Here is a 45,385-nt window from a genome sequence, read left to right as displayed (position 1 = left end):
GAACGGTGATGGTGTCGGTGGCCGCCGCGCCTTTGCCCAAGGCTTGCACGGCTGGGTTGGTGTTATCGAGATCGTAGGTCCACGCTCCATTTTTCGTGATAACTAATGTACCAAAATTGCCAGTCAGTTGTGATGCCTGAAAATGATCCTCGCTAAGATCGGAGTCCGTTACTGAAAGCTGGCCTTGAACGTGCGTCGTTAAATCTTCTGTTACCGCACCCGCATCCACACCCGTAATTACGGCATTGTCGTCGTTGCCGCCAATCGTCATATCAATCGTTTGCGGCGTGCCGTCTTTGGTGTGAATAGTGAAGCTTTCGTGCAATGAAGTGGCTTCGGTTAACGCTTGGATAGTAGAGAGCGAGTTATCAACTTGATATCTCCAGTGTCCATCGGCATCGATCGTCAATGAGCCATACTTCCCAGAGATGACCTCTGGCTTCACCGAACTTTCATTTTGATCAGGGTCTATGACATCAATTTTACCGTTCGCATGTAACAAGCCCTGTGAATCAATATTATGATCTTCCGTAACAACACCTGTTAAGTCACCAGAAATCGCTGGCGTGTCTTGCTTTCCTGTGACTGGAATTTGAACAATGACGCTCGAGCCATTAGAGAGATGCAACAAGAAATGGTCAGTGCCTTGTTGGTGCTGATTCAACAGGATGTAGTGAGGTGAATCTGGATTCAATACAAATGTGTATTGACCATTGGCATCGACATGGAGCTCTCCGTACGTACCTTTTATGACTTCTGGCATGAAGGTAACGGGTAAATCGGGTGTCGTAGCCCCATTCGAATGAGTGGGATGGCTGTTGCTTCCTGATGAGATGGTCGGCATCGATACCGAAGGAATGTAATGGACTTGAGGGTGAGACAGCGCCGATAAATGATGAGAGGGAACAAAGTGAGCGTGGGATCCACGGGGAGTGTGACTGGCACTTAAGGTTGAGTTTACGTCGTTGTCACTCGTTTGAGCCTCTTGATGAGTAACTGCTGATAAGTCCGTTTTTCCATGGTCGTCGATGGCATCTTTTTCTGTCACCCTATCGGCGGTTACTTGATCTGAGTTATCAGCGGAATTGCCTGCACTCTCGGCAGCAACCTGTTTAGCCAATGATGGCAGTATCATCATGAGTGATTGAAAAAGTGGGATATTAACCTTTAGGTGTGAATGCAGTCTGAGCTTCTTTTTTTTTGTTGGTTGCTTTTGTTCTAACCCGTGACTCTTCTTACCTTTGCTGGTTGCTTTTTTCCCGCTTGCCCCGACGCTTTTTTTGTTCGCCATGTTTCTCATCCGTGAATCGTGGTTGCCTGTTTTAAGTAAAATACATAGATAGAGATCTTTCTAGCTAATTCGATAATTTTTAAAGAAAAAAACTGGAGATTGGAACGGCTCACCGTTGTAGGCATCAATGCACCAGGGCGAAAGCGTGAGCGTTTCTTGACCACCTTTCTGTACAGAAGGGCGCGGCGTTGTTGAGCAGTTCATTCTCGAGAAGGCCGCTCCCAAGGGCTTTCTTCCTTGGCTTAGCGGACCATCTTCCCAGTATCCAGCGTTTGAGTGGGGTGAAATGGTCGCTTTTGCCCGCTTGCGTTGGGGAGCTTGTGGCACTCTTTGATGTCATCGGCGTCGTCTGCAGACACTTGGCCAAACTGACCCTATCTAAATGAAACCCTTACAATGGGTTAATGGGTGGCTCCGATGTGGAGAATCGGCGCAAGATAGGGCGTCGGCCAAGAAAAGAAAAACGGTATATTTCTATCGTCACGACAAAATTCGGTTGTTACTATTTCGCCACAAATGTGTGAGGTGAAAAATGGACGTAAAAGGGTTCAGAACCTTTCTGGAAGTGGCCAGAGAGCGCCACTTTGGCCGGGCGGCAGAGCGACTCAATATTACTCAGGCTGCCGTCAGTGCCCGCATCAAACAGCTGGAAGAGTATTTCGATACCACCTTGTTTGTTCGTCAACGCAACAACATCCATCTAACGTCGTCGGGAGAGCGGCTGGTCCGTTATGCCGAGGTGATGGTCAGCACCCTGCAGCAGGCCAAAGACGACCTGAAGCTGACTCATCAGGAGCAGGCTCAGCTTACCATCGCCGGTACCCCCAACATCTGGGATGCCTATCTGCAGCATTGCCTGGGAGTGATCACCGAGACCCTGACCGGTTACGCGTTTTGTGCCGACACCCTGAGTCAGGAGCAGGTGAACCGAGCGTTGTTGCAACGCACCCTGGACATGGGGATCCTGTTTGAGCCGGTGAAATCGGAACTGCTGGAGTGCCGGCAGATGACAACATTGCCACTGGTGCTGGTCAGTACCCGCAGCCAGCAACTGGAGCAGGCCCTGAATCAGGATTACGTGTATCTGGACTGGGGGGTGGCGTTTTCCCAGGAGCACGCACGCCGACACCCCAATCTCGGCGCGCCGTCGATGCGCACCTCCGGGGCCCGCATCGCCCTGGATGTGCTGCTGAGCCGGGGCGGGGCGGCCTACCTGCCGCAGTCCATGGCCCAGCCGTTTGTCGACAGTGGTCAGTTGTACCAGGTGGCTCACGAGAGCCTGATAGAGCGGCCGGTGTATCTGGCGTACCGCAAGGACAGCCCACTGTTGGACGGCATTCTCGACGTGGCCGCCAAGTTGAGTCATACCGCGCCAGCCGGCGACTTCATGCTGCAGGCGGCGGCGGATAATCCCGCTTCAGATCAGGAAAGTTGAGATTGTCGCAATTGGAGCAATACCCGCCATTTTCCTGGCTTTAGCGAGGGATTCGGCCCTCAAAGACCGGGGGCCAGCACTACCTGCTGCCTGATGGCGGTAGTCTGGCACAATGCTCAGCTTTGCCGAGTTGACCCTTCCTTGAGTCTGCCCTTTTGTTGTTGATAGTGTAGGGTCTTAACTGCTCTGTAACAGGGTGTTTCTATTGGCAAATTAAGCGGCACTCGATCGTTTTGCCCCCAAGGACAGTCAGAACCTCTGTCCGAGATAGCCCTGAAACCGATGCAGCTTTTGATGGCCTGGAGTGGCCGAACACAATAATAAGGAATTCGTTTTGCAGGCAATCAACAACTTTCTGCTGTCCCTCGACGGCATACTCGGTTCGGCCCCATGGTTCCCGTGGGTGCTGCTGGGTGTCGGTCTGTTCTTTACGCTGTACCTGGGTTTTCCGCAGATCCGCTACTTCCGCCGCGCCTGGCAGATTGTCGGTGGTAAGCACGATCATAAACGTGCTCCCGGCGATACCAGTCATTTCCAGGCCTTGTCGACGGCGCTGTCCGGCACCGTCGGTACCGGTAACATCGGTGGGGTAGGGCTGGCGATCTTCCTTGGTGGTCCGGCGGCGTTGTTCTGGATGTGGATGACCGCATTTTTGGGCATGACCACCAAGTTCGTCGAGGTGACCCTGTCCCATAAGTACCGGGAACAGACCGATGACGGCACCATGGCCGGTGGCCCGATGTATTTCATGGACAAGGCGCTGAACATGAAATGGCTGGGGGTGATCTTCGCCCTGGCGACCATCGTCAGTTCATTCGGTACCGGTAACATGCCCCAGGTTAATAACATTGCCGTCAGCATGGAAGCCACCTTTGGCATCGCGCCGGTAATGACCGGCGGCGTGTTGTCGGTGCTGTTGGCCCTGGTGATTCTCGGCGGCATTAGCCGCATCGCCAAGGTGACCTCGACCCTGGTGCCGGCGATGTCGGTGCTGTACGTCATCGGCGCACTGTCGGTGATCGTTTTCAATATCGAAAACCTGGTGCCGTCTTTCCTGTCGGTGTTCGCCGACGCCTTTACCGGCTCTGCTGCCACCGGCGGTTTCCTGGGGGCGACCTTTGCCTACGCCTTTAACCGTGGCGTTAACCGCGGCCTGTTCTCCAACGAAGCGGGTCAAGGTAGTGCGCCCATCGCCCACGCCTCTGCTCGAGCCGATGAGCCGGTTTCCGAAGGCATGGTGTCGATTCTTGAACCCTTCATCGACACCATCATCGTCTGCACCCTGACCGGGATGGTGATTCTCTCCTCCGGGGTGTGGACCGAAAAGCATCACAACAGCTTCCAGACTGCCGACCTCGAATTCATCAGTGGCCATTACAGCGACAGCAGCGATGTGGACAAGACGGAACTGTTCCACTATCTCACCGGCGCGGACAGTGAGGTGAACGCCTACAATGGTGTCATCGTGATTCGCGATGGCGAGGCGGTAAACCAGGACTTTACCCTCATCGCCGCCCGCTCTGTGGCCGAGGACGTGCGCTACACGGTCAAGGGGTTCCCGTTCAGTGGCAACCTGGAGATCAGCAAGGGCAAGCCGTTGGATCTGGACGTGACCATCGAAGGGCGATCGCTGATTCATTCCGCCGAGTTGACCACCAAGGCCTTTACTCGAGGCTACTTCGGTGACTACGGCCAGTACGTGGTGTCCATCGGCCTGCTGCTGTTCGCCTTCTCCACCGCCATCGCCTGGTCCTACTACGGTGATCGGGCGGTGACCTACCTGTTTGGCAGTCGCTGGATTCTCACCTATCGGGTGTTTTATGTAGCGGGCTTCATGGTGGCCGCAGTGGCAGATACCACCGTGGTCTGGAATCTGGCGGCGGTGTCCATCGTGTTGATGACGCTGCCGAACCTGGTGGGGTTGCTGTTGTTGTCCAAGGAGATGAAGCAGACCGTGGCCGAATACTGGCGTACGTCGCCGGATGTGAAGCCAAAGGCCAGTAAGATCGAGTCCGCCAACGACTAGGCCGGAATCTGCCGCCATAGGGCTTTACCTTGTGCGCCGCCTCTGTAATAGTAGGCGGCGCACTGCTGTTTACGGCTTACCCCCTGTTATGCCATTGCCGTAAACTTAGACACAAAGGAGTGGAAATGGCATTAATTGATTGTCCCGCCTGTGGTAAACGAATCTCCGATAAGGCTAAGAGTTGCTCCCACTGCAAGGTGGATCTGACCGCGGACACCGAGTCCATTGAATCGGCGCAACGTATTTCTGCCATCAATAAACGCACCCAACTGATGAATCACAGCTTTGTGGCACTGCTGGCGTTTGTCGGTGGGTTTGCACTGTGGTTCTGGGGCGGGGAGGCCGCCGCAAACTGGCGCCAGCCCACCGGCATCGGCCTGATGGCCGCAGGATTTGTGGGTTACCTGGTTACCCGGATACGCCTGGCATTGGACAAGAGGAGTTAAGGCATGGATTGGCAACAACTGGCCGCCGGTATGAACGACGAACTGGCTGCGCGGCTGCAAACGGCGGTTGAGATTGGCAAGTGGCCCGATGGCTCATTGGTCAGTGACGAACAACGGGAGGCGGCGATGCAGGCGTTGATCGTGTGGCAGGCCAATCACAACACCGATAACCAGCATCTGACCGTCGGTAAGGACGGTCAGATTAACCACCTGCCGAAAGACGTGCTGAAGCATCAGTTTGATGAACAGCAGATCGCTCGAATCAAACCGGAGTAATCGATGAAACCAGTTTGGGCGGCCCTGGCCGCAACCCTGCTGTTGAGTGGCTGTGATAATAACGAAGTGGGGGATGTGTCTCTGGGCCTGTTCACCACCAAAGACATTAAAGTCGAAGTGTTGCAGGACCCGGTGGTTACCGGCGTGACCTGCCACATCTCCAACATCGAAGCGGATCTGGACTTTGCCGACCCCAGCGACATGGGCATCGCCTGTCGTCAGACCGGGCCCATTACCTCGGCCATGCTGAGTCAGATTGATACTGGCAAGTCTGGCGAGGTGGTGTTTAAGAAGTCCAAAAGCGTGCTGTTTAAGACTTTGAAGATCCGCCGCATCCTGGATCAGAAAACCCAGACTCTGTTGTACATTGCCTACAGCACTAAGGAAACCAAGGGCAGCTATAAACACAGCTTGTCTACGGTACCTCTGTGGGGCACCGAGGCATACGTTCCCCCGGCAGGGTAAATAGGCAGTCCTCGATGTTTCAATAACGGCGTGTCTTCGGGCGCGCTTTTTTGATCTAGCCTTGGACCGGGGGGGGCCTTAGTGGGAGGAACCCATCATTGGCACTAAAGAGATTTGGGTTCCATTGTTAGTGGTGCCCTCTAACCAGCACAGGAGACAGGTTATGAGAAAGGGATGGCTCGTTGGATTGATGGCATGGGTGGCGGTGGCAGTCCACCCCGCCTGGGCCGAACACTGTCAGCAGAACTACACCCACTGGAGTGATACCCAGCCTTCGGTCAACCTCGGTCATGTGATCACCGGCGAGATCAACAAAAGAGGTCGGGCGGTGGGGTTTCACAGTCGCTCTGGCGGCAAGGATCCTCAGGGGGCCCGGTTGATCAGGATAACAGCGCCCGCCAATCGTTATGGGATCTATCGGGGCCAGGTGGCGTTGTGTCATGGCCAGGGCTGGACCGATAAACGGGCCAACAGCACCTTCTTTCCCGACAGCTGGAGCCAACAGCAGGTGGTGGAGGCCATCCTTCGGGCTTATGGGGCGTCGAGTCAACCGGAATACGGAAAATGGTCCGGGGTAGTGGATGGGATCACCATTGAAGGCTATATGTGTAATCAAGGGCAAAGTCATTGTCCTAAAGGCAACATCAACACTGCGTACCCCATTTACCAGTAGAGGGTGGTCATGAAGCTGTATCGAGATCAACAGGGGACGGCCCGGGCCGAAGTCGACAATGAACCCGTCATGCTGGCGGAGTTTCTTACCAGCGACGTGCAGGCCGATGTGGTGGCCACCAAGGAGTTATTGGCGTTGGCGGATCATTCTGTGGGGGAGGTCAGTGGCAATGCCCACTGCCTGTTACTCGATGGGGATGATGCGGTGCTGGAGAGCCTGTTCAGCGATGAGGTGTGTCGGTTTGAGCGGCGAATGCTGGTTGAGGCGCTGGAACAGTGGTTAACCTTTATTGATGAGTCTGACCGCTGAGCCTTTGCTCGATACATGGCCCGCCGTTGCCGGCTTTGCGTTGATTGGCATCGAGTAATAGCGGCATCCCTCAACCGGAAGATGGGATCACAACGGACAGGGAGGTTATATGGAGACGCATTCGCCGTTGCTGTTGCCAGCGGCAGTGTTGGTTGCCTGGACACTGGTCATGTGGCTGTGGATGTACGCCACTCGAATTCCCGCCATCCAGCGAGCCAAAATGCGGCTGGATCCCGATGCTCCCAGAGGTCAGCAGATGGCCGAATTACCGGCGCCGGTGCGCTGGAAAGCAGACAACTACAACCACCTTCTGGAACAACCGCTGCTGTTTTATGTGTTGCTGTGGGTACTGGAGCGCGTTGGTGCCGATGGCCCTTTGGTGCTGGTCATGGCCTGGAGCTATGTGGCGTTAAGGGTGATCCACAGTTTGGTGCAGGCGCTGGGTAACCGCATTGAAGTGCGGTTTGCGGTGTTTGTGCTCTCCAACCTGCCTCTGTTGGTGCTGACTGTGGTGGCGATAACAAAACTGCGGTAACAGTGACAAAATATACTGATTTTACTAAGAAAATTGAAACTCCGTCTCTTTTAGTCACAGGTGGATGCAGGTAGTCTATAGGCCTGATTTTTCGAAGATTATTCTATCCAGGGACAAGAGAGGCACCATGGAACCCAACTACAGCGCTTATTCGCTGGCCGAACTTTTGGATGCGCAAAAGCATCTCGACTCAGTTCAGTATCCACAACGGGCGCAGCGCCTGCAGCAGGAGATTGATTTGCGGTGCCAGCGCGATCAGCAGTTAGCTGCAGAGCGCGATTCTAGCGCGGCTAAGCGCTTGGTTAGGTTTGAGTTTACCGGTCAAAAAGGCGCGTATTTTAAGCTGTGGATAGTCAACCTGCTGCTGAGCATTGTCACCCTGGGGATCTACAGCGCCTGGGCCAAGGTTCGCAACAGCCAGTATATGCTGGGACACACCAAACTGGATGGCCAGCCGTTTCGCTACCTGGCTAAGCCGATGCAGATCCTCAAAGGTCGCATAGTCGCCGTTGTGGTGCTGGTGCTGTTTACCCTGGTGTCACAGTTGTCGCCCTTTGCCGGCTTGCTGATGACTCTGGGGCTGCTGGTTGCCACCCCTTGGCTGATTCTTCAGGGAATGCGGTTTTCAATGCGCATGACCGCCTATAAGAACGTGCGTTTCTCCTTTGAGGGATCGTACTTCGGCACCCTGGTGACCTTTGTGCTGCTGCCCATGGTCGGCGCATTTACCCTGTACCTGGCCATGCCCTGGGTGTTTAAGAAGATGGACCAGTACCTGTACGGCAACAGCAGTTTTGGCGGCAAACGGTTCGAAGTGACGACTGACTCAGGCCCCTATTACGGCGCGTCCTTGGCCGCTGCGGGCCTGGCCATTGTTGGCTTCATCGCGCTGTTCAGCCTGGTCGGGGTCAACGAGATGGTCACCCAGGTTGGCGGAGACGCAGAGGCGCAGATTCAGCTGTTGCCGATATTGCTGATGTACAGTGGCGCGTTTTTGGTGAGTTTCCTGGTGCGCTCGCTGTATCAGGGCATGATCCTCAATCATGTGTTTGAGCAGACACAGATCGACAACGTGGTGAGTTTCGAGCCGAAGATCAGTGTAGGGAGCTATGTGGCCATGATGACCACCAATGCGGCGATGCTGCTGGGTACTCTGGGGCTGGCTTATCCCGTGACTCAGGTACGGAAGATGGCGTTCATCACCGAGTCGGTGGGGGTAGCGCTGCATCCCGGGGCACAGGCGTTAACCAATACCGTCAGCGGCGACGACTCGGCGTTCGGCGAAGAGGCGGCCGGGGTGTTTGATCTCGATCTGTCCATTACCTGAGCGGGGCAACGATGGTCGATAGCATCACAGGGAGTTATGTGGCGCCAGACAGCAACGTCTGTCAGGCGGCCCGGGTTGAAGTGGCCGACGGCCAGGTGGTGCTGACCCTGGAGGCTCAGACGCAGGTGCATCGTCAGGCGATGCTGGAACAGTGCCAGATTGGCGATCTGTTGCCCGGCCTGGCGGTGGAGTTGCAGTTTAGCGATGGCGGCCGATTCACCCCCGATGACGTCGATTTCCGCTGGCCGGGAATGGCGACGTCGCAGCGGCTGATTCATTGGCTGGAAGGTCATTGGAGCGCTGTGCTGGTGGCGGTGGTGCTGGTACCGCTGTTCCTGTGGCTGATGTTGACCCGGGCGGTGCCGGCGGCGGCGGACGCGTCGGTGTCGTTACTGCCGGAAGTCGTTGCGGATACCGTCAGTGAGCATACGCTGTATCTGATGGACACAACCATGTTGAAGCCCAGTACCCTGTCACTGCAGCAGCGCCAGGCCGTCACCCAGAACTGGCACTCAACGCTGTCGACACTGGCGATGACAGACAACGGTTATCGGCTGCAGTTTCGCAGCGGTCCCATCGGTGCCAATGCGTTTGCGCTGCCCGATGGTACCGTGGTGGTCCTGGATGACATCGTGACCCTGATGGAGGATCACCCCAAGGCGCTGACCGCGGTGCTTTTGCACGAGATGGGCCATGTTCAGCACCAGCATGGGCTTAAGTTACTGGCCAGGGCCAGCGCCAATAGCTTGCTGTTCGCGGTGCTGCTGGGGGATATTGAAGGGGCTGGCGAGATGATCATCGGCGCCGGAGCCAGCTTGGTGGAAAATGCCTTTTCCCGAGAGATGGAAACCGAAGCCGACCAGTACGCCTACGACAAGCTGGTGCAGCTGGGGTTGTCGCCGCGGCATTTTGCCGACGCCATGCGCTTGTTGAGCTCCGGCTCGACTAAGGCGCCTGCCCAGGCCGGCCCCGAGGTGCATTGGGACGATTACTTCAGTACCCACCCCGATACCCTGGATCGGATTCGGGCGGCGGAGCAGGCCAGCGCAGAGTCTACTCAGGACTGATCAGCGGGAGCGATGACATGGACGACTCGCAACACTGGAATGCCAGCGTTACTCAGATTCTGGAACGGGCCTGCCTGGCCCCTTCCAGCCACAACACACAGCCATGGCGGTTTAGGGTGTTTGAGCCTGTGATTGAATTGCTGGCGGATGACTCCCGAGCGCTGCCGGTCAACGACCCCCACAACCGTGAACTGACCATCAGTTGCGGCTGCGTCCTGGAAACCCTGGTGTTGGCGGCCAACGAGGCGGACATGACGGCGCAGATTCAGCCCTTGCCCGATCCCGACCGACCACAACTGTTGGCGACTGTCACCCTTAGCCGCAGCGGTCGCCATCTTCGATCGCTGAACCCCTTGAGCCGCTGCATCGGCCGTCGACATACCCATCGTGGCCGGTTTACTGAGGCGGCGGTGGATCCGTGTCTGTTTCCCCGTTTGCACCAGGCGATTCAGGGGACGGGCGTGAGCCTGACGTCCCTGAACAACCTCGGTCGACGCGCCTTGGTGGCGGCGTTGGTGGCCGAAGGCGATAGGCAACTGTGGGCCAACGTCGATTGGCGCCGGGAGCTGGCGGCCTGGATGCGACCGGCCACAGAAGGCGACGGCCTGGTGGTGCCTTCGCCTTGGGGTAGGGGGATTGGATGGGCGGTACGAAGGTTTAACCTGGGGCGGCTGCTGGCCTTGTCCAGCCGTCAACAGGCGCAGTCGGCGCCGCTGTTGCTGGCTTTGTCTACCGACGCCGATACGCCACGGCTGTGGCTCGATGCCGGGCGAGCGCTGCAGCGACTGCTGCTGGCCGCCAACCATCACGGCTATCAGGCGTCTTTTTTGAATCAAGCGGTTCAGGTGCCTGAATTGCGCGACGAACTGTCCGGTTTGCTGGAGGGAAGCCGACCTCAGATTGTACTGAGTCTCGGCGTACCGGCCAGTGAATTGGCGCCGTCACCGAGGCGACCGCTGTCGGTCGGCTAGGGTTCAGTCGCTTAATTCGCCCCGTAGGCTCATTTCCATCGCGTCCAGTCGCTGTTGAAAGCTCATCGGCTGGCTCAACAGAAAGTGCAACTTGGCCAGGGCGGCTTCGGTGGTCATATCAAAGCCGCTGATCACACCGGCCCGAGACAGGGCATTACCGGTGGCGTACCCGGCCATATTGACCTTACCCTGCAGGCACTGAGTCAGGTTCACCACTATCACCTCCCGATCCCGAGCCTCCCGGAACAGCTGTAGCAGCTCCGGTCGCTGTGGTGCATTACCCACTCCAAAGGAGAGCAGGATCAACGCTTTGACCGGCTGTTTTAGGATATTGCCGATCACCGTCGAGTCGATGCCCGGGTACAGGGTGACCACGCCGATGGGCTGCGGGGTGATCGGGTGAACCTTGAGAGGCCCACTGGCGGCCAGCGCCTGTACGCCAGGGCTGGGTTTAATGTGAATTCCTGCTTCCAGCAACGGCGGCAAATTGGGGCTGTCAAAGGCATCGAAGCCGTCGGCGTGGACCTTGGTGGTACGGTTGCCGCGAAACAGCTTGTTATTGAAAAACAGGCACACCTCGCCCACCGGGTGGCTGGCCGCCAGGTACAGGGCATTGAGCAAGTTGTGCTGACCGTCGGAGCGCAATTCGGCAAAAGGAATTTGTGAGCCGGTGACCACCACCGGCTTGGTCAGCCCCTCTAACATGAAGGAGAGCGCCGACGCGGTGAAGGCCATGGTGTCGGTGCCGTGCAGAATCACAAAACCGTCGAACTGGTCATAGTGGTCGCGAATGTCGTCGGCGATGATCTGCCAGTCTTGTGGGGTCATGTTGGCCGAGTCCATCAGGTCTGAGTACTCGGTAATGGCGAACTCCGGCATCTCCGGGCGCTGAAATTCCGGGTTGGCCTTGACTCGCTGGGTCAGAAAGCCGGCGGTCGGGGCGTAGCCCTGGTCGGTTTTCTGCATGCCGATGGTACCGCCGGTATAGGCGATGTAGATTCGTTTTTTTGTCATTATTGTCAGAGGCCTTAGCGAGAATGGGCGGATTATAGCGCGCCTCTTCAAGATAGCAAAAAGGCCTCCGAACGGAGGCCTTTGTTAAACGCTGAGATTGTGATTACAACTCACCGCACTCCAGGCACAACAGGTAGGTGTTGGCCGGATCGGTGAGCGACAACCGCTGCTCCAATGGCGCCAGCAACTGCTGTTTCAGCTGAGACAACAGGCTGGGGCCGCCACTGGGCAGTTCGATACCGGCACTGCCGAGAAACTCGCGCAGAAACTCCTGCTCTGGGCTGACCGGTTGCTCGATCACCACGGTATCAAAGCTCTCCAGTCCGGCGAGTTCGGCGGCGCCGGCAATTGCGTCATCCAGATCGCCCAGCTCGTCCACCAGCCCCAGCTCTTTGGCGGCGATGCCGCTCCAGACCCGGCCTTGTGCCAGTGATTCGACCTGATCCAGATCCAGACCTCGGGCCGTTGAGACCAGCTCGATGAAGTCGCGATAGCCCTTATCCAGATTCATCTGCATGATGGACTTGAACTGTTCTGGCAGTGGTGAGAACACGTTCAAACCGGACATCTCGGTGGTGCCGACACCATCCATGTTGACGCCAACGGTGGCGGCGGTGTCTTCAAAGGTTTGAATCATGCCGATGATGCCGATGGAGCCAGTGACCGTCGATGGCATGGCATAGATGCGATCGGTGTTGGCCGAGATCCAATAGCCGCCGGAAGCCGCCACCGAACTCATGGAGGAGACCACGGTCTTGCCGGCCTGTTTCAGAGCCAGGATCTCCTGGCGAATCTGCTCCGAAGCAAACACGCTGCCGCCGGGGCTGTCGACGCGAATCACCACGGCTTTGATCTTGGCGTCTTCCCGGGCTTCACGCAGCAGTTTGGCCATAGAGTTGCCGCCGACGGTGCCCGGAGGTTGGTTGCCAGGCAAAATGGTGCCCTGGGCCACCACTACGGCCACCTGAGTGTCGCTGGTCAACAGGTCCAGTTTTGGTGGAATCTGGCTCAGATAGTCTTGCCAGCCGATGCCGTTAAACTTGCTGTCGTCTTCCGCCAGGGTGCCGAAGCGTTCAATCAGGGCGTCGCGCATCTCGACCGAGGTCATCAGCGAGTCCACCAGGCCGTTGTCGAAGGCGTACTGACTGAAGTCGCCGTTGGAGGCCTTCAGGGCCGCTTCCAGCTGGTCGAGGTTGCGATCAAACAGACCGTCTTGCAGGTCGCGGTTGGCGTGAATGGTGGATTTGTAGTGGCCCCAGATATCGCCAAGCAGGGCACGGTTGGCCTCTTTGGCCGGTTCGGACATTTCGTTCAGGGTATAGCTCTCGGCAAACGACTTGTACTTGCCGACCCGAAACAGGTGGGTTTTCACCCCAATTTTGTCCAGCAGCTCTTTGTAGAACAGGCGGTACATGCCCATGCCTTCGATGGACACCATGCCGCTGCGGTTGAGCTGAATTTCATCGGCGTAGCTGGCCAGGAAGTAGGGGTTCTGGCTGTACCAGCCGGACTGAGCGATGACCGGTTTGCCACTGGCACGGAAGGCTTGCAATGCTTCGCCTACCTGTTGCAGTTTGGCAATGCCGCCGGCCACACCGCCGGGACGCAGCACGATGGCGGAGATGCGGTCGTCACTGGCGGCTTCGTCGATGGTCATCAGCAAGTCGTCGAGCAGGATCTCCTGCTCTTGGTCGTCATCCTGGCGGGCCAGCAGTTGCATTGGGTCGAGATCTTTCTTCTGCTCGACCAGGTTGCCGTTCAGGTTCAGCACCAGCGCGGCGCCTTCCGGTACGGTCGGTGCCTTGTCCTGGCTCATGCCAATGACAATGGCGGCCAGCAGGCCGAAGAACACAATGTTGATGATGGTTCGGCGAATGCCGTTAAAGGCGGACCAGATAAAACGGAATATTCTTACCAACAACGGTCGTTTTTGAGACATAGGTGTCGCAATCCTTTTCTAAAATACGGCCAATAAATGGTGCTGGCCGGTTTTGTGCTTCGCCTGTCAGGGCTGGTTTGGCTGCCGACAGGCGGAACAATGTTCTGATAGCATCAGTGCGTATGCTACAAAACCCTTCCGCGAGTTGCATGACTCAATTGTAACCCTTTTTATTCAAACACCTATACAAGTGTTGTGATCTTGATCACCCCAAGGTAATCTGGACACCTGTTTTAAATGGATGTTTAAAGGTAGAGCGATGTCTTACCCGCACATGTTAGAGCCCCTGGATTTGGGCTTCACCACATTGAAAAACCGCGTCTTAATGGGCTCCATGCACACCGGGCTCGAAGAGGAGAAGGGCGGCTTCGATAAATTGGCTGCCTTCTTCGCAGAACGGGCGCGAGGCGGCGTAGGCCTCATCGTTACCGGGGGGATCTCCCCGAACTTTCGCGGTCGTCTGGCGCCGCACTCCAGTCAGTTGTCGTTCCCCTGGCAGGTGTCCCGTCACCGCAAAATCACCGATGCCGTGCACCAGGAGGGGGGCAAAATCTGCATGCAGTTACTGCACGCCGGCCGCTATGGCTACCACCCCTTCAGTGTCTCTGCCAGCAAGATCAAGGCGCCCATCAACCCGTTCAAGCCCAGCAAGCTCAGTGTTCGCCAGATCAAAGGTACGGTAAAAGACTACGCAAGCTCGGCCAAATTGGCTCAGAAAGCCGGTTATGACGGTGTCGAGGTGATGGGATCCGAAGGCTATCTGCTGAACCAGTTTTTGTGTAACCGCACCAACAAGCGTACCGATGAGTATGGCGGCGAAATCGAAGCGCGGGCGAAGTTCCCGCTGGAAGTAGTGCGAGCGATTCGTGAGGCAGTCGGCCCCGAATTTATCATTATCTTCCGTTTGTCGATGCTGGATCTGGTCGAAGGCGGCAATGACTGGCAGGAGGTGGTGCAACTGGCCAAGTGGCTGGAACAAGCCGGCGTCACCATCATCAACACCGGCATCGGTTGGCACGAAGCCCGCATTCCCACCATTGCCACCAGCGTGCCGCGCGCGGCATTCTCTTTCATCACCGAACGCATGCGCAAGGAGGTCAGCGTGCCTCTGGTGGCCACCAACCGCATCAATACCCCGGAAGTGGCCGAAGGGATTCTGGCCAGTGGTCAGGCAGACATGGTGTCCATGGCCCGGCCGTTGTTGGCGGATGCGGAGTTCGTTAACAAGGCGGCCCGAGATGAAGCGGAAGACATCAACATCTGCATCGGCTGCAACCAGGGCTGCCTGGATCATACCTTCTCTCTGAAGCGGGCCACCTGCCTGGTGAACCCCTTTGCCTGTTACGAAACCGAGCTGAAACTGGAGCCGACCGCTTCTGGTAAGCGGGTGGCGGTGGTGGGCGCCGGTCCGGCGGGCATGTCCAGTGCTTGTTATGCCGCCGAGCGTGGCTTCAGTGTAACCCTGTTTGAAAAGAGCGATACCCTGGGCGGCCAGTTCAATCTTGCCAGTAAGATCCCGGGCAAAGAGGAATTTACCGCATCGCTGGATTATTTCCGTCAACGCCTGAATCGCCTCGGTGTAGAGGTGAAGCTGGGCTGTCCTGCCGACGCCGACACCCTGAAGGCGTTTGACCATGTGTTGCTGGCCACCGGGGTGACCCCGCGAGTGCCAAAGCTCGAGGGTGTGGATCATCAGAAGGTGGTGACCTACCAGCAGGTGCTCAATGGCGAGGTAGAAGTGGGCAAAAAAGTGGCCTTGATGGGGGCCGGTGGTATCGGCTTTGATATGGGCGAATACCTGTCTGAGGCCCATGAATCTGCCACCTTGCATCCCCAGGTGTGGTTGAAGCAGTGGGGCGTAGACCCGGATTACACCGAAGGCGGCGGCCTGACCGAACGGGACAGCACCGCCTTTGAATCGGCCCGTGACATTACCCTGCTGCAGCGCAAAACCACCAAGCCCGGCAAAGGGCTGGGCAAGACCACCGGCTGGATCCACCGTACCGTGCTTAAGGATCGTGGCGTGACCATGATGTCTGGGGTGGAGTACCTGAAAGTAGACGATAAGGGCCTGCACATTCGCCACGACGATCAGGACAAGGTGCTGGAGGTGGATCACGTGGTGCTCTGTACCGGCCAGGAGTCCAATCGCGGCCTGGTGCCCGATCTGGAAGCGGCGCAGATCCCTTACATTCTGGTGGGCGGCGCCGAGTTGGCGTCGGAGCTGGATGCCAAGCGTGCCATTCGACAGGCCGCCGAAGTGGTGTCCGGCCTGAACTAGAAGTAGCTGCGGACCTGCAGCCGCCATTCGATGTTGTCGACCCCCTGTTGGTCGGTGATGGGGTGGCTCAGGTCCATGTGAATGACGTTGTTGCTGGAGTGGGAGGAGTAGAGGCGCATGCCGATGCCGACACTCTGCAGCAACTCGGTATTCTCTTCCTGGTAGGGGGTGTCACCAAAGGTGCGGCCCAGATCCCAGAACACCACTCCGCCCACTTCCAGCAGCTGGTACCAGGTGATGCCCGGGTAGTAGCGCAGCTCATTGCTCATCAGGGCGGTATGGTCGCCGTGTTGAAACTGCACCGGGTAGCCGCGCAGATCCGTATCTCCTCCCAGCGCCACCGGCTCGTCCAGGTACTGGTTGTGGCTGGCGATTAACTCCAGTTTGTTAAACCACGCCCATTGGTCGGCGAGGGCATGAAACCATTCGGTGCGCGCACTGGCCAGGGTTCGATAGCGATCGCCGTCGATGGGGTCGGTTTGCAGGTACAGGGAGTAGAACCAGCGCTGGTGGCCATTTATCTGATGGCCCCGCTGAAAGCCGGTGGTCAGTGCCGGCGCGCCGTGCTCAAAGTCCCAGCCCAGACGCAGCCAGCTGTTGATGCCAAAGTTGACGTCTTCCACCTTGTTGATGAGGTAGAGGTTATACACCTCGGCGTAGTGGTCTTCCAGCAACCCGAGTTGCAACCACAACTGCTGTTGTTTGCGGTCATCGGGCACCAGCGTGGTGTCGTCGATGGCCGCGAAACGTTGATCCCAATAGTGAAACCCCAGTTGCCATCTAAGGGTATGATCGCCGACCCGGCCGTCAGACCAGCCGAGAGACACGTCGTGGTTGTCCAGCTCCACCGCAAACTCGTTGATGGTGTCGCCCCCCTGTTTGACCTGATCCTCGCGCTGCTCCTGGTCCAGAGACAGGTTACCGGCCCAGCGGCTGTCCATGGAGTAAAACGGCCGTTTCAGCTGCAGGAACTGGCGTTCGCCGTCGTCGGAGTCGATCAGGGTGACGCGGGCGGAGAGGTGGTTGCCCTGAAACAAACCGGTCTGCAGATCGAAGACGTAGCCGGTGCGACCGGTCTCGGAGAAGTAGGCCAGTTCGGTCTGGGCGCCGAACCCCAGCAGGTTGGACTCGATGATGCCGATGCCGAACTTGGACTCGCCCCCCTGACGGGAGAAGTCAAATTTGGGCAGCAGAGACCAGGTGTCCCAGGTTTCCACCACCAGCCGCTCTTCGCCGGCGTCGACTTTGCGGGTGACCGTGGCGCTGCGCAGGTAGCTCAGCTCTCTCAGGTGGCGCTCCACCTCATAGAGGTCTTCGTCGGCACTGCACAGGTCGAAGCCTTGAATCTGGTCCTCGACGGTGACGGTGCGGGTAACCGGGTGCAGCCAGTTGGCCCACTCGTGAATCCAGGTAAAGCCACTCTCCTGCTGCTCAAACACATTGTTGGTGGTGATCACCACCTGTTCCGGTTGGCATTGATTGGGGTTAACGGAGGAGGCCAGGGCAGTGGGGCACAGCAGCAGCAAGCCGGGTAGCCACGGCTTGAATGTCGCTGGCGCTTTGCTGTCGTCCCCAACTGGAATCAAAGCCGCTCCTTATTGGTTTTATTCACTATTGTTGTCAGTGATGCTGTCTATCAGTTTAGGGCAAATTGCCGCTGTTGCCCGTTCCCTCCATGGCGCGCTGCAATTGACGCTTCTGCCCAAGTTCGCTTAGGCCTCGCTTGTATACAATGTAATAGCGATAGATGTTGGCCACGTAGTTAACGGTTTCGGCACCGATTCGGGCAGCGGCGAGATACTCAACATTGCCAAACCAGCGATTGGGATCCAGCCCCCGCTGGGCCGCCTGTTGCCGAAGTCGATTGATGCGGTTGGGGCCAGCGTTGTAAGCGGCGATGCTAAAGATCATCTGGTTAAACGGGGTCAGGGCCTCGTCATCAAAGTAGCTACTTCGAATCACCGACAGGTACTTGGTGCCGGCGTGGATGTTGTTTTCTGGTTCATGAATGTTTTTGATGGCCACCCGCCTGTCGGCGGCCGTGGAGGGCAGCACCTGCATGATCCCCACCGCACCGGCACTGCTGCGTGCGGTCTGTTTGAATTTTGACTCCTGGTAGGCGAACGAGGCCAGCAGCACCCAGTCGAAATGATACTGTTCGCCGTAGGTCTCGAACCAGGTCTGCAACTGGGCCAGGGTGTCGAGGTTGTTGGAAGAACGGGCATGGGTCAGCCAGCGATCGTTTTGTAGGAAGCGATGGTGAAGCACGTTAACCGTGTGACCGCCGGAGCGATAGGTGGTGGCATAACGATCTATCAGCGATTGCAACTGCGGGCTGTTTTTGCGAAGGCCGTAGGCGACATGACCGCCACTTCGAAGCGGCACAGCGTCGAGGGTGACCAGGTTGGGGTAGCGTTTTAACCACACCGGCAGTTTATGCTTGTCGATGACGGTGGCCCCCAACACACCGCTGCTGACGAACTTGAGCAGGTCTTCGTCCTCCAGCCGGGGATCCGCCAGTTCTATCTGTATCTCCTGACGGCCCTTGCGTTTCAGCCGTTCGTTCATGGCCATCAGGCTGTCGTAATAACTCGATTCACGGCGAACGGTGATCCGTTTCCCGGCCAGCTGGTGCAAGGTGGTGGCTTTGCCGAACTGGTCGGTGGTTACGATCAGCTCCTGAGTGTCGTCACTGACCGGCGCCGAGAACGCGATCTGGCTCTGGCGACGCTCGGTAATGGTGAGGTTGGCAAAGATCAGATCGCCGTAGCCCTGCATCAGGTAGGGGATAAGCTGATCACGGCGCACCGGGATCAGCGTGACTTTCAGCAGTTTGGCCGGCGCGCCCAGAATGCGGCGGGCAAAGGCTTCGAAATTACGGCCATTTTCATAGGTGATGCCCATCGGGTGGCCGCCATCGATGTAATACCAGCCGAGACTGAAGGTGGTCAGGATTCGAATCTCTCCCCGAGCGATCATGGCATCGAGGTCGCCGGTCATCGGTGACGCCATGATGGGCCAGACATCGGCAAAAGTGTCGTCGCTGGGGGTGGCCGGTAGCGGCGCCACCTGAGGGTCGGCGGCGATGGATGGGCTGAGCAGACACAGGATTAAAAGCCAGGCTTTGAACATACAAATCCTCAATGAAGCAATAAGTTGTAAGTGTAGTTGTACAAACCGCACCGGCGCCAATTGCCGAAATTGTTCCTCTGAAAGCGGCCACAGCGGCCTGAAACATTGACTGGTGACATTTTGCACTGACAGTTTTGCCAGATTTCGGTACCCTTGTAGGGGTAGTTTGGACAGTGCTTTGGGAACCTCATTGAAAACTCTTTTTTGCCATCAGGGTCAGGACAACCCGCTTCGGTTTGTTGCCATTCAGGCTGGCGGCTTGCTTGCGTCTCTGGTGATCATCAGTCTGTTTCTGGCATTGCCTCTGGTGGCGCCCTATGTGGCGTTGCTGGTGGCGCTGTTGCTGTACCCTGTGCTCAAGGAGTCTGCCTGGCGCCGGGGCCGTGATGCCAGGCTAACGGGCTGGCCGGTCGTGGCGCCGGTAGCGACCTCAATGGTGTTGTTGGTGGCGTTGCCCTACCTGACCATGACGGTATTTATCATCATGGCGCTGGTGTGGTTGCTGGCCACCGCCCAACTGGCGATTCGCCCCGGTAAGGGCGACGGCGACGGCATGATCGGGGGCTATCATGGGCCGATGATGGCCAATGACCGTGGCGATGCGCTGTATTCCCGCCGGGTTGAGCCGTCGCTGATCGGGGGCGAGGCACTGGAAACGCCGCCGTCGGTTACCGCTGCGGTACAGGATGAACTGCCAGACGCCCATCAGCTGTACCTGACGCTGTGGCGTCGCTCCTTCGGGGCGCTGCTGAAGTTGCCGCTGGCACTGAAAGCCGCAGTGGCGCTGCTGCTGGTGACGGCGATGCTGGTGCCTTGGGCCGGCCAGCTGAACTGGGAGGCGGAGCAGAGCAGCGACAGCGTCAGCCAGCCCGAAGTCGCCCCTGAGTCGGAAGTGGTGAAACCCAGAGCCGAGGCGATTCTGGAGATGCCGGATCAGTACTGGCTGTGGCTGGACAACGGCACCTTAAGCGTGCGCTGGCAGGGGGACGATGCCCCCGTTGGCGAACTGTGGTCGCTGGAGACCGCAAAGGGCGATACCAGTTGCGCCGAACTGGTGTTCAATGACGACAGTGCCTACCGCCCCTATCGAGTGGACGTGGAAGCCGACGGCTTTTACTTAGCGACGTTTTCGCCGATGGATACCGAGATCTTGATTCGGCAGATTGCCCGCCGTGGCAGCTTTAAGCTGTGCGGCTATCCCTTCAGCTTGAAAGGCTCGACCAAGGCGCTCAAGAGTCACAGCCACTTTGAGTGGTTTTTGACCCGTTAAGGGCTCAGTCATGCAAACAGGCGGCCGCGGGCCGCCTTTTTTGTATCCGGCGTAAGGGTGTGATATTGGTTGTGTTTTTTCACTGGCGAATCTAATCCAGATCAAGGTTTAGTAGCCACAATGGAATTAGAGTAATAACTCTAATGTGTCGCAGGGAACGGAATAATGGAAAAACGAATTCACGTTAATGGCATTGAAGTGCTGGAACAGGGGCAGGGCGATGACACCGTGGTGATGATCCACGGCTGGCCGGACACCCACAGGCTGTGGGACCGTCAGGTGGAGGCGCTGCAGGCGAATCATCGCTGCATTCGCTTTACCTTGCCGGGCTACGATCGGGCCCACGTTCGCAGGATGTATGATCTGCAGGCTTTGATTGACCAGATCGCCGCCATTGTCGATGCCGTCAGCCCGGACAAGCCGGTGACGCTGCTGATTCACGATTGGGGCTGTGTCTTCGGTTATCAATACTACCTGCGCCATAGTTCACGGGTGAAACGCATCGTGGCGGTGGACATCGGCGACGCCGGTTCCCGGGATCATGAGATCCCCACCAAGGCCAAGCTGTTTATTGCCGGCTATCAACTGTGGCTGGCGACCGCCTGGAACATCGGCGGCGGCATCGGTGATGCCATGACCCGTAAGATGGCGTCGATATTGAAGGCACCGGGCGAGCCGGCCAGCATTCACAGCGGCATGACCTATTCCTACTGGTGGAAGTGGAGCCATACCCTGACCAAAAAGCCGCTGGGGGTGTTGCCGCTTAAAGTGGAGTGTCCGTTGCTGTTCATCTATGGCGCCGACAAGAAGGTGACCTTCCACTCCCGTAAATGGGAGGCGGAGATGGCCGCCAAAGCCGGCAACCGGGTTGAGGCGTTTCCCACTGGCCACTGGGTCATGGCCGAAGAACCCGAGCGCTTTACCAACTTGGTGGTGGAGTGGTTGGGCGCCGACGATGCCAAGACGGTTGAACCGTCGCTGGAGACTGACGCAGAGCCCGCCTAGTTAGGCCTTCGGGCCCGGTTTGTCGGCATCGTCGCGCCGGGCTGCAACCTCTTCGGGTGACTGCTGCCAGAGATCGCCGATGGCATCGTCGTCGTTGCCGTCGGTCTGATTTTCCCACGAGTAGTGTTTGGTCTCGGGCAGGGGATCCCAATTGCGAAACGCCAACGCACAGCCTAGACCCGCAAGCCCACCAAACAGGTGGTATTCAAATGAGATGTCCGGATCCCTGGGAAAGATGCTCATCAACATGCCGCCAAACATGAAAAAGGCGATCATCATCAAGGCGATGGAGCGCCTGTCTCGCCTCAGCAGGCTGATAAAGAACAGGTAGAAAAACAGCCCGTGGGTGAGGCCGCTGGCACCAAAATGGAAACTGGAACGGCCGAACAGCCACACGCCAAACCCCGATGCCAGCCAGATGATGATGATCACCGGCCAACGTGATCTCGGATAGCCATAGATCAGTGCCGACCCCAGTACCAGCAGCCCCAGGCTGTTGGCCGCCAGATGCTCCGCGTGGCCGTGGATCAGCGGTGCGGTGACGATGCCTATCAGCCCCATTTCGACTCTGGGGTACACCCCAAGGTGACCCAGGTGCAGGCTGAACAGGCTGTCGAGCACCAGCACGCCCCACAAGGCGGTGATAAACAACACGCTGATCTTAATGCTTTGCAGTATCGAGTAGTCTCGGGTCATGGCAACTCGGCGTTCCTGGTTAAGAAAATGGCGTGAATGCTTACAATACAGACCGGTATTGTCGCAACTGACTTTCACTAACCTGCTGTCGATACTTTATTAATCTTGGGTCAGGCTGGTGTAAATTCAATTGCTTTTTACCTGCGGCAACTGCTTCAATAGCCAAGACCTCCCCATCGCTTACCTCTTTATACGTACAGGAAACCGATTTACATGGCCGGCGTTATCGACATTGCCTGGTGGCAACTGCTGCTGTTTCTCTCCATCTTATTGGTGCCGGCGTGGATCAATCGCCACTTTCGGCTGTCGATGGGCAGGGAGGGCGCCTGGGCGGTGATGCGCATGGTGGCTCAGTTGGTTCTGGTGGGCCTGTATCTGCAGTTTCTGTTTGATCTGGACAGTCTGGCACTGAACCTGTTGTGGTTGCTGGCGATGGTGCTCATTGGCGCGTCCTCGGTGGTCAGCAAGACTCACCTGCCGCGGTCACTGGCATTGATGCCGGTGATATTGGGCCTGGGGCTGGCGTTGGTACCGGTGTTGTTTGTGATGGTGCTGGGGTTGGTGAGGCCGGAGCCGTTTTACAATGCCCAGTACCTGATCCCCATGGCCGGCATGCTGCTGGGCAACAGCCTCAGTGGCAACATTATGGCCCTGCAACGGTTTGTGACGGCGCTTGGCGAACGTCAGGGCGAGTATCAGGGGGCGTTGGTGCTGGGGGCGACACCGGCGCAGGCGGTGCAACCATTTTTGCAATCGGCGCTGAGCCAGTCGATGGCGCCGCTGCTGGCGACCATCAGTACCACCGGATTGGTGTCGTTGCCGGGGATGATGACCGGTCAGATTCTGGGTGGCACCGACCCCATGGTGGCGATCAAATACCAGATTGTCATCATGGTGGCGATTTTGGTGATGGTGTCGGTATCGGCGGCGGTGTCGTTGTTGCTGGCGTCACGGCGACTGCTGTGCAGCAACGGGCGCGTTCGTATTCCACTGAACGCGCCGCAATAACGGCCGGTTAGCCGTTTTTCTTTTCCATCATTGCCTTGAGATTGGCGAAGGGGTTGCTGGTGGCGGCCTCATGCTTGAGATCGGCGCCGGCTTCGACGGTGGAGCCGTACTGAGCCGCATCGGTGTACTTGGAGTGCTCATGATCGTGGCAATACAGGCACAGCAACTCCCAGTTGGAGCCGTCATTGGGGTTGTTGGTGTGGTCGTGATCGATGTGGTGCACCGTCAGTTCCCGCAGGTTGGAGTAGACAAACTCACGGGCACAGCGGCCACACACCCAGGGAAACAGTTTCAGGGCTTTATCACGGTAGCCTTGCTCCAGCGAGGCATAGTTCTTAGGGATTACGGCCATCGGCGTTCTCATTGGTGATTCTTGCCGACACTATACCATTGATGCTTCTGCCGGGGCTATTGGCCTGCCAGCGTTAACGGCGCACTGCGACGGGTGTCTGTTAAATCTCACCTGTGTGGCGGCTGGTCAATGGCTGCAATGGCGCCAATTCCGGTCATTGGTATCTACCACGCCTGACGTTGCCGCCTTTTGTAGAAAACAGAGCTGTCTTTCGTGTTGACAATAGAACATTCAAGGTGGTTGATCACCATTTAATGCACTGATACATTTGAAAAACTGCGCATAACACGCTGCCATACCGTGCAGGTATGCGATAGGTTCGATCAGGGAGAAAGGTGGCGATTTGCCAAATATTAAGTTCTTAACCCTATGGAGAAGTATAGTGGAGTGCTTAAAAATGTTGTCTGAGATAATTTCTAACGTTACACCTATGGCTGCTTTGATTGCGATAGTTGTTGGTATCTGGAAGTCATTTTCTACAATAAGGCTAAAAATTAACGCAGAAGTTAGGTTAAAAAAAGCTGCTGAAATAGAGTCTCAAATTAAGTTGATGAACTTATTCACAAAATTGGTTGAAACAGTCCACGCGAGAAAAGATGATTTCCTATCTGAAACTATGGTTGCCCACTTAATCAAAGAAAGCCAGACAGGGAAAATTGACTTAGATAAAGCCATCGTCACTTCATCTGTAGGTGGTGCTTCACAAGATGCAGCGATAGAATCAATAACCTTGCTTGCTCTCAAGCATGAATTACTTAAAGAGCCTGCACTAAAGGCATTAAAAAATCTTCAATCAATTGACTCAAAACGAGACGATATAACAAAATCAATAGAGCGTATTGAACAAGGAGGCCAATGAATTCTTCAACAGGATAAATGTTTTAGGAATGGCGTTATATTGGTATTTAGGAGTTGAAGTTGTTTGAGGAACTATTGAGGGTTGCGGAAGAAAAGATCCGAGAAAGTGACAGTAAAGTTAATTGTGATTGTGTCATTGAGCTTGCATCATCGATCTTGATTGAAAATGCAAATATGCAAGAAGAAGAGAAAGTTAAACGTATTATGTTAGAACATGATGCTTTCTTAAAAAGAAATCGTGAACGTTGGAATCTAGGTTTTAGCAAACTTCATGCACTAAGAGAAACCTGCTTACAGGCGGGTATGAACTTTCGACAGCAATTTATTAAGATACCTAAATACGAAACTGACGAGTTGATAGGTGTTTTCATGAGACAGCACGCTCACGCGTGTCGCATAACAGGGGAAATCATTCACTTGTTAGAGGGGGGTTACCCGGATGCAGCATTGGCGCGTTGGCGGACTTTATATGAAATGGTTGTTACGTGTTTAGTTATTAAAAAGTGCGGTCGTGCCGCTGCCATTGATTATATTAAGCATGGCATGGTACAAACGGCAGAGGGAGTTGAGGAGCATCGAAAAAACGCTGACGCGATGGGACAAGAAACCTTCTCTGAGCAAGAGGCAGAATCATACGCTCAACTTAAACACAGCATCACAAAAGGTAATTCAGGCTGGCACTGGGCTAGGGAGCATACAGGTTACAAGAAAATCGATAAGCTAAGAGAGTTCGTTGAGTTAGATAAATGGTCTCATAATTACAAACTAGCAAGTCGCAATGTGCATGCTGACTATTATGAAATGGCTTCCCTGTACGCAATGAGAGAAGCTAAAGAAGACTTGTTACTTTGTGGTCAGTCTAACTCTGGGCTTACAGAGCCAGCTCATTTTACGGCAATTGCTTTAGCTCAAATTACGTCTGTTTTTCTGACAACTTATATAGAAGATAACGATAGTGGTCTAGATTACAGTGACTCAGCGATATTTATGAAAATTATTGAGAACTATGTAAAAGAAGTAGGAGAAGCATTCCTGAGCGTAGAAAAACCAATATAACAAACTGTTTAAGAGTGACTTGAAGTTGACCCGCTTTAGTGGACACCAATGACCCCTTTGTGGCGTTTCGAGCCATTCGAACTCGTGTGCAAGACGTAAAGTAATCAGACTTTATTGTCGGTCATCCGAGCATTGGGCAAGAGTGAGACGGACAAAGTGATCAAACCTCCCTCATGAAGTAGAAGTGAAGATCCCAAAGAACCACCAGATATTGATCAAACTATATTATCAGCGGACACCTGTGACGATCACTGAAACGTAAAACTTGATTGTTATTCAGGTGAGTTAATGGTTAACCCCGTAAGTCGGCCACTTTCAGCAAGTGGAAGCAATTGTGGATCGGTGTCTGCGTACCCCAGGTAGTCTGATGAGATCTCGATAGCACGTTGTAAATGTTGAGAAGCCTCCTCCAATTCACCGAGCGCAGATGAAGCACAGGCTAATTGATAGAAGGCATGGCCATTTTCAGGGTCTATCTGTAAAGCTTGACGACACAGGTTGATTGCCCATTTGGGTTCTCTGAGTTCAAGAGCGGAGTCTGCCTTATAGGTAAGTGCCTCTACATCGTCAGGACGCAACTGAAGGATTTGGTCATAGATAGTAATTTTCTGTTCTTCACTGACTTCCTGGCTAGCTCTCAGCCATAACGAGTGAACTTCGTTAGTTCGCTCCAATTCGCTCTTGTTCTCAGATATCAGCTTCTCCTTGGCATTCATTTTCTCCTCTACGCTTTTGAGGCGTTTTTCATAGCGGCTGATCAATTTGGTCACTTCCTGATCAGTCATAGTTAAGGCTTTGTCTTTGATGTCTCTGATGGAGGTCCAGCCGACCAACACCAGTAGCGATGAGGCTCCTGCCACCAGATAAAAGAAGTAGGTCACTGTATCTGTTGCATAGGTAACAGAGTGGCTTGCAAGAGCCATCTGCTTTTTATTCAGCTCGCTGATGAACTCTGATCTTTGGGCCTGCAACTCGGTTCTCAGTGACTTAACCTCATCTAGAAGGTAGCGCTCTACAAATGGACTGTAGAGTGGCTTTTCCAGTTGATTGACGGTGTTATGCACATCCTGCTCGCTGATGTGAGCCTCTGGATCTGCCAACAAGGGGTGACTGAACAAAAGAACGACAACCAGTAGAAGAATGGAGAAGAGAATTCGTCTCATTGTAACTCCAGTGGAAATATTGCATAGTTCTCAAATGATATATTCGTAGAAATGAAAATGCAATGCGACTCCTAGTCACTGAATTTCAAAGGATTTATACTTTGCTGGCAAGCGTTTTTGATTTTCAATGATTAGAGCTGTAACCTTATTGATCGTGCCGAGTAACGCCTAGCTAGATTGCGGGGTGCTATCAGCCAGTAGGTATTGCAATCAAAAAGGAATAGTTTATGGGTAAAGTAGAAAATCTCCCGGTGGATATACAATCAATGGCGTCTCTTAAACATTGGGGGGAGCCCCCTAAGCTGCCTAAGAGCGTAATGAAAAGCAGGGCTCGGGTTCACTGTGGCTGGGGGCGAGTCTTGTTTGGCCACACTTTCGCGGATCACCAGGCGTTGATAAAACACCTTAGCGAAGAAGATCTATCGCAGTCAGATGTGGTGTTCTACTGTAGGGAACCCCAGATTCTGGTTTCTAAAGCACCACACAAACTGTTTATTGACCCTTCGCTGACTTACCGTCTCGACTTGTCAGACCCTAAGCCGGAGGCTTTTGAGTCTTCCCGGTTGCGAATCCGCCCCATGATGGGAAGTTGGGATGAATATAATCTAAACAAATTATTGCTCGATTTGGGCCGGGTGGATCTCGGTGAAGATTTTACTCACAGGATGTTTGCTGAACCCGCGTTGTCCGTGCTTATTGCAGAAGATGAAGAGACGGGGCAATTACTAGGGTGTGTTTTCGGCATTGACCATAAATTAGCATTCGACGATCCTGAAAATGGCGCAAGCGCTTGGTCGCTTGCCGTTATTAAGAATCCTCCTGTAACTGGAGTCGCCATCGGATTAATGGCGAAACTGGCAAAACAGTTTGGTACGAAAGGCCGTAATTTTCTGGACTGGTCGATAGTGCATGACGAACTTGACGATTGCTCATTGGCCGAGCAAATGGGGTTTGTACGTGTTCCAGTTTACTCAGTTAAGAATCGAAATGCGGTCAATGAGCCACTATTCACAAGCGAAGCAGAGTGCGAGTTTAGCTCTCTCAGTTCCAATACCCATTCTCTGGTTGATCAAGCCCGCCGACTAGGAATCTCGGTACAGATCAACGATGCTAGTAGGGAGCTGTTTTCATTGAAGTGGGCTGGGCAGTCAGTGCTCTGTATGGGATCGCTCTCTGAACTGACTAGCGCGGTTGCCTTGGAGTCTTGTCAAGATCGTCAAGTTAGCAATTCACTATTGAAGAGCTTTGATGTTGCTGTACCGACACAGCGATTACTCTCTTCGATAACGGAATTATTGACGCTTTTAGAGACCTTCAGGTCAATAGATCTGTTGCCCGCAGCTGACATTGATAATGAGCAGGGTTTATTCGGATTGAAAACTGAGGCCGAACTGGAAGAGGCCTGGCATCTAGTTAAGAGCAGTAAGACTAGCTGGGTGGCTCGAGAGAGCATTTTTGGACAAGAGTTAGATGTGTTGGTCATCGGCAACGATGTGTTTGCAGCCAAGGTTGGAGAGCGCCTCATAGAGTCAGGTGAACAGCATCCGCATCAAGCCACTTCAGTAAAGTCAACCAGCCGCATTGAAGATGTTACTGAACGTTTGCACCCGGTTATCAAACGAGCAGCCTTGTTGGCTTCACAAGCCCTTGGTTTATCAATAATTTCTTTGAAAGTGACAGTGGCCTCAGAATGTCAGCCTGATTACAAAGTCACATCGGCGAACCCACGGCCCAACTTTAGCTCTTTTGCGCCCCAACCTGTGGTTGAGCATTGGTTGAAGTTTCTGTTCCCTACTCTTACTTCTGCAATTGATACGAGACGAGATCTTTGATTTAAGTTAGTGCGTAAGCGCTACCGAGTTCCGGGAACCTTGACACTACCGTTATTGATATTCAGCATTTTGTGGACGTAAATGATTGTAATGCGACGTCTAACGCCGCCCAATGAGACTCTTCTAGGTTCAACTGGGTCAGGCCCATGCTTTTGGCACCAGAACTGGTCAGTAATGTTTACTACACATAACGTTGTCGTCTTTCGCGCTGAAAAGCAAGCGGCTAAGGGCGTTGATCCTGATCTAATCCATTGATACATTACAAATGCTTTGCCGACTCACTGCTAAAACCATCAGATATGCGGCAAGAGTTTCCCGGGTGAAAGGCTGAAAATTGCCGCATAAAGAGAGCTGTTAAGTAAATGTCCGGAGTCTACGGTGAAATATAGCTTTAATTTTGAAGATGCGAGTCAAATATTTGTTGGGGCATTTGCTCTTGCTGTTCCAATTTCATTTTCTGAAGAAGCCTGGCGATTAGGCGAGACCTTACCAATCATCAACCTTTCAATGTTGTTCAGTTTGTCAGTTGTGTTTCTTACGTTATACACCTACGAAAGTGTGTTTCAACGTAATGTTTCTGAGCGTAAATTGGTTTTTATTCTTCGTATAGTGGTTGCTTATCTCATAACAGCTATGGTTGTAATGTTAGTACTATTTTGTATCGATAAGTTACCGCTACTATCAGAACCACTAGTAGCACTAAAACGAGTTATCATTATTTCAATGCCTGCATCTATGGGGGCAATAGTAGTCGATAGTTTCGATAAAGAATAATTTACCAGATTTGAGCAGCATATTGACCTCCCTCACAAGGTAGCACACCCGAAAGGCTTTAATGGGCCTGCTTAGTCCGTAGTTTTCATTGGCGTGGGCGACTATTTCCCGACGGCGGCGTAAGCCAGAATCAACATCCTAGCTAGGATCTATTGCACCGCTTTTCTCCTTATCCCTGAAAGTCAGGTCAATCCTGGTTCATCTATGTCATAGATAATCCCTCGGTTGGGCTCTTCGTCGAGCAGGGAGTCGATCTGAGCCAACGCTTCCTCAACTTGCTGTTGTTCAAAATAGGCCACGTGGAACAGGGCATCGCCTTCGTTGACCAGGGGCAAAGTGTGCTGGCCTATGACGATCCCCTCCTTGGGTGCCAGCAATGTAAATTCATCATGGCCCAAGGGAGCAGCGATCTTCGCCAGCACCGAGCCCTCCTTGACCTTGGCGCCCAAAGCCACCTGGGAGCGGATGATGCCACCCTGTGCCGCGCGCACCCAGGAGGTGGCGCAGGCCACTACCATGGGTTTGGGTTGGCTGCGGCGACGTGAGGGCAGCATCCCCAGGTGACGCATGACCCTGATGCTCCCCTTGACGGCCATGCTGATGGCGCCGCTATCGAATCTGAGCGCCTCGCCTCCCTCAAATGTGAGCACAGGAATTCCTGCGGCTTGAGCCACCGCCCTGAGTGAGCCATCACGGGTCGAGGCGTTGATTACCACTGGCGCACCGAACGCCTGGGCCATGGCGCTGCTTAGCGGGTCATCCAGGTTGGCTCTGAGCTGAGGCAGGTTGGTTCTGTGCACCGCGGCGGTGTGCAGATCGATGATGTGACTGCACCGAGTCACCACCTGATGGAAGAACTGATGGGCGAGTCGGGCGGCGATGGAGCCTTTAAGGCTACCGGGAAAGCAGCGGTTCAGATCGCGCCGATCCGGCAGATAACGGCTCTTTTGAATCAGACCAAACACATTGACCACGGGTACCGCCACCAGGGTTCCCTTGAGTTTGAGCGGTTCCATCAGAGAGAGGATCTGCCGCACTACCTCGACGCCGTTCAGCTCATCGCCATGAATGGCGGCACTGATCAGCAATACAGGCCCCTCCAGCCGTCCGTTCACCACCTCCACGGGAATGGTTAGAGGGGTATGGGTATAGAGCTGGGCAACATCGAGCTGTATGGTCCGCCGATGACCTGGTGCCACCTCAAGCCCGCCAATTTCGAAGCCGCGATTAGTCTTAGCCCTTGCCACGTGTGCGTGTCCTTTGGGGTTTGGCGTTTTTCTCTATGTATTCAATGATCATGCCGGCAACGTCCTTACCTGTGGCAGACTCGATTCCCTCCAGGCCGGGTGAGGAGTTGACCTCCATGACCAAAGGGCCCCGGTTCGATCTCAGCAGATCGACCCCGGCCACCCTCAGCCCCATCACCTTGGCCGCTTCCACTGCAGTGCGCCGCTCCTCGGGGGTGATGCGCACCAGTGAAGCGCTGCCGCCCCGGTGCAGGTTGGAGCGGAACTCGCCCTCGGCACCTTGGCGCTTCATGGCGGCGATGACCCGATCGCCGATGACAAAGCAACGAATGTCGGCGCCATCCGCCTCTTTGATGAATTCCTGGACCATGATGTTGACCCTTAAGCCGAGAAAGGCTTCAATGACGCTCTCGGCGGCCTTGCGGGTTTCGGCCAGTACTACGCCGATCCCCTGAGTTCCCTCGAGCAACTTGATCACTACCGGTGCCCCACCCACCATGTCTAACAGATCTTTGATGTCATCGGGTTTACTGGCAAAGCCGGTGATCGGCATGCCCACTTTACGGCGGGAGAGCAACTGCATCGAACGCAGTTTGTCACGGGAGCGTGTGATGGCGACAGATTCGTTGACCGGGAAGACGCCCATCATCTCGAATTGACGAAGCACGGCACAGCCGTAGAAGGTGACCGAGGCGCCAATTCTGGGAATGATGGCATAGAAATCATCGAGGCTCTCCCCCTTAGAATGGATACTGGGCTGGTCTGAGTTGATGTTCATATAGCAATGCAAGGCGTCGATTACGACCGCCTGATGGCCACGTTGTTCGCAGGCTTCAATAAGCCTCCGAGTAGAATAAAGCTTGCTGTTGCGTGACAGTATGCCGATCTTCATTTGGATTGCTCTCCAAGCAAATAGGATGAGTCGGAGTCAATCACTAGTCGTCCTCGCATAGCGGTTCGACCAATGAGCATGCGAAACTTCATGGTGTCTCTATTGGTGACGGTCATCTCCACCGGCCAACTTTCGTGGCCCAGAGTTAACTGGGTGAGGATCACCGGCCGATTCTCCACATGACCTCCCGAGTCGCTCACATCCCTCCAGTCGACGATGGGAGACTGACAAATGACCACAGTATCGACATCACCCTGGCTGGGATGGACATGAAACTCCAACCAGGGTCGGCCTTCCTTTTCGAAGACTTGAGTATAGAAGGCGTGCAGGCAGGATGTTCGAGCGCCGGTGTCCATCTTTGCCTTGATTCGCTCGATGCCCAGTTCCGGTAGTGCGACCCACTCCCGCCACCCGGCGCGCGGTAATGAGGACGGGTTTTCGCTATCCATATAACCTCCTACGACTGCTAGACTCGCTTGACCGCTTCAACGACCAGAAATCAGGGAATCAGGACAAGGGTGCCCAGCCCCAGAAACGTCAGAAAGCCCACCACATCGGTGACTGTAGTCAAGACCACCGAACCCGACAGGGCCGGGTCAATATCACGTCGGTCCAACACCACCGGAATGACCACCCCGGCTAGGGCAGCCACGACGATATTAATGACAATGGCCGTGGCCATCACCAACCCGATGGCCAGATCGCCAAACCAGAGGCTGGCAACGGCACCGATGATCACCGACCAAACGATGCCGTTAAGCGCGCCTACGCCCATCTCCTTGGAAAGTAGAGCTCGCAAGTTGCCCCGAGTCAGCTGGCCCATCGCCAGGCCGCGAACGACCAGGGTCAATGTTTGGCTGCCCGCGATGCCGCCCATGGAGGCGACGATAGGCATCAAAACAGCTAAAGAGACCACTTGCGCCAGAGTCGTTTCGAACCTGCCAATCACCCAAGAGGCGAGCAGTGCGGTCAACAGATTGATCCCCAGCCACAATGCTCGTCTTTTACTGCTCTGCCACACAGGAGAAAACAGGTCGGTTTCCTCGTCCAGGCCTACGGTAGCCATCAATCTGGACTCGTACTTTTCGCGAGTCAACTCCAGTGCAAGCTGCAGGCTAATACGCCCCAGCAACCTGCCGTCAATGTCGACGACGGGTAGGGCATTCAAATCTGAGTGTTCAACCGCTTCGGTGGCGTTCACTAAGCTGGTGACAGCTTGCAACGGGGCTAACTCCAGCAGTTCAACCTCTTTCAGTGTCTGTGACGAGGGCAGACCAGCTAGTTGCTTCAATGAAATGGTGCCCCGGTACAGGCCCTCGGCATCCACCAGATAGGCCTGATCACTGAAAGGATAACGGCTGCGAAGCAACACCCTCAGAGCATCGCCTGCCCTAGCACCTGAGGGCACCAATACCATCTCGTGGTTCAGGTACCGGCCCACTTCATCATCGCCGTACTGGTTGGCTTGTTCATACCAATCACGCTGCTTGGCGGTCATTCTGCTGACCGCGTCGTCCACTATGGCCCCGGGGAGATCATCCGCAAGTTCCACCAGCGACTCGGCGTCGACTCTATCGAGTAACGCCGCTAGGGTCGACTCGGGCAGCGTGCGCAGAATGGCTCCCCGGGCTTCGCCGCGCATCGCCACCAACACATCCAGTTGTTCATCCTGAGCCACCTGGTGCCACCGCTCTAAGCGGGCACCAATGGGCAAAGATTCGAGCAACAAGGCGATCTCACCAGATTCAACCAGCTCTATGGCTTGCTCAAACAGCGACTCCTGCTGCGCCTCTTTTGCCAGGTTCAACTTTTCGACTAAGTGACTGACCTCTTCTCTGGAGGGATCCAATTCATTTGGTTGATCGGCCAAGCTGCTCTCCGCTGCTTCAATGTGATTAAAAATAAACCATAAATTGCGAGAAATCATTCGCCCTTAATTTAATTCTCACAACCTAAATTTACAGTCCAGGCCAAACTATTGTTCGGCTTGAGCCAGCAACCTGTCGGGTAGTGTTCAAGTAGTGCTCACCCAGACTAATGTCGCGTATTTCATTTCCTTCTCACAGGCATCTATCTAAGATTAGTAGAGTATTTCAGGATGAGTTTATTATGAAGGATAGCCAAGGTTTGATCATTGGTCGTCGGTTTGATGGCCAGGGGGGGGCAAAGCCGGTAGAGCTGGCCGATGCCGCGGCTTTAATTGCAAGTGGAGAAGTGCTGTGGTTGCACTTCGACTACACCGATGAAGGTGCCCAGGCTTGGCTCGAGCATCACAGCGGCTTGGAGCGAGTGGCTATTGACGCCCTGTTGTCCGAAAGCAGCCGTCCCAGGGCGACTCAGTTGGCCGATGGGGTGTTGCTGAACCTGCGCGGCGTCAACCTGAGTCCAGGATCAGATCCCGAGGATATGGTGGGTATTCGCCTTTGGACGGACGGCGAGCGAATCATCAGTACCCGCAAGCGGCAACTGTTATCAGTACGGGATATTTCTGAAACCTGGGATCAGGGCGAGGGGCCGCGCAACGTGGCTGAGTTTCTGGTGCTGCTGACCGGTCGGTTGATGGCGCGTATGCAGGGAACCATTGATGAAACCGAGGAGCAAATTGATGAGATTGAGGAGCAGATGCTGTCGAGCGATAGCCAGATCTTGCGCAGTCAGATCGCTTCGCTGCGTCGCACCGTAATCTCGCTAAGGCGATATCTGTCACCGCAGAAGGAAGCGCTTATACAGTTGCAAACCCTTAAGGCCGATTGGTTGAGTTTAGAAAATCGCCAAGCAATCCGGGAGGTGGCCGATCACCTCAGCCGCTTTATCGAGGGACTGGACTCGGTTCGTGAGCGTTCGGTGGTGGCGCAAGAGGAATTGAACAATAAACTGGCCGAGAAGATGAACAACCGCATGTACTTTCTGTCTTTGGTGGCCGCCATTTTCCTGCCCCTGGGGTTTCTTACCGGTTTGCTGGGGATCAACGTAGGGGGCATACCCGGCGCCGAGTATCCTTTTTCATTCTGGATATTCTGTGGCTTGCTCGTCGGCCTGGTCGGGCTACAGTGGTGGTTGTTCAAACGTAACAGTTGGCTCTAGTGCTGCTAAGGTGCACCTTTGGGCACCAACAGCAGATCACAACACAGGGCTTCCATCAACTGCTCGCTGGTGCTGCCGGTGATCTGGCGCTTCAATACGCCACGAGCGACCAATCCCATGATCAGAATATCGATGTGGTGAGTTCTGCAATAGTGTGCCAGAGCGTCTGATGGCTCGCCTTGGAGGAGGCGCCAGTTGAGTTTGTGCCAGCCATTGTTTGCGATGAACTCCTGGATCACCCGTTGGTGGGTAGAGTGGATCATGGTGCGGTATTTGACCATATAGCCCGGTACATAGCAGCTGTGTACTACGCTGAGGTCCCCTTTGAGGGCGCGGTTAAGGGCCAATGCATGGTTCACGACTTTGATGTCCATGTTGGCCGAACGGTCACTTTTATGGAACGGGTCGATTCCCGCCAGCAGCGATAACTGGGATCGCCACCCATGGTTGCTGAGCAGCAACACCGGGCAGTGACTTCCCTCAATGACACGTCTGAATTGGGATGAAGGTCGGTTGCCGCCGCAGTAAACAGCAACGAGGTCACACTCTGTCTCTTTCAGATGCTGCTGAAGATCAAGATGCTTGCTCCAAACATACTCCAGAGTGAAAGAGACCTTGCCCGTAGATAGGGGGGCAATCAAGGATTCCGCCCAGGTGCATACAGCGCCCTTGTAGGCCTCGGCTGCGGCCGTTAGCACGTCATCTTCAAATAAGTAGAAGCGCTGCAGCGGAGGTGAGTTCCCGTGGATAATGATGTGACAAGGAGAGGCGATGACACGAGACAGTGTGCGAAGCTTAGAACGTAGCAAACTCGAATCCCCTTGTTGGGCAGCAAGCAATAAGGTAGTTCGGTACATTTGCGATCCTCTGGACTATTACGATGGCTCAGGCAAGGTATTTTTCAACGGCTGAAACCGGTGACGTCTTCTGAGTATAGCGACAGAAGTTCTGTCGTGAATCTTCAATATCGCGGGCTATAACTGCAATCGGGAGCTACATTTAGTCTGCTTAGGCAGTATCTATGGTCAGCGAAGCTTACTCCGCCATTCTGCGATGAGGTCCATCATGCTAAGTGACAGAATCAAGGTCTACTACGACAAAGCGATTGACGCAGTATTTGGATTGATACTGTTGTTCATCTCTATTGGGGTAGCCATCGGGGCGTTAAAACTGTTCTTTACCACCTGGGACTTAATTCTAGCTGACGGCGTTACCGGCAACTACATCCATATCATTACCGATGTGCTGACCCTGTATGTCATGATTGAGTTATCGAAATCCTTAGTGGAGTACTTCAAGTCCCACAGGTTGCGCCTAACCTTCATTCTGGATGCCGCCATTGTTTTCATTGTCAGGGAGATACTGATTGCGATGTTCAAGCATGAAGTAAAAGCCGATATGCTCTATGCCTTTTCGGTGTTTCTACTTGTCCTCGGAGCTATTAGGATCGCGGCTGTCATGGTTTACCAGAGAGAGAAACTCATATCCGGCGATGAGCAGTAACTTGAGTATGAATAGAGCCCTTTTCGCTGCAGTCTATTCATCATTCTCAATGACTGCTATGTGGCGCTCGCAGCCCGTTATCTGGTGATGGTACTGTCCGCTGGCTGAGACGTTCAGCGAACGCTCAGTTCGGCGCCAGTACCGGTCGTTGGCTCCATACCCAAAACGTCAGTAACTACGAATGCGCACTTTCACCGGTAAAAATTCTCATTTTTACCTACAGCCACCTGATGTCTATTTGATTAGGGTAGAAAAATTTCTAACTAACTGTGTTTATGTAGACCCCACTATGTATTCATGCGCACTTTCCACACCAATTGCCAGTTGAAATTTCGGCAACCCTTCGCTAACCTATTGTTTGTATGTGAGAAAATAGAGTAGAGTAAATCAATTGCTGAGGTGTGAATTTCGGGCTTAGTGCGAATTCGCACTAATACACTGTTAGGGCGAAGGAGGCAACTTGGAACAACAAAGCAGAATTGAAGAAAAACTAGACATTGTTCGTATGGATGTAGATCGAATCGTAGCATTGGCACATGCGCACTTAAAAACAGATATTAGTGGTGGTATATCTTTTAGATATGAAATTAGCGCTCCACGAGATGTGCTTACCGACTTTGAACGTGCACAATCAATATGTTTTGTCGCTAGGTTCGACGCTTTACCAACGATAGAGTCTGTCAATGTGAATGAAGTTAACGGTAAGTTTTATTTAAACAATGTCTCTGAAATTCGCTCAGCGCTAAACGAATATCGCTCGATAGTTCAGAACAAAAAAGACTCGATCCACTACCAGAAAATACACAAGTTCTGTCGCGAAAAGTTGCTAAATGCGGATCACTCTAAGGATTTATCCATTACAGTTAATCACGAAAGTAGAGGGGATATAACTCAAGAATTTGCTAAGTACCTTGATGAAAGCTGCAAAGCCATAAGAACAATTATAAATCATTGTGAATTTGGCTATATCTACAATGGAATCTTGCAGCATTCAGACCATCGTTTTAGCAGTAGGTTTTTGGAGGAATATAGCTCTGGTGAAGCAAATTATACCTTTATTAAGCATGCGTTTATTCTTGGACATATTCGAGAGTTACTTTCATGGCATCATAGATTGTATTCAGCGCTGACATTTCCAAAGTTGGGCGCAATGTAATTCTCCCTAACAAATTGCTTAAGAGTGACGGCTAACCTTTGGTATTTTTGGTTCGGTTTAGTTTAGTGATTACGGTAGCCTTGCTCAGGTTCCATGGTATTCGCCGCACCTTAGCAAGGCGTTAGAAATCCAACTCAGGCACAGTGCCCGCTGATGGCAAAATAGACGAATATGGAAAAATAATGAAAATCGGTCGTAATGAGAAATGTTGGTGCGGTTCAGGTAAGAAATTTAAACACTGCCATTATGGTCGAGAAAAAGAGCAGCCCTTTAGCAAGGGGGAAGCTATTGGAGAGTCCAAGAAAATAGGCGCAAGGAAGTGCTGTTATGTTCCTGAGGAACTAAAAGGTGAGTGTGATAAAAAAATTATTAATGCACATACTATTTCAAAGAGTGGAAGCTTAAAGGAAATAGCAGACACAACTAATCATGTGCTGGGTCTCAAAATTGATCTTGCCAACCTGTTTAAGCATAAAGGAAAGCTTGTCCCAGAAAGAATGGGTATTAACCAAGCTTCAACTTTTACTGGTTTTTGTGCAAAGCATGATAAAGAGTTATTTTCGTGTATCGAAGATTAAGAATTTTGTGGTTCGGAACGGCAGTTACACGCGTTAATGTACAGGTCTGTCGCAAAAGAGCTATATGCAAAAGAAGGAAGTTTATTATCCTCAGAATTACTTAAGGGTGGAGACAGAGGTAAGCACCCGATAGATCAACTATTTATTCAGAAATTTGCTGCAGATAACCAACTAGGAATAGATGCTGCACAAAAAGAATTGTCTGAACTCAAAGGTAAACTTGATGAACAATTGCTTGGTAAAGCGAGCAACAATCTTAGTCACTTGATAATGAGGGCAAATTCACCTGTACCGGTGGCCGTCTCATCTATTGTATCTCCTGTTTCTGATTTTGAAGGAAACCTAATTCAAGATTTAGGGGATTTAAGTGTCCCAGCCGAATCCTTAGTGTTTAACTCGTTTTCCAGTGATGGTAAGGGTTATGTGGTATTTAGCTGGCTAAAAGAATCAAGCAAAGTATTAGGGTTTATTAACACTTTGTTGTCTATTGATAGAGACAACATTTTTAGCGCTCTAGTTCGATTTTTCTTTGGGGTTTCGGAGAATACATTTATCTCTCCTGTATGGTGGGATGGTCTAGAAACCTCTCAGAAAGATAAGATCCAAGAGCTCATTATGGCAGGTGTGAATCCGTTTGAGTTTGAGCCCAAAGAGTTATTGGTTGATGATGGGATTACTTTTACAGGTTGGGATGTGGGTGATATCACTAAAGTTAATTTCTAACAATCCAAATCACACGAATGCAGCATAGCTGCACCGGTGTTTGTGGCGTTACCTCTCAACTCTGAATGACCCCTTTGTGGCGCGCGCAGCCTGCCAACTAGGCAGCGTGCCCTTGACCACTGGCATGAACCGAAGATAGTTCGCTTTGGCGTCAAGCCGGTCATTGACGTCTACCACGCGCGAATTGCCGCCTTTTTGTTGAGCTAATCCGCCTCTCCTGCTGATGAACAAGCATCCAAGGGCGTTGAGCCTGACCTAATTCACTGATACATTGGGAGAATTCTTTCACCGGGTCACTGTTATGGCTTTCAGATATGCGGCAAGAGTATCCCGAGTGAAAGGCGGCGATTTGCCGCATAAAAACAGCTGTTATGTTTACAATCAACAATGGAGCTATAAATATGGAAAGGTACGCTTATTTTTCTCCGACAATCGTGTCACCGGAGGAGTTAAGAGGGGCCTATGCGTTTGCTGTTGATATTGCAAAGAAGCACCGTTCGCGTTTGACGGTTCTAGTTAACAGCATCAGTAATTCAGAACAGTTTCTTGAAATAATCTTTACAGAACAAGAAAAAAACAAGCTTAGACGATATGAAACTATTACTAAAAATGGATTGGAGGTTGAGTTAAAGTCCCCTGACGGCTTTAAAGACTATCAATCTTATGGCGTAATTTTAGCTATTCATTCGTCCCCAAAGGCAATAAATAAGATTGAGTCAAATGACCAAATTATCGCTGCTGTGGCAGTAGCAGAGGTCAATGAACTAGCTGGGCACCTTGTTGAGTGGAAAAATGCAAAAGGTGTTGTGGAGTTGAAGCAACAGTAAACATAACTAAGCATTTAGGAGTGATTCGCAACGCGTGGCATTTTCAACATGCGTTGCATTTAGTGATTAAGGTGGTTTGCTGAGGCTTTGGTATTACGTTGCTCACACCTTAATGCGGCGTTATGCTTCGGTCGAACACAGGGTTTACAGATAAATAAGGAAGTAGTGAGTGTTTAAAAGTAAGTTGGTCTGGATGTCAATATGCTTGCCTTTGTTAGCATCCTTGATTTTTTTAGTTATGATTTTAATGAATGAGACTGATCTAATATTTGATCCGACCATTTCTGGCTTTGCTAATTTTTACAAATGGTTCTCTGTACCCTTGTACACAGCAGCACTTGTTTTTCCGCTAGCAGCAATATCTATTTCGAACTATCGAGCCGAACAAGCGGAACGTCAGATAAAGCTTTCACGCGAACAGAATGTGTTTGTTAACTATTACAAGCATCATGAAGAGTTTGAAAAAAGATTAGAGAAGCTTGAAAAGCGCTTCGGTATAGAATTTAAGGAGAAGTCAGGTCTATATTCATTATTTTTCCCTAAAAACACACCGTATGAAATTGATATAAATGCACGCTCTGAGTTTGCCAATAAAATAATAGAAGAATTTCAAAGTTCAATTTCGGTTTTGAACTCCTATTATCGTGAATATGTAAAAGCTGATGACATAACGTTTAAGCAAAAATGTGCTCTCGCATTATGTGTATTGTCGGAAATTAATCGATTAAGAACCATGATTTCTTATGAACAAGAGCACTCAGTTAGAGCAAACTTTATTTCAACTAACGATCATGCCCCTGCCTTCCTAAGCATTAAAGACGATACAGATTACGTTGAAATCACTATCATCGATGAAGTGCTACATGATCTATGCTCATTCTCATTTATTGAATATGATCGTGTTTCTACAGAAGAAAATCGAGCAAGCCTTAAAATGCTTAATACCGCTGTTCAAATTCTATTTGCATTCAGGGCACCTGGATTAATTAAAGGATCTGCTCACTGGGAGCCTAAGAAAGAACATGCTAGAGACAATCGGCCTGATGTTGTAGATTATTTCCAGTACCGGCAAGATAAGCATAACAAGCCCATCCAAGCGACCGCCTCCGGCGGCGCTTGATGGGAGCGTTACACCCCAAGCTCCTGAACGACCGCAATGTGGCGATAGGAGTCTGTCAGCTAGACAGCGTGCCATTGCCCCCAGACATGAACTCGTGGCAGTTCGCTTCGGGCGCCAACAGCGATCAAACAACCTGAGCATACCAATAGTCAAACTTCTTGAGGACAGGGTGTCGAAAGGGTAAAGTGCGCAGCTCGCGGCTGCACATAGATTTCAGTCACTACAAGAGAAACTACGATGATTGTAGAAAATGTGCTTCCTGAAGATTACGTAGAAATGCTTAGTGTTTGGGAAAACTCAGTCCGAGCAACTCATAGCTTCATAACAGAAGAAGATATTGAGTTTTTTAAACCCGTTATCATCGAGCAGGCGTTTCCTGCTGTGACGCTGAGATGCGTCAAGAATGAGCAGGGGTCAATCCTTGGCTTCGTGGGTGTTCATGACGCAAAGGTTGAAATGTTGTTCATCTTGGATGAGGCAAGAGGGCGAGGCATTGGCAAAACTCTGCTGCAATACGCAGTTGAGCAGCTAGAGGCAACCAAAGTCGATGTAAATGAGCAGAATCCACTGGCTGTAGGCTTTTATGAGCATATGGGATTTAAAGTCGTTTCACGCTCACCCCTTGATGATATGGGAAAACCATTTCCAATTCTGCATATGTCACGTTAAAGCTCGGTTGTCGTAACCCTGTTTGCTAGAAGAAACGCCCAAAGCTAACAACTTTGGGCGTTTCCGTATGCATTGCGTTTTGAAGCAACAAGTCACCAATAAGCGACCCCTTCGTCGCGTCAATAGCCCCATGCACGCTCCCTGGCAGTTAAGAAGATACTGGTAGTCGGTTGATAACTACTTTGACACCAATGTCGGGCATTGGGCCTGCATAAGGCGTGGTTAATGCGAGTTCATGCGCCGCATCGTGAACACTAATGTTCTAGGGGTAACTTATTGATCCTTAGCGACTCTCTTGCTAGTGTGTTGTCAAACTTGTCTCTTGGGCGAAGTTTGACAACACACTGTTTTGGCACGGGTAATTTATCAGGGAAGGCGTTCATTGAAGAAGATTCTGCAAGTATCATCAGCGGTCTTTTTCGGTATCGCTTTCTTCATTTGGTTTGATTGGGTATTCGTTAAAGGTGACCTATTTCAGCCAATCATTGTGTCTTTGCTAAGACCGATCTACGAAGTGCCTGGATTTTTGGATTGGGCTAGACATTACGCTGATGGTGATCGTCTGATTGTCACGCGAATCTTAACATCAGTAATTTCTGCGATTATCGCGTTCCTAATATGGATGGTGACGCTTTTTAATATAAACTGGATAAGAAATAATTCTGATTACATAGTTCTTGGCGTTGTTATTGGATTTTTCTGTTACTCTTATCCTTTGCTAATCGTTTTTAGTACAGGACATTTTGTTGGTCATTTTGTTGATTTGTGGAATCAACTAGTAAGTTTATATCTTCCTTTCATCCTAATGACGCTAGTAACCTCTTTGGTTATTAAGAAAGTAAAGCCATAACTAAGCTCGGTCGCCGGAGTGCGATCAGGCTATCGTGGCCCACGCCTCGTCTTATTTAACCCGCCAGTTTGCCCTTTTGTGAGCCCACCTCCCAATGAGCGCCCCAGGGCGTACGCGGTCTTGTTTGTAGCAGAGTCGCTGTGCTACCAGCCTCTGCCTGGGGGCAGCTGTAAGGCGATGACAAACGCATTGAGGTAGGTGTTTTTGCCTCACCCAGCATGGTTATTTCTTTATTAACTCTATGATAAAACGTGACTTATAGAGAACCTCTTGCTCCGTCTTGTTTTTGGCGTTGTGGCGGTAAACATTTTCAAAAACTCAAACTAATTTCAGCAAAAAGTGGCCTATACAGTGATCCTAAATCGGTTTCACGGCCAATACCCCCAAAGGGGTATGCATGCGCTTCATTCCCCTGCCTATGATTCTTCTCGAAAGATAATAAAAACCTCGGAGAGGATGATATGAAACAACTGAATAAACTCGCTGTAGCCGTTGCCATTGCTGTACTTAGCGGTTCGGCGTTGGCCAAAAACGCCCCGGAAGATGCCAACAACATTACCTGGAAGGATAAGTACCCTGAACAGTACGCTTCCTGGGCATCGACCATCGAATCCACCGAGCAGGGCGACATTCTGGAGCACGATCCAATGATCGTGATTCTCTATGGCGGTTATGGTTTTGCCAAAGACTACAACAAGCCTCGCGGTCACCAGTTTGCTGTTGCTGACTTGACCCGAAGCCTGCGTACCGGCGGCCCGATGACCGACTCTGAAGGTCCAATGCCGGCTTCCTGCTGGGGCTGTAAGACTCCGGATCTCGGTCGCATGTACGACAAGATCGGCGAAGCCAACTTCTCCGACAAGAAGTGGGGCGCCACCGGTCACGAGATTGGCAACAACGTAGGCTGTGCCGATTGTCACGACGCCGAAACCGGCAAACCGACTCCGGCGCGTCCTTTCGCCATGCGCGGTTTCGCTGCGGCGGGTCAGAAGTTTGAAGACCAGGAGCCCAACATCCAGGCGGCCATGACCTGTGCCCAGTGTCACGTCGAGTACTACTTCGATGGCACCGACCATAAGAAAGTGAAGTTCCCATGGAACGGTGGTCAGAACCCCGATGCCATGCTGGCCTACTACGACGCGCTCAACTTCAAAGACTGGACTCATAAGATTTCCAAAGCGCCAATGCTGAAAGCTCAGCACCCTGAGTGGGAAACCTGGCAGCCAACGGCGCACGCCGAGATGGACGTGACTTGTATCGATTGTCACATGCCAAAGGTTGAAAGTGCTTCCGGTAAAGAGTTCACCAAGCACAACGTTGGCAATGCCATCGATAACTTCGACCAGACCTGCTCTAACTGCCACGACACCAAGGCTGAGTTGGTTGACACCATCGCCATGAACAAGAAAGCGGTTCACAAGGCGCAACTGGCTGCTGAAGACGTCATCGTTAAGGCCCACTTCGAAGCGGGTGAAGCCTGGAAAGCCGGTGCCACCGAAGCGGAAATGAAGGGCGCGCTCAAGCTTATCCGTCATGCCCAGTGGTACTGGGATTACGCCATCGCCTCTCACGGCATCCACGCCCACAACCCGGAACTTGCTCTGGAAGAGTTGGCCAAAGCCAAGAAGATTGGTAAAGAGGCTCGCGCAGCACTTAAGACCGTTCTGTCGAAGCATGGCGTTGCCAAAGTGAGCTTCCCTGACTACTCAACCAAGGCAAAAGCTCAGGTGCTGGTAGGTCTGGACAAAGCTAAGCTCGATGCCCAGAAGAAAACGTTCCTGGAGGAGCGCGTACAGAAGGAGTGGCCAATCAAAGTTGAATTTTAATCTCAGTCTCTCAAGCTTTTTTACGCCCTGATAAGGGCGGTCTCTCGGGCTGATTTCCTACTGCTCAAAATTGGAAAGCAGTCATTTCGCAGGATGATCCTATCGGATCCTCCTGCTTTTTTTTGTTCCTAAATGGCGGTTGAACGCTACCGAGCCATCAGACCGCCCGGGGCTGCGTCGGCAACAGGCTTCTAATGAGTTCACCCAAGGTTTTAATGGCGTTCAACCTTGAATCAGTGAGTTCAAAAGAGACGTTTAAACGGAAACAGTGATTGTGAAAATCGCCGGCAGAGAACATCTTGCCTGGGGTAATGCAGATGTTGTGTTGCAACGCGCGGCGATAGAGCTCAGTGGCGTCGAGACCGGCGGGCAACTCCAGCCATAAAAAGTACCCACCCTCGCTGCAATTGATGTTTACTTGCGCCGGCAAGTGATTTCGCAGTGCCTGCCAGGTGGCAAATTTTCTCTGTTCCAGGGTTCTGCGTAACTGGCGCAGGTGTCTTTCGTAGTTGCGAGTGGACAGGTAGGAGGCCAGTGTCATTTGAATCGGCGCACTGGTGGAGAGGGTGCTCATCATCTGCAGCTTTTGAATGGGAACGGCCATTTTACCTGCCGCAACCCAACCGATACGAAATCCGGCCACCAACGACTTGGAAAAGGAGGAGCAGTGCAGCGTCTTGCCGTGGCGATCAAAGGCTTTTGCCGGCAGCGGCTTATCACTGCCGAAATAGAGCTCGTTGTAGACGTCGTCTTCAATCAGGTAGACATCGTACTTAGCCAGTAAGGCCATTAACCGCTTCTTCTTGTCCGCCGACAGGGTGAACCCCAATGGATTCTGGTGATTGGTCATCAACCAGCAGGCTTTCACCGGATGGGATTGCAGGGCATTTTCAAGCGACTCCAGATCAATGCCCTCCGTTGCGTGAGTTCTTACCGACAGGGCCCTTAGGTTCAGCCTTTGCAGTGACTGCAGTGCGCCGTAAAACGTGGGCGACTCCACCACCACCCAATCGCCCGGTTCAGTGACCGATTGCAGGCTCAGATTCAGTGCTTCCAATGCGCCGGTGGTAATCACGATTTCATCGGGGTGCACCGTCATTCCTTGGGCGGCATAACGCTTGGCGATGTGCTGCCGAAGCTCCAGGTTCCCGGGCGGCAGGTTATCCATGGCACTGGAGGCGGGCAGGGTGCGAGCGGTATTGATCAGCGACTTGTTGATGTGTTGGCGAGGGTAGAGGGTGGGATCGGGGTGCACCTTGCCAAAATCGGTGATGTTGGGGGTACGGCTGGCTTGAAGCACTTCGAAAACAAAGTCGTTAATGTCTACAGACTCGGTCTTTTCAACCGGTTCATTGGCGGGAACCGAGTCACTGTTTTCAATCTTGGGAGCAACAACATAGCCGGACCGCGCCCGCGAGACCACCCAGCCCTGGCTTTCTAACACCTGATAGGCGTGCACCACCGTCATCAGGCTTACTCCGGACAGTTCGGCCTGCTTCCTGAGGGAAGGAAGTTTGTCTCCGGTTTGCCAGACCTCGTTCTGGATTTGGCTGCGGATCTGCTTGATCAGCTCCTCGTACTTTTTCACCGGGATTAGCCTCTTATCATCATCACAGTTAAGCGGGTGGTCGCGATCATACCAGTTCCTCTGCACATCTGTTATGCATAAATGCGCTACTTTTGTGTCTATTATGGTTTCGGGTCTGGCC

General features: G+C 52.9%; 43 protein-coding genes. 29 read left to right on the top strand and 14 right to left on the bottom strand.

Going from position 1 to position 45,385, the window contains the following annotated elements; translation table 11 throughout:
* Positions 1-1,291: VCBS domain-containing protein (locus tag H598_RS0121835; RefSeq protein ID WP_028114907.1), on the bottom strand; the 1,291-nt coding region annotated here is incomplete at its 3' end.
* A gap of 532 nt (positions 1,292-1,823) precedes the next feature.
* Between H598_RS0121835 and H598_RS0121830 the strand changes: the two genes are divergently transcribed.
* The 11 genes from H598_RS0121830 to H598_RS0121780 all read left to right on the top strand — a co-directional run bounded on the left by H598_RS0121830 (position 1,824) and on the right by H598_RS0121780 (position 10,821).
* Positions 1,824-2,726 carry a LysR family transcriptional regulator gene (locus H598_RS0121830; RefSeq protein WP_028114906.1) on the top strand — a complete coding sequence of 301 codons (903 nt, stop codon included), beginning with the start codon at positions 1,824-1,826 and terminating at the stop codon, positions 2,724-2,726.
* Positions 2,727-3,060: 334 nt separating this feature from the next.
* Positions 3,061-4,752, top strand: coding sequence for an alanine/glycine:cation symporter family protein (locus H598_RS0121825; protein WP_028114905.1), 1,692 nt, complete (start codon positions 3,061-3,063; stop codon positions 4,750-4,752).
* Between the two features lie 125 nt (positions 4,753-4,877).
* Entirely contained in the window at positions 4,878-5,198 is a 321-nt protein-coding gene (locus tag H598_RS0121820; protein ID WP_028114904.1) for a zinc ribbon domain-containing protein, read from the top strand.
* A 3-nt stretch (positions 5,199-5,201) separates the two neighbouring features.
* Positions 5,202-5,474 carry a YeaC family protein gene (locus tag H598_RS0121815; protein WP_028114903.1) on the top strand — a complete coding sequence of 91 codons (273 nt, stop codon included), beginning with the start codon at positions 5,202-5,204 and terminating at the stop codon, positions 5,472-5,474.
* A 3-nt stretch (positions 5,475-5,477) separates the two neighbouring features.
* Positions 5,478-5,939, top strand: a complete 462-nt coding sequence (locus H598_RS0121810; RefSeq protein WP_028114902.1) for a CreA family protein — start codon at positions 5,478-5,480, stop codon at positions 5,937-5,939.
* 163 nt (positions 5,940-6,102) lie between these two features.
* Positions 6,103-6,612, top strand: coding sequence for an EndoU domain-containing protein (locus H598_RS25825; RefSeq protein WP_084144593.1), 510 nt, complete (start codon positions 6,103-6,105; stop codon positions 6,610-6,612).
* Between the two features lie 9 nt (positions 6,613-6,621).
* A complete protein-coding gene (locus H598_RS0121800) occupies positions 6,622-6,921 on the top strand; it encodes a hypothetical protein (RefSeq protein WP_028114901.1) in 300 nt (99 codons plus the stop codon).
* Positions 6,922-7,030: 109 nt separating this feature from the next.
* Complete coding sequence (locus tag H598_RS0121795; protein ID WP_028114900.1) at positions 7,031-7,456, top strand: MAPEG family protein; 426 nt, start codon at positions 7,031-7,033, stop codon at positions 7,454-7,456.
* 127 nt (positions 7,457-7,583) lie between these two features.
* Positions 7,584-8,783 (top strand): YjgN family protein, encoded by a 1,200-nt coding sequence (locus tag H598_RS0121790; RefSeq protein WP_051252946.1) that lies wholly within the window; start codon positions 7,584-7,586, stop codon positions 8,781-8,783.
* An 11-nt stretch (positions 8,784-8,794) separates the two neighbouring features.
* A complete protein-coding gene (locus tag H598_RS0121785; protein ID WP_028114898.1) occupies positions 8,795-9,850 on the top strand; it encodes a M48 family metallopeptidase in 1,056 nt (351 codons plus the stop codon).
* A gap of 17 nt (positions 9,851-9,867) precedes the next feature.
* Complete coding sequence (locus tag H598_RS0121780) at positions 9,868-10,821, top strand: Acg family FMN-binding oxidoreductase (protein ID WP_035416431.1); 954 nt, start codon at positions 9,868-9,870, stop codon at positions 10,819-10,821.
* Positions 10,822-10,824: 3 nt separating this feature from the next.
* Here H598_RS0121780 and ansA read toward each other — a convergent pair whose 3' ends face one another.
* Positions 10,825-11,835: an asparaginase gene (ansA, locus tag H598_RS0121775; RefSeq protein ID WP_028114896.1), complete on the bottom strand. Its 1,011-nt coding sequence runs from the start codon at positions 11,833-11,835 to the stop codon at positions 10,825-10,827.
* A gap of 103 nt (positions 11,836-11,938) precedes the next feature.
* On the bottom strand, positions 11,939-13,774 hold the full coding sequence (sppA, locus tag H598_RS0121770; protein ID WP_028114895.1) for a signal peptide peptidase SppA: 1,836 nt from the start codon (positions 13,772-13,774) through the stop codon (positions 11,939-11,941).
* Positions 13,775-14,033: 259 nt separating this feature from the next.
* Between sppA and H598_RS0121765 the strand changes: the two genes are divergently transcribed.
* Positions 14,034-16,055, top strand: coding sequence for an NADPH-dependent 2,4-dienoyl-CoA reductase (locus H598_RS0121765; RefSeq protein WP_028114894.1), 2,022 nt, complete (start codon positions 14,034-14,036; stop codon positions 16,053-16,055).
* Here H598_RS0121765 and H598_RS0121760 read toward each other — a convergent pair.
* Complete coding sequence (locus H598_RS0121760) at positions 16,052-17,641, bottom strand: ShlB/FhaC/HecB family hemolysin secretion/activation protein (RefSeq protein ID WP_028114893.1); 1,590 nt, start codon at positions 17,639-17,641, stop codon at positions 16,052-16,054. The two genes, H598_RS0121765 and H598_RS0121760, sit on opposite strands and share 4 nt — an antisense overlap.
* Positions 17,642-17,696: 55 nt before the next feature.
* Entirely contained in the window at positions 17,697-19,187 is a 1,491-nt protein-coding gene (locus H598_RS25245) for an MltF family protein (RefSeq protein ID WP_051252944.1), read from the bottom strand.
* A 190-nt stretch (positions 19,188-19,377) separates the two neighbouring features.
* Between H598_RS25245 and H598_RS0121750 the strand changes: the two genes are divergently transcribed.
* Both H598_RS0121750 and H598_RS25240 read left to right on the top strand, forming a co-directional pair.
* Positions 19,378-20,457, top strand: a complete 1,080-nt coding sequence (locus H598_RS0121750) for a hypothetical protein (RefSeq protein WP_028114892.1) — start codon at positions 19,378-19,380, stop codon at positions 20,455-20,457.
* 165 nt (positions 20,458-20,622) lie between these two features.
* Positions 20,623-21,462: an alpha/beta fold hydrolase gene (locus H598_RS25240; RefSeq protein WP_051252943.1), complete on the top strand. Its 840-nt coding sequence runs from the start codon at positions 20,623-20,625 to the stop codon at positions 21,460-21,462.
* Here the strand turns inward: H598_RS25240 and H598_RS0121740 are convergent, their stop codons facing one another.
* Entirely contained in the window at positions 21,463-22,158 is a 696-nt protein-coding gene (locus H598_RS0121740) for a rhomboid family intramembrane serine protease (protein ID WP_028114891.1), read from the bottom strand.
* 213 nt (positions 22,159-22,371) lie between these two features.
* Between H598_RS0121740 and H598_RS0121735 the strand changes: the two genes are divergently transcribed.
* Entirely contained in the window at positions 22,372-23,166 is a 795-nt protein-coding gene (locus H598_RS0121735; protein ID WP_028114890.1) for an ABC transporter permease, read from the top strand.
* Positions 23,167-23,173: 7 nt separating this feature from the next.
* On the opposite strand, the gene H598_RS0121730 is transcribed toward H598_RS0121735, so the two are convergent.
* Positions 23,174-23,518, bottom strand: a complete 345-nt coding sequence (locus H598_RS0121730) for a YajD family HNH nuclease (protein WP_028114889.1) — start codon at positions 23,516-23,518, stop codon at positions 23,174-23,176.
* A 382-nt stretch (positions 23,519-23,900) separates the two neighbouring features.
* On the opposite strand from H598_RS0121730, the gene H598_RS0121725 reads away from it, so the two are divergent.
* Both H598_RS0121725 and H598_RS0121720 read left to right on the top strand, forming a co-directional pair.
* Complete coding sequence (locus H598_RS0121725; RefSeq protein WP_035416429.1) at positions 23,901-24,377, top strand: hypothetical protein; 477 nt, start codon at positions 23,901-23,903, stop codon at positions 24,375-24,377.
* 59 nt (positions 24,378-24,436) lie between these two features.
* A complete protein-coding gene (locus tag H598_RS0121720; protein WP_028114887.1) occupies positions 24,437-25,432 on the top strand; it encodes a DUF5677 domain-containing protein in 996 nt (331 codons plus the stop codon).
* A gap of 272 nt (positions 25,433-25,704) precedes the next feature.
* Here H598_RS0121720 and H598_RS25235 read toward each other — a convergent pair whose 3' ends face one another.
* On the bottom strand, positions 25,705-26,595 hold the full coding sequence (locus H598_RS25235) for a TPR end-of-group domain-containing protein (protein ID WP_051252942.1): 891 nt from the start codon (positions 26,593-26,595) through the stop codon (positions 25,705-25,707).
* A gap of 227 nt (positions 26,596-26,822) precedes the next feature.
* Between H598_RS25235 and H598_RS0121710 the strand changes: the two genes are divergently transcribed.
* Together H598_RS0121710 and H598_RS26225 are read left to right on the top strand one after the other, a co-directional pair.
* Complete coding sequence (locus tag H598_RS0121710; RefSeq protein ID WP_028114886.1) at positions 26,823-28,427, top strand: hypothetical protein; 1,605 nt, start codon at positions 26,823-26,825, stop codon at positions 28,425-28,427.
* Between the two features lie 378 nt (positions 28,428-28,805).
* Positions 28,806-29,201, top strand: a complete 396-nt coding sequence (locus tag H598_RS26225; RefSeq protein WP_084144591.1) for a DUF2391 family protein — start codon at positions 28,806-28,808, stop codon at positions 29,199-29,201.
* Positions 29,202-29,383: 182 nt separating this feature from the next.
* On the opposite strand, the gene H598_RS0121705 is transcribed toward H598_RS26225, so the two are convergent.
* Genes H598_RS0121705 through H598_RS0121690 form a run of 4 tightly spaced genes read right to left on the bottom strand, consistent with a single transcriptional unit; the run spans position 29,384 to position 33,210 of the window.
* A complete protein-coding gene (locus H598_RS0121705; protein ID WP_028114885.1) occupies positions 29,384-30,448 on the bottom strand; it encodes a succinylglutamate desuccinylase/aspartoacylase family protein in 1,065 nt (354 codons plus the stop codon).
* On the bottom strand, positions 30,435-31,340 hold the full coding sequence (gene rimK, locus H598_RS0121700) for a 30S ribosomal protein S6--L-glutamate ligase (protein ID WP_028114884.1): 906 nt from the start codon (positions 31,338-31,340) through the stop codon (positions 30,435-30,437). The genes H598_RS0121705 and rimK overlap by 14 nt, the downstream gene beginning before the upstream one ends.
* Positions 31,337-31,789, bottom strand: a complete 453-nt coding sequence (locus H598_RS0121695) for an ATP-dependent zinc protease family protein (RefSeq protein WP_028114883.1) — start codon at positions 31,787-31,789, stop codon at positions 31,337-31,339. The genes rimK and H598_RS0121695 overlap by 4 nt, the downstream gene beginning before the upstream one ends.
* A gap of 50 nt (positions 31,790-31,839) precedes the next feature.
* Positions 31,840-33,210 (bottom strand): magnesium transporter, encoded by a 1,371-nt coding sequence (locus tag H598_RS0121690; RefSeq protein ID WP_245595636.1) that lies wholly within the window; start codon positions 33,208-33,210, stop codon positions 31,840-31,842.
* A 239-nt stretch (positions 33,211-33,449) separates the two neighbouring features.
* Between H598_RS0121690 and H598_RS0121685 the strand changes: the two genes are divergently transcribed.
* Positions 33,450-34,424, top strand: coding sequence for a zinc transporter ZntB (locus H598_RS0121685; RefSeq protein WP_035416427.1), 975 nt, complete (start codon positions 33,450-33,452; stop codon positions 34,422-34,424).
* Positions 34,425-34,429: 5 nt separating this feature from the next.
* Here the strand turns inward: H598_RS0121685 and H598_RS26220 are convergent, their stop codons facing one another.
* Positions 34,430-35,281 carry a universal stress protein gene (locus H598_RS26220; protein WP_084144589.1) on the bottom strand — a complete coding sequence of 284 codons (852 nt, stop codon included), beginning with the start codon at positions 35,279-35,281 and terminating at the stop codon, positions 34,430-34,432.
* Between the two features lie 208 nt (positions 35,282-35,489).
* On the opposite strand from H598_RS26220, the gene H598_RS0121675 reads away from it, so the two are divergent.
* The 9 genes from H598_RS0121675 (at position 35,490) to H598_RS0121640 (ending at position 43,676) form a co-directional block, all read left to right on the top strand.
* Complete coding sequence (locus tag H598_RS0121675; protein ID WP_028114879.1) at positions 35,490-35,927, top strand: phosphate-starvation-inducible PsiE family protein; 438 nt, start codon at positions 35,490-35,492, stop codon at positions 35,925-35,927.
* Between the two features lie 460 nt (positions 35,928-36,387).
* Complete coding sequence (locus H598_RS26820) at positions 36,388-37,083, top strand: hypothetical protein (protein ID WP_028114878.1); 696 nt, start codon at positions 36,388-36,390, stop codon at positions 37,081-37,083.
* A gap of 182 nt (positions 37,084-37,265) precedes the next feature.
* Positions 37,266-37,661, top strand: a complete 396-nt coding sequence (locus H598_RS26910) for an SEC-C metal-binding domain-containing protein (RefSeq protein WP_211227340.1) — start codon at positions 37,266-37,268, stop codon at positions 37,659-37,661.
* 36 nt (positions 37,662-37,697) lie between these two features.
* Positions 37,698-38,384: a hypothetical protein gene (locus H598_RS26905; RefSeq protein ID WP_211227339.1), complete on the top strand. Its 687-nt coding sequence runs from the start codon at positions 37,698-37,700 to the stop codon at positions 38,382-38,384.
* 401 nt (positions 38,385-38,785) lie between these two features.
* Positions 38,786-39,211, top strand: a complete 426-nt coding sequence (locus tag H598_RS26680) for a hypothetical protein (protein WP_028114877.1) — start codon at positions 38,786-38,788, stop codon at positions 39,209-39,211.
* Positions 39,212-39,380: 169 nt separating this feature from the next.
* Positions 39,381-40,331 (top strand): hypothetical protein, encoded by a 951-nt coding sequence (locus H598_RS0121655; RefSeq protein ID WP_028114876.1) that lies wholly within the window; start codon positions 39,381-39,383, stop codon positions 40,329-40,331.
* A gap of 237 nt (positions 40,332-40,568) precedes the next feature.
* On the top strand, positions 40,569-41,000 hold the full coding sequence (locus H598_RS0121650) for a GNAT family N-acetyltransferase (protein ID WP_028114875.1): 432 nt from the start codon (positions 40,569-40,571) through the stop codon (positions 40,998-41,000).
* A 382-nt stretch (positions 41,001-41,382) separates the two neighbouring features.
* Positions 41,383-41,850 (top strand): hypothetical protein, encoded by a 468-nt coding sequence (locus tag H598_RS0121645; RefSeq protein WP_028114874.1) that lies wholly within the window; start codon positions 41,383-41,385, stop codon positions 41,848-41,850.
* 461 nt (positions 41,851-42,311) lie between these two features.
* Complete coding sequence (locus tag H598_RS0121640; protein ID WP_028114873.1) at positions 42,312-43,676, top strand: ammonia-forming cytochrome c nitrite reductase subunit c552; 1,365 nt, start codon at positions 42,312-42,314, stop codon at positions 43,674-43,676.
* Between the two features lie 157 nt (positions 43,677-43,833).
* Here the strand turns inward: H598_RS0121640 and H598_RS0121635 are convergent, their stop codons facing one another.
* Positions 43,834-45,264 carry an aminotransferase-like domain-containing protein gene (locus tag H598_RS0121635; RefSeq protein WP_028114872.1) on the bottom strand — a complete coding sequence of 477 codons (1,431 nt, stop codon included), beginning with the start codon at positions 45,262-45,264 and terminating at the stop codon, positions 43,834-43,836.
* Between the last annotated feature and the right edge of the window lie 121 nt (positions 45,265-45,385).

Source organism: Ferrimonas kyonanensis DSM 18153, from assembly GCF_000425405.1.
GTDB classification, from domain to species: Bacteria; Pseudomonadota; Gammaproteobacteria; order Enterobacterales; family Shewanellaceae; genus Ferrimonas; species Ferrimonas kyonanensis.
This window is presented reverse-complemented; position numbering and strand designations above follow the sequence as displayed.

What these genes read in the sequence shown, in the direction of transcription:
- H598_RS0121830 (WP_028114906.1), top strand. Translation starts at nt 1,824, where the DNA reads ATGGACGTAAAAGGGTTCAGAACCTTTCTGGAAGTGGCCAGAGAGCGC.
- H598_RS0121820 (WP_028114904.1), top strand. Translation starts at nt 4,878, where the DNA reads ATGGCATTAATTGATTGTCCCGCCTGTGGTAAACGAATCTCCGATAAG.
- H598_RS0121815 (WP_028114903.1), top strand. Translation starts at nt 5,202, where the DNA reads ATGGATTGGCAACAACTGGCCGCCGGTATGAACGACGAACTGGCTGCG.
- H598_RS0121810 (WP_028114902.1), top strand. Translation starts at nt 5,478, where the DNA reads ATGAAACCAGTTTGGGCGGCCCTGGCCGCAACCCTGCTGTTGAGTGGC.
- H598_RS25825 (WP_084144593.1), top strand. Translation starts at nt 6,103, where the DNA reads ATGAGAAAGGGATGGCTCGTTGGATTGATGGCATGGGTGGCGGTGGCA.
- H598_RS0121800 (WP_028114901.1), top strand. Translation starts at nt 6,622, where the DNA reads ATGAAGCTGTATCGAGATCAACAGGGGACGGCCCGGGCCGAAGTCGAC.
- H598_RS0121795 (WP_028114900.1), top strand. Translation starts at nt 7,031, where the DNA reads ATGGAGACGCATTCGCCGTTGCTGTTGCCAGCGGCAGTGTTGGTTGCC.
- H598_RS0121790 (WP_051252946.1), top strand. Translation starts at nt 7,584, where the DNA reads ATGGAACCCAACTACAGCGCTTATTCGCTGGCCGAACTTTTGGATGCG.
- H598_RS0121785 (WP_028114898.1), top strand. Translation starts at nt 8,795, where the DNA reads ATGGTCGATAGCATCACAGGGAGTTATGTGGCGCCAGACAGCAACGTC.
- H598_RS0121780 (WP_035416431.1), top strand. Translation starts at nt 9,868, where the DNA reads ATGGACGACTCGCAACACTGGAATGCCAGCGTTACTCAGATTCTGGAA.
- ansA (WP_028114896.1), bottom strand. Translation starts at nt 11,835, where the DNA reads ATGACAAAAAAACGAATCTACATCGCCTATACCGGCGGTACCATCGGC.
- sppA (WP_028114895.1), bottom strand. Translation starts at nt 13,774, where the DNA reads ATGTCTCAAAAACGACCGTTGTTGGTAAGAATATTCCGTTTTATCTGG.
- H598_RS0121765 (WP_028114894.1), top strand. Translation starts at nt 14,034, where the DNA reads ATGTCTTACCCGCACATGTTAGAGCCCCTGGATTTGGGCTTCACCACA.
- H598_RS25245 (WP_051252944.1), bottom strand. Translation starts at nt 19,187, where the DNA reads ATGTTCAAAGCCTGGCTTTTAATCCTGTGTCTGCTCAGCCCATCCATC.
- H598_RS25240 (WP_051252943.1), top strand. Translation starts at nt 20,623, where the DNA reads ATGGAAAAACGAATTCACGTTAATGGCATTGAAGTGCTGGAACAGGGG.
- H598_RS0121740 (WP_028114891.1), bottom strand. Translation starts at nt 22,158, where the DNA reads ATGACCCGAGACTACTCGATACTGCAAAGCATTAAGATCAGCGTGTTG.
- H598_RS0121735 (WP_028114890.1), top strand. Translation starts at nt 22,372, where the DNA reads ATGGCCGGCGTTATCGACATTGCCTGGTGGCAACTGCTGCTGTTTCTC.
- H598_RS0121730 (WP_028114889.1), bottom strand. Translation starts at nt 23,518, where the DNA reads ATGGCCGTAATCCCTAAGAACTATGCCTCGCTGGAGCAAGGCTACCGT.
- H598_RS25235 (WP_051252942.1), bottom strand. Translation starts at nt 26,595, where the DNA reads ATGAGACGAATTCTCTTCTCCATTCTTCTACTGGTTGTCGTTCTTTTG.
- H598_RS0121710 (WP_028114886.1), top strand. Translation starts at nt 26,823, where the DNA reads ATGGGTAAAGTAGAAAATCTCCCGGTGGATATACAATCAATGGCGTCT.
- rimK (WP_028114884.1), bottom strand. Translation starts at nt 31,340, where the DNA reads ATGAAGATCGGCATACTGTCACGCAACAGCAAGCTTTATTCTACTCGG.
- H598_RS0121695 (WP_028114883.1), bottom strand. Translation starts at nt 31,789, where the DNA reads ATGGATAGCGAAAACCCGTCCTCATTACCGCGCGCCGGGTGGCGGGAG.
- H598_RS0121685 (WP_035416427.1), top strand. Translation starts at nt 33,450, where the DNA reads ATGAAGGATAGCCAAGGTTTGATCATTGGTCGTCGGTTTGATGGCCAG.
- H598_RS26220 (WP_084144589.1), bottom strand. Translation starts at nt 35,281, where the DNA reads ATGTACCGAACTACCTTATTGCTTGCTGCCCAACAAGGGGATTCGAGT.
- H598_RS0121675 (WP_028114879.1), top strand. Translation starts at nt 35,490, where the DNA reads ATGCTAAGTGACAGAATCAAGGTCTACTACGACAAAGCGATTGACGCA.
- H598_RS26910 (WP_211227340.1), top strand. Translation starts at nt 37,266, where the DNA reads ATGAAAATCGGTCGTAATGAGAAATGTTGGTGCGGTTCAGGTAAGAAA.
- H598_RS26905 (WP_211227339.1), top strand. Translation starts at nt 37,698, where the DNA reads ATGTACAGGTCTGTCGCAAAAGAGCTATATGCAAAAGAAGGAAGTTTA.
- H598_RS26680 (WP_028114877.1), top strand. Translation starts at nt 38,786, where the DNA reads ATGGAAAGGTACGCTTATTTTTCTCCGACAATCGTGTCACCGGAGGAG.
- H598_RS0121650 (WP_028114875.1), top strand. Translation starts at nt 40,569, where the DNA reads ATGATTGTAGAAAATGTGCTTCCTGAAGATTACGTAGAAATGCTTAGT.
- H598_RS0121640 (WP_028114873.1), top strand. Translation starts at nt 42,312, where the DNA reads ATGAAACAACTGAATAAACTCGCTGTAGCCGTTGCCATTGCTGTACTT.